48 protein-coding genes are annotated in these 54,487 nt (G+C 71.8%); 24 read left to right on the forward strand and 24 right to left on the reverse strand.

All coding sequences use genetic code 11. The annotated features are described in order from the left end of the window. Positions 1-32 precede the first annotated feature (32 nt). Together ACFUPX_RS33410 and ACFUPX_RS33415 are read right to left on the reverse strand one after the other, a co-directional pair. The gene (locus tag ACFUPX_RS33410) at positions 33-707 is read right to left on the reverse strand and encodes a response regulator (RefSeq protein WP_383331339.1); all 675 of its coding nucleotides are present in this window, start codon (positions 705-707) and stop codon (positions 33-35) included. A 512-nt stretch (positions 708-1,219) separates the two neighbouring features. Next, positions 1,220-2,413, reverse strand: a complete 1,194-nt coding sequence (locus ACFUPX_RS33415) for a sensor histidine kinase (protein ID WP_383331341.1) — start codon at positions 2,411-2,413, stop codon at positions 1,220-1,222. A gap of 291 nt (positions 2,414-2,704) precedes the next feature. On the opposite strand from ACFUPX_RS33415, the gene ACFUPX_RS33420 reads away from it, so the two are divergent. After that, the gene (locus tag ACFUPX_RS33420; RefSeq protein WP_383331344.1) at positions 2,705-2,830 is read left to right on the forward strand and encodes a hypothetical protein; all 126 of its coding nucleotides are present in this window, start codon (positions 2,705-2,707) and stop codon (positions 2,828-2,830) included. Between the two features lie 12 nt (positions 2,831-2,842). Here the strand turns inward: ACFUPX_RS33420 and ACFUPX_RS33425 are convergent, their stop codons facing one another. The 9 genes from ACFUPX_RS33425 to ACFUPX_RS33465 all read right to left on the reverse strand — a co-directional run bounded on the left by ACFUPX_RS33425 (position 2,843) and on the right by ACFUPX_RS33465 (position 13,046). Then, positions 2,843-3,229, reverse strand: a complete 387-nt coding sequence (locus ACFUPX_RS33425) for a hypothetical protein (protein WP_383331347.1) — start codon at positions 3,227-3,229, stop codon at positions 2,843-2,845. A gap of 111 nt (positions 3,230-3,340) precedes the next feature. Next, positions 3,341-4,129: an endo alpha-1,4 polygalactosaminidase gene (locus tag ACFUPX_RS33430; RefSeq protein WP_383331350.1), complete on the reverse strand. Its 789-nt coding sequence runs from the start codon at positions 4,127-4,129 to the stop codon at positions 3,341-3,343. Continuing rightward, positions 4,126-4,791: a spherulation-specific family 4 protein gene (locus ACFUPX_RS33435; RefSeq protein ID WP_383331353.1), complete on the reverse strand. Its 666-nt coding sequence runs from the start codon at positions 4,789-4,791 to the stop codon at positions 4,126-4,128. Before ACFUPX_RS33435 ends, ACFUPX_RS33430 begins: the two co-directional genes overlap by 4 nt. Beyond that, positions 4,788-5,759 carry an NAD-dependent epimerase/dehydratase family protein gene (locus tag ACFUPX_RS33440; protein WP_383331356.1) on the reverse strand — a complete coding sequence of 324 codons (972 nt, stop codon included), beginning with the start codon at positions 5,757-5,759 and terminating at the stop codon, positions 4,788-4,790. The genes ACFUPX_RS33435 and ACFUPX_RS33440 overlap by 4 nt, the downstream gene beginning before the upstream one ends. Before the next feature lie 7 nt (positions 5,760-5,766). Continuing rightward, positions 5,767-6,480, reverse strand: a complete 714-nt coding sequence (locus tag ACFUPX_RS33445) for an NDP-sugar synthase (RefSeq protein ID WP_383331359.1) — start codon at positions 6,478-6,480, stop codon at positions 5,767-5,769. Positions 6,481-6,558: 78 nt separating this feature from the next. After that, positions 6,559-7,560, reverse strand: a complete 1,002-nt coding sequence (locus ACFUPX_RS33450) for a GDP-mannose 4,6-dehydratase (protein ID WP_383331362.1) — start codon at positions 7,558-7,560, stop codon at positions 6,559-6,561. Between the two features lie 90 nt (positions 7,561-7,650). Further along, positions 7,651-9,093 (reverse strand): hypothetical protein, encoded by a 1,443-nt coding sequence (locus ACFUPX_RS33455; protein WP_383331365.1) that lies wholly within the window; start codon positions 9,091-9,093, stop codon positions 7,651-7,653. Next, on the reverse strand, positions 9,090-10,628 hold the full coding sequence (gene pelF / locus ACFUPX_RS33460) for a GT4 family glycosyltransferase PelF (protein WP_383331368.1): 1,539 nt from the start codon (positions 10,626-10,628) through the stop codon (positions 9,090-9,092). Before pelF ends, ACFUPX_RS33455 begins: the two co-directional genes overlap by 4 nt. A 240-nt stretch (positions 10,629-10,868) precedes the next feature. Next, a complete protein-coding gene (locus ACFUPX_RS33465; RefSeq protein ID WP_383331371.1) occupies positions 10,869-13,046 on the reverse strand; it encodes a hypothetical protein in 2,178 nt (725 codons plus the stop codon). A gap of 822 nt (positions 13,047-13,868) precedes the next feature. Here ACFUPX_RS33465 and ACFUPX_RS33470 point away from each other — a divergent pair. The 14 genes from ACFUPX_RS33470 (at position 13,869) to ACFUPX_RS33535 (ending at position 30,236) form a co-directional block, all read left to right on the forward strand. After that, complete coding sequence (locus ACFUPX_RS33470) at positions 13,869-15,857, forward strand: hypothetical protein (protein WP_383331374.1); 1,989 nt, start codon at positions 13,869-13,871, stop codon at positions 15,855-15,857. 89 nt (positions 15,858-15,946) lie between these two features. Then, a complete protein-coding gene (locus ACFUPX_RS33475) occupies positions 15,947-16,621 on the forward strand; it encodes an alpha/beta fold hydrolase (RefSeq protein ID WP_383331377.1) in 675 nt (224 codons plus the stop codon). A gap of 75 nt (positions 16,622-16,696) precedes the next feature. Next, positions 16,697-17,983, forward strand: a complete 1,287-nt coding sequence (locus tag ACFUPX_RS33480; protein WP_383331380.1) for an NAD(P)/FAD-dependent oxidoreductase — start codon at positions 16,697-16,699, stop codon at positions 17,981-17,983. Next, the gene (locus ACFUPX_RS33485) at positions 17,980-18,723 is read left to right on the forward strand and encodes a DUF1365 domain-containing protein (RefSeq protein ID WP_383331383.1); all 744 of its coding nucleotides are present in this window, start codon (positions 17,980-17,982) and stop codon (positions 18,721-18,723) included. The genes ACFUPX_RS33480 and ACFUPX_RS33485 overlap by 4 nt, the downstream gene beginning before the upstream one ends. Positions 18,724-18,758: 35 nt before the next feature. Next, positions 18,759-20,006 (forward strand): class I SAM-dependent methyltransferase, encoded by a 1,248-nt coding sequence (locus ACFUPX_RS33490; protein WP_383331469.1) that lies wholly within the window; start codon positions 18,759-18,761, stop codon positions 20,004-20,006. A 38-nt stretch (positions 20,007-20,044) separates the two neighbouring features. Beyond that, positions 20,045-21,292 (forward strand): class I SAM-dependent methyltransferase, encoded by a 1,248-nt coding sequence (locus tag ACFUPX_RS33495; RefSeq protein ID WP_383331472.1) that lies wholly within the window; start codon positions 20,045-20,047, stop codon positions 21,290-21,292. After that, the gene (locus ACFUPX_RS33500) at positions 21,289-22,104 is read left to right on the forward strand and encodes a DUF1295 domain-containing protein (protein WP_383331386.1); all 816 of its coding nucleotides are present in this window, start codon (positions 21,289-21,291) and stop codon (positions 22,102-22,104) included. The genes ACFUPX_RS33495 and ACFUPX_RS33500 overlap by 4 nt, the downstream gene beginning before the upstream one ends. A 215-nt stretch (positions 22,105-22,319) precedes the next feature. Further along, the gene (locus ACFUPX_RS33505; RefSeq protein WP_383331389.1) at positions 22,320-23,072 is read left to right on the forward strand and encodes an ANTAR domain-containing protein; all 753 of its coding nucleotides are present in this window, start codon (positions 22,320-22,322) and stop codon (positions 23,070-23,072) included. Positions 23,073-23,269: 197 nt separating this feature from the next. After that, positions 23,270-24,040, forward strand: a complete 771-nt coding sequence (locus ACFUPX_RS33510) for a GntR family transcriptional regulator (RefSeq protein ID WP_383331392.1) — start codon at positions 23,270-23,272, stop codon at positions 24,038-24,040. A 60-nt stretch (positions 24,041-24,100) separates the two neighbouring features. After that, complete coding sequence (locus ACFUPX_RS33515; protein ID WP_190086068.1) at positions 24,101-24,328, forward strand: ferredoxin family protein; 228 nt, start codon at positions 24,101-24,103, stop codon at positions 24,326-24,328. A gap of 44 nt (positions 24,329-24,372) precedes the next feature. Beyond that, positions 24,373-25,722 (forward strand): ABC transporter substrate-binding protein, encoded by a 1,350-nt coding sequence (locus ACFUPX_RS33520; RefSeq protein WP_383331396.1) that lies wholly within the window; start codon positions 24,373-24,375, stop codon positions 25,720-25,722. Continuing rightward, a complete protein-coding gene (locus ACFUPX_RS33525) occupies positions 25,719-26,696 on the forward strand; it encodes an ABC transporter permease (protein WP_383331399.1) in 978 nt (325 codons plus the stop codon). The genes ACFUPX_RS33520 and ACFUPX_RS33525 overlap by 4 nt, the downstream gene beginning before the upstream one ends. A gap of 3 nt (positions 26,697-26,699) precedes the next feature. After that, a complete protein-coding gene (locus tag ACFUPX_RS33530; RefSeq protein ID WP_383331402.1) occupies positions 26,700-27,524 on the forward strand; it encodes an ABC transporter ATP-binding protein in 825 nt (274 codons plus the stop codon). Positions 27,525-27,536: 12 nt separating this feature from the next. Continuing rightward, positions 27,537-30,236 carry a fumarate reductase/succinate dehydrogenase flavoprotein subunit gene (locus ACFUPX_RS33535; RefSeq protein ID WP_383331405.1) on the forward strand — a complete coding sequence of 900 codons (2,700 nt, stop codon included), beginning with the start codon at positions 27,537-27,539 and terminating at the stop codon, positions 30,234-30,236. Positions 30,237-30,293: 57 nt separating this feature from the next. On the opposite strand, the gene ACFUPX_RS33540 is transcribed toward ACFUPX_RS33535, so the two are convergent. Then, positions 30,294-32,378, reverse strand: a complete 2,085-nt coding sequence (locus ACFUPX_RS33540) for a glycoside hydrolase (RefSeq protein WP_383331407.1) — start codon at positions 32,376-32,378, stop codon at positions 30,294-30,296. Between the two features lie 72 nt (positions 32,379-32,450). After that, a complete protein-coding gene (locus ACFUPX_RS33545; protein ID WP_383331410.1) occupies positions 32,451-33,104 on the reverse strand; it encodes a hypothetical protein in 654 nt (217 codons plus the stop codon). A 223-nt stretch (positions 33,105-33,327) separates the two neighbouring features. Here ACFUPX_RS33545 and ACFUPX_RS33550 point away from each other — a divergent pair, with 223 nt between their 5' ends. Continuing rightward, positions 33,328-34,059 (forward strand): MerR family transcriptional regulator, encoded by a 732-nt coding sequence (locus tag ACFUPX_RS33550; RefSeq protein ID WP_383331413.1) that lies wholly within the window; start codon positions 33,328-33,330, stop codon positions 34,057-34,059. 21 nt (positions 34,060-34,080) lie between these two features. Here ACFUPX_RS33550 and ACFUPX_RS33555 read toward each other — a convergent pair whose 3' ends face one another. Beyond that, positions 34,081-35,145, reverse strand: a complete 1,065-nt coding sequence (locus ACFUPX_RS33555) for an aldo/keto reductase (protein ID WP_383331416.1) — start codon at positions 35,143-35,145, stop codon at positions 34,081-34,083. Between the two features lie 117 nt (positions 35,146-35,262). Here ACFUPX_RS33555 and ACFUPX_RS33560 point away from each other — a divergent pair, with 117 nt between their 5' ends. From ACFUPX_RS33560 to ACFUPX_RS33570, 3 genes are all read left to right on the forward strand, one after another. Next, the gene (locus ACFUPX_RS33560) at positions 35,263-36,129 is read left to right on the forward strand and encodes a helix-turn-helix domain-containing protein (protein WP_383331419.1); all 867 of its coding nucleotides are present in this window, start codon (positions 35,263-35,265) and stop codon (positions 36,127-36,129) included. A gap of 215 nt (positions 36,130-36,344) precedes the next feature. Then, positions 36,345-37,721, forward strand: coding sequence for a rhodanese-like domain-containing protein (locus ACFUPX_RS33565; RefSeq protein ID WP_383331422.1), 1,377 nt, complete (start codon positions 36,345-36,347; stop codon positions 37,719-37,721). A 132-nt stretch (positions 37,722-37,853) separates the two neighbouring features. Next, a complete protein-coding gene (locus ACFUPX_RS33570) occupies positions 37,854-38,603 on the forward strand; it encodes a sulfite exporter TauE/SafE family protein (RefSeq protein ID WP_383331425.1) in 750 nt (249 codons plus the stop codon). Here the strand turns inward: ACFUPX_RS33570 and ACFUPX_RS33575 are convergent. Beyond that, the gene (locus tag ACFUPX_RS33575; protein WP_383331475.1) at positions 38,578-39,354 is read right to left on the reverse strand and encodes an AraC family transcriptional regulator; all 777 of its coding nucleotides are present in this window, start codon (positions 39,352-39,354) and stop codon (positions 38,578-38,580) included. The genes ACFUPX_RS33570 and ACFUPX_RS33575 overlap by 26 nt on opposite strands. Before the next feature lie 147 nt (positions 39,355-39,501). Here ACFUPX_RS33575 and ACFUPX_RS33580 point away from each other — a divergent pair, with 147 nt between their 5' ends. Then, the gene (locus ACFUPX_RS33580) at positions 39,502-40,764 is read left to right on the forward strand and encodes a CynX/NimT family MFS transporter (RefSeq protein WP_383331428.1); all 1,263 of its coding nucleotides are present in this window, start codon (positions 39,502-39,504) and stop codon (positions 40,762-40,764) included. A 61-nt stretch (positions 40,765-40,825) separates the two neighbouring features. On the opposite strand, the gene ACFUPX_RS33585 is transcribed toward ACFUPX_RS33580, so the two are convergent. From ACFUPX_RS33585 to ACFUPX_RS33595, 3 genes are all read right to left on the reverse strand, one after another. Next, positions 40,826-41,671 (reverse strand): ABC transporter ATP-binding protein, encoded by an 846-nt coding sequence (locus ACFUPX_RS33585; RefSeq protein WP_383331431.1) that lies wholly within the window; start codon positions 41,669-41,671, stop codon positions 40,826-40,828. Further along, positions 41,658-42,725 carry an ABC transporter substrate-binding protein gene (locus ACFUPX_RS33590; protein ID WP_383331434.1) on the reverse strand — a complete coding sequence of 356 codons (1,068 nt, stop codon included), beginning with the start codon at positions 42,723-42,725 and terminating at the stop codon, positions 41,658-41,660. The genes ACFUPX_RS33585 and ACFUPX_RS33590 overlap by 14 nt, the downstream gene beginning before the upstream one ends. Positions 42,726-42,796: 71 nt before the next feature. Next, on the reverse strand, positions 42,797-43,672 hold the full coding sequence (locus ACFUPX_RS33595) for an ABC transporter permease (RefSeq protein ID WP_383331437.1): 876 nt from the start codon (positions 43,670-43,672) through the stop codon (positions 42,797-42,799). Between the two features lie 377 nt (positions 43,673-44,049). On the opposite strand from ACFUPX_RS33595, the gene ACFUPX_RS33600 reads away from it, so the two are divergent. The 3 genes from ACFUPX_RS33600 (at position 44,050) to ACFUPX_RS33610 (ending at position 46,534) form a co-directional block, all read left to right on the forward strand. Further along, on the forward strand, positions 44,050-44,967 hold the full coding sequence (locus ACFUPX_RS33600) for an LLM class F420-dependent oxidoreductase (RefSeq protein WP_383331440.1): 918 nt from the start codon (positions 44,050-44,052) through the stop codon (positions 44,965-44,967). A gap of 169 nt (positions 44,968-45,136) precedes the next feature. Further along, positions 45,137-45,421: a hypothetical protein gene (locus ACFUPX_RS33605; protein ID WP_383331443.1), complete on the forward strand. Its 285-nt coding sequence runs from the start codon at positions 45,137-45,139 to the stop codon at positions 45,419-45,421. Positions 45,422-45,433: 12 nt separating this feature from the next. After that, entirely contained in the window at positions 45,434-46,534 is a 1,101-nt protein-coding gene (locus ACFUPX_RS33610; RefSeq protein ID WP_383331446.1) for a sulfite oxidase, read from the forward strand. 26 nt (positions 46,535-46,560) lie between these two features. Here the strand turns inward: ACFUPX_RS33610 and ACFUPX_RS33615 are convergent, their stop codons facing one another. The 4 genes from ACFUPX_RS33615 to ACFUPX_RS33630 form a co-directional block, all read right to left on the reverse strand. Then, the gene (locus ACFUPX_RS33615; protein WP_383331448.1) at positions 46,561-48,018 is read right to left on the reverse strand and encodes a cation:proton antiporter; all 1,458 of its coding nucleotides are present in this window, start codon (positions 48,016-48,018) and stop codon (positions 46,561-46,563) included. A 77-nt stretch (positions 48,019-48,095) separates the two neighbouring features. Further along, positions 48,096-48,788 (reverse strand): HAD family hydrolase, encoded by a 693-nt coding sequence (locus ACFUPX_RS33620; protein WP_383331451.1) that lies wholly within the window; start codon positions 48,786-48,788, stop codon positions 48,096-48,098. Between the two features lie 5 nt (positions 48,789-48,793). Then, entirely contained in the window at positions 48,794-49,600 is an 807-nt protein-coding gene (locus ACFUPX_RS33625; RefSeq protein WP_383331454.1) for a hypothetical protein, read from the reverse strand. Between the two features lie 192 nt (positions 49,601-49,792). Beyond that, positions 49,793-51,088, reverse strand: coding sequence for an FAD-binding oxidoreductase (locus ACFUPX_RS33630; RefSeq protein WP_383331457.1), 1,296 nt, complete (start codon positions 51,086-51,088; stop codon positions 49,793-49,795). A 346-nt stretch (positions 51,089-51,434) separates the two neighbouring features. On the opposite strand from ACFUPX_RS33630, the gene ACFUPX_RS33635 reads away from it, so the two are divergent. Then, positions 51,435-52,646 carry a nucleotide disphospho-sugar-binding domain-containing protein gene (locus ACFUPX_RS33635; protein ID WP_383331460.1) on the forward strand — a complete coding sequence of 404 codons (1,212 nt, stop codon included), beginning with the start codon at positions 51,435-51,437 and terminating at the stop codon, positions 52,644-52,646. A 23-nt stretch (positions 52,647-52,669) separates the two neighbouring features. Here ACFUPX_RS33635 and ACFUPX_RS33640 read toward each other — a convergent pair whose 3' ends face one another. Continuing rightward, on the reverse strand, positions 52,670-53,878 hold the full coding sequence (locus tag ACFUPX_RS33640; protein WP_383331463.1) for a DegT/DnrJ/EryC1/StrS family aminotransferase: 1,209 nt from the start codon (positions 53,876-53,878) through the stop codon (positions 52,670-52,672). Further along, positions 53,875-54,396: a flavin reductase family protein gene (locus tag ACFUPX_RS33645; protein WP_383331466.1), complete on the reverse strand. Its 522-nt coding sequence runs from the start codon at positions 54,394-54,396 to the stop codon at positions 53,875-53,877. The genes ACFUPX_RS33640 and ACFUPX_RS33645 overlap by 4 nt, the downstream gene beginning before the upstream one ends. Positions 54,397-54,487: the final 91 nt, after the last annotated feature.

The raw sequence follows: 54,487 nt of genomic DNA on the forward strand, positions 1-54,487 counted from the left end.
TCCCCGGGGAGTAGCGGCCGACTCCCCTCGGGTCAGCTCTCGCCCGCGCGCACCAGGCCCGTCTCGTACGCGAGCACCACCAACTGCGCCCTGTCGCGCGCCCCGAGCTTCGTCATCGCCCGGCTGACGTGCGTCTTCGCGGTGAGCGGCGACATGAGCAGGCGCGCGCCGATCTCGTCGTTCGCCAGGCCGCGGCCCACGAGCGCGAGCACCTCGCGCTCCCGGTCCGTCAACGGGTCCAGGAGCCGCATCGCCTCGGCCTCGGGCGCCTTGAGCCGGGCGAACTCCTCGATCACCCGGCGGGTGACGCCGGGTGCGAGGAGGCTCTGCCCGGCGGCGACGGTGCGGATCGCGGAACGCAGGTCGTCCGGTTCGATGTCCTTGAGCAGGAAGCCCGCGGCTCCTGAGCGCAGCGCCTCGAAGACGTACTCGTCGGCCTCGAAGGTCGTCAGGACCAGGACGCGTACGGCGTCGAGCGTGCGGTCGGCGACGATGCGGCGGGTGGCTTCGAGGCCGTCGGCACGGGGCATGCGGATGTCCATCAGGACGACGTCGGGGCGGGTGGTGCGGGTCAGCTCCACGGCGGCGAGGCCGTCGGCCGCCTCGCCGACCACCGCCAGGTCGTCGGTGAGGTCGAGCAGGGCGCGGAAGCCCGCGCGGACGACGGTCTGATCGTCGGCGAGGAGCACCCGAATCCGCTCACTCATGCGGCTCTCTCCTTGATCCGGCCACGCACACCACTCCCTCTCCGCCCCGCCAACACAAGCCACTCCTCAACCGAACCACCCGCCCGCCCGCTCACCCAAGCCAGGCGCCCCGAGCCGGCCATGCAGACCGCTTCCTCCCCCACCCCTCCAAGCCAGGCACCCCCGAGCCGACCACCCGGACCACTCCCCTCCCTGCCCCCTCCAAGCCGGATGCCCCACGAAGCAGCCACCCCGCCGCTCCCTTCCCCTACCCGTCCGCCCACCTAAGCCCGGCATCCCCGACAGGGCCATCCCACGCGCTCCCGCCCTCCCCCGGCCACCCTTTCCAGGCCAGGCATCCCACGAACCGGCCACCCCAGGCGCTTCCTTCCTCTTCCCGCCGGCCACCCGAGGTGCTCCCTTCCCGTTCCCGACCGCCCACCCGAGCCAGGCACCCCCGAACCCGCCATCCCAGGCACTCCCCTCCCCTTGGCCGACCGCCCACCCCAAGCCAGACCCCCCGAACCGCCCGCTCAAGCCACTCCCTCCCCCACGGGAATCACCGCACGCACCCGCCACCCACCCCCTGGCTGCGGGCCCGCGTCGAGGCAGCCGTTCATCGCGCTGGCCCGCTCGCGCATGCCGGTCAGGCCGTACCCGTCCTCCGCGGCCGTGGCGGCAGCCTGGCCGTCGTCGGTGATCTCCACCGTCAGCCGGTCGCCCGATACGGCCACCGATACCGCCACGTGCCGGGCGCCCGCATGCTTGAGTACGTTCGTCAGCGCCTCCTGGACGATGCGGTACGCCGCCAACTCCACCACCTGCGGCAGCTCCCGGCCGCCGGTGGCGGTGTGCAGGGATACCCGCAGGCCGGTGCCGCGCACCCCCTCCGCCAGTTCGCCGAGCTGCGCGAGGCGGGGCGCCGGGGCCACGGGAATCTCGCGCCGCCCCTCGCGCAGCACGCCCACCGTCGCCCGCAGCTCGCGCACCGCCTCCTTGCCCGACGTCCGCACCTGCCGCATCGCGGTGCGCGCCACCTCCGGCCTGCTGTCGAGCGCGTCCAGGGCGAGGCCCGCCTGCACGGTCATCGCCGACACCGTGTGGGCCACCACGTCGTGCAGTTCCCGGGCGATGCGGGCCCTCTCCTGGTCGACCTTGCGCCGCGCCTCCCGCTCCCTGTCCGCCTCGGTTCGCTCGGCCCGGTCGGCGTACTCCTTCATCAACTCCCGTCTTCCCCGCACCACTTCGCCCAGCAGCAAGGGCACCAGGGGCCAGAGCATCTCCAGGAGAGGAGCGCCCTGGGGCTGTGCCACGTCCTTGCCCGCGATGACCGACACCACCCCCGAGACAAGGGCGGCGACCACGGCGGCCCGCAGCGTACGGCGCCGGTCGCCCTGCGCGGCCAGGGCGTACAGCGCGACCATCACCGGCAGGTTGAGCAGCTCCCCGATGTGCCCGTAGAGCGCCCAGCCCGCGCAGGCCGCCCCGGTGACGACGGTGACGCCGACCGGCCACCGGCCGCGCACCAGGAGGGCGGCGACGGACATGGCGTACAACAGCCAGGTCAACCGGTCGGCCTGCCGGTGGCCGGAGTCGTTGACCGCCGCGTCCATGCCGGTGAGGAGCGCGACGACCGCGGCCACGGCCAGATCCGTGAGCTGCGGGGAAGGCGGCGGCAAGGCCAACTTGAGGCGCCGCTGCCAGGGGCGGGGGGCGGGGGTCGTCACGGACCTCACGATAGGAGCGGTGCGCGGAGCGTGCGTACGACTGCGGGAGTATCCCCGAGGCGCCTCCGCCCCCCGCGCGCGGCAAGAGCAGCATGACCACGGCCTGCACACGGTCACGCAGGACGAGTTCGGACAGGCGCCGGCAGAGGTTGACGCGCACCGGTGCGTCGAGGTCCACGCGGCCTGCCTCCGCCTGCCGCATCACGGCGAGGGCGGTGACCGGCTTGGACACACCGAACCCCACAGGAAGGGGGTGTCGGGCGTGACCGACCGGCCCCCGCCGTCCTCACCTTGGGTCTGGCGCTACAACTCGGCTCCGACGCCGACACCGACGCCACCGACTCGCGGGCCGCCCTCGGCCTCCTCACCGCCCGCGTCCGGGCCGTCTTCCCCGGCCGCTGCCGCCAGTACGGCTGAGTCCCGGCGGGGTCAGTCGGTGAGTGTGACGCAGGGGAGGCCCACGCTGTCGCCGCCGCGGAAGCCCTCCGCGCAGAGGCGGGTGCCCGCGGGGAAGTGCCGCTGGGGGTAGGCCTGGTCGCGGTAGGTGCGGAACGCGTCGACGTCCTCCACCTTGGTGGTGGCGCTCCAGCCATTGGTGGTCCATACGCGCGCGCTGATCCGGTGCGGCTGGTTGGTGTTGATGACCGACACCTCGACCCTGCCGAGGTAGGTGCCGCTGTCGTAGGTCTCGATGCAGACCGCGTTGTTGCACCATTTGCCGTCGGCCGCCGCCGCCGGTCCGGTGACGATGACACAGCCCAGCGCAGCGGCCACGGCGCCGATCCCCGCGGCGATCTTCCTGGTGATGTCGTGCATGATGAGTGCCCCTCAAGCCTTCGTCATGGCCCGGTCTGACATGCCGGGCCCCGGCGGACCAACGCGAGGGCAAGATCGTCCGTTACGCGGCTTCCCCCGATCGCCGATGCGTCAGCAGGGCCTGCGCCACTCGTCCAGGTTCAGCTTCTTGCTCATCGACGACAGGCCGAGACGGCGCGCCTGGGCGCAGAACTTCTCGTTGGGCACGGCGTATTCGACGTGCAGCACCGCCTTGCCCGCCTTGATGAAGGGGGTCAGCGACGCGCACTCGTCGTACTGGGCGCACTCCTCGTTGACCGCGAAGTCGAAGTCCCGCACGAGCCGAGGGATCTGCGGGAGGTCGTTCTTCAGGGCGACGGACATGCCGCGCTCGTGCGCGAGGCGGGCGACCATGCGGTTGAAGGCCAGTTGGTGGCGTGCGGTCAGGGGGAATCCGGTGCGGTTGAGATAGCTGTCGAGGAGGTCCGGCTCGACCGCGTCGAACCCCTTGTCCCGGCACATCTCGAACCGCTCCGCGAGCAGCGGGCGCAGCACGTCCAGGCGCCGGATGTCGAGCCAGCGCTCCCCCTTCCAGCCGTTGGCGCGTCCCAGGACCGAGGCGGGGTAGTCGTCGCTGTCCGGGCGGAAGGACTCCCAGGCACCGGCGTTGATGTAGCAGATGACGCGGCGCCCGTCGCGGTGCAGGCGGGCCACGTCGGACGCGCGGTTCTCGAACCCGTCGATGTCGTAGACGGGTACGTCCACGCGCGGGTCGACGCGGCCGTCGAGCTGCCACTGCCAGGTGGTGCCGGGCCGGGGCCGCCAGCGCTCCGGGGCGCTGCCCTCCCGCTGTGCCGACGAGCATCCGGCGAGCAGCAGGACGGTGGCGACGAGCAGCGGACCCAGCCGCGCGTGCTTCACGACGCGCCTCCGGACGTGAGCAGGGGCGGCGGCTGCGTCCAGGGGTTGGGCCCCGCGCCGGACACCGCGCAGTGCACTCCCGCGCCCCGCTGCACGGCGGTGCGCCCCGCGAGGAGCGCCAGCGCCGGAGGCACCCCGTAGACGAGGTGGCAGAAGTGCTCGGGGGAATGCCTGGCCGTCCAGCGCGGGGCGTCGAACGAGCGCATGTACGTCGTCCAGTGCCCCTCGAACGTGACGAGCAGGTCGGCGGCGCGGGCGTACCCGGGCGCGGGATGCACGCCCGGGTTGAGGACCACCGTCGCGGCGCCCCTCTCCCGCGCCGCGCGGACCAGACGTCGGCACGCCCGCAGCTCGCGGCGGCCGGACGCGACGCGGTCGAAGAAGCAGCCGTCCACGCCGTACCACTCGCGGTGCCGGTCCAGGTCGTCGGTGACGGCGTCGACCGGCCGCTCCCCGTACGCCGTGTCGACGTACCCGAGCACCCGCACTCCCGCCTCGCGCAGGGTCCGCGACGCGTCGGTGAAGGCCGGGTCGGGGGCCGTCCCCGGGCCGTCGGCGGCGTTCAGGACGATGCCGTACAGCTGGGGCGCGGCCGCCACGAGCGCCTGCCAGGCCGCCGGGTCGGCGGCCGGGTGGACGTACAACAGCACCAGCAGGGTCATCGCGGATCCCCGCCCGCGGACGCGAGGCGCGACGAGCCGTCGTCCGCGCCCGCCGGGCCTCCTGGTCCCTTCCGTGGCGCGCCGTCGGCGGCCCACAGCGCGGTCACGGAGTCCCGCAGGGAGTGCGTCGGCGTCCAGCCCAGCTCCCGTTCCGCTGCGCCGATGTCGGCGCACTGCCAGGGCACGGCCACCGACCGGCCCACTTTGCCCAGCGACTCCTCCACATGCCCGGTGAAGCCCGCGGCGCCGACCAGGCCCTGCACCAGGTCGCGCACCGGCACGGCACTGCCGCTGCCGATGTTGAGCAGCCGCGGCAGCCGCCCCGGCAGGCCGAGCGCGAGCACGACGGCGTGCGCCACATCGCGTACGTCGACGAAGTCCCGGTAGGCGGACAGGTCGCCGACCTGGACGCTGCCGTGCGGGGTCACGCTCATCGCGCGACCGAGCTCGGCGGTGAGCCGGCCGGGCAGGCCGGTCCGGGGGGCCCTGGGGCCCACCGGGTTGGTGACCCGCAGCACGAGCGCGTCGAGTCCGGCGCCGAGCACGGTGAGGGTGCCTGCCAGCTTCGTGGCGCCGTACGGGGCGACCGGCCGCGCCGGGGCTTCCTCCGCCGTCCGTTCGCCGATGCCGGTCGGCCCGTACTCGGCCGCCGAGCCCAGGTGCACCAGGCGCGCGCCGGGCGCCGCCGCGTGCAGGGCCTCGCACAGGGCCGCGGGGCCACGGGAGTTGGCCTCGGCGAGGGTCAGCGCGGTGCCGCCGACCGCGCCCACGCAGTTGACCACGGCGTCGGGCTCGGCCCGGGTCAGCTGTTCGGCCAGCGCGGCGGGTGTCATGGCGGCGAGGTCGACCCTGAGGTCGTCCGCGGGGGCCCGGCCGCCGCGGAGCAGCCGCACGCCCGGCAGGGCGTGCAGCCGCTCGGCGATGTGCCCGCCCAGGTATCCGGTGGAGCCGAGGACGAGAATGCGCACGGTCCCCTCACGCTCCCTTGAGAAGAAGGCCGCGGTGCGTGGTGAACTCCGCGTTGGCGCGGTCGTAGTCGTCCGGGCGTCCGATGTCGAGCCAGTAGCCGTCGAACGCGTAGGCGTGCGGCGGGGTTTCGGTCTTCAGGAGGTCGAGGACCAGCTCGTCGAAGCCGAGCGGCAGGCCCGGCGTGTAGGAGGCGAGCGTGTCGCGCGAGAGTCCGTACACCCCCATGGAGACGCGGTAGTCCACGCTCGGCTTCTCCGTGAAGGCGACGACTCGCTCGGCTTCGGTGGTGAGCACGCCGAAGTCGATGCGCACCTCACGTGCGTACGTCGCGATGGTCAGCGGCGCACCGGAGGTGCTGTGGCTCTTCAGGACGTCCGCGTAGTCGAGGTCGGTGAGGATGTCGCCGTTCATCACGAGGAAGTGCTCGGGCAGCCGGTCCATCATCGTCAGGAGCGGACCCATGGTGCCGAGCGGGCTGTCCTCCGTGGAGTAGCCGACGCGCAGGCCCCAGCGGGCGCCGTTGCCGACATAGGCGCGGATGATGTGGCCGAGGTGGCCGATCGCGATGGTGCAGCTGGTGAAGCCGGCGCTCGCGAGCTGGCGGAGCACGATCTCCAGGATCGCGTGCTGGTCGCCGATGGGGACCAGCGGCTTGGGCAGCGCGGTGGTGTACGGCCGGAGCCTGACGCCCTTGCCTCCGGCAAGAATGACTGCGTGCATGGTTCTCTCCCCTGTGAGTGACCCGAAGTGGTCAAGTGGCCCATTGCGCAGAGTGATTGATGGTTCGTCAGGAACGGATCAGATGTTGTAGATATCCGTCTTGTAGCGCGCCAGGTTGGCCGGGTCGCGGAAGAAGTCGACGGTGCGGGCCAGGCCCTGCTCCAGGTCGTGGTCCGGCGCCCAGCCGGTCGCCGCCCGCAGTCGGCCGGCGTCGGCGACCAGGCGCATCACCTCGGAGGCGGCGGGGCGGATGCGCTGTGCGTCCTCGCGCACGTCGAGGTCGGCTTCCATCACCTTGCCGATGAGCCGCACCAGGTCGCCGACGGAGATCTCGCCGCCGGTGCCCGCGTTGAAGGTGCGGCCCACGACGGCCTCCGCGGGAGCCTTGCCGACGGCGATGAAGGCCTGTGCGGTGTCCGCGACGAAGGTGAAGTCACGGGTAGGACGCAGGTCGCCCAGGGTGATCTCCCGTGAGCCTGAGGCAACTTGGCCGATGACGGTCGGGATGACGGCCCGCATCGACTGGCGGGGGCCGAACGTGTTGAAGGGCCGCAGGGTGACCACGGGCGTCTCGAAGCTCGCGTGGTAGCTGTCGGCGAGCCGGTCGCCGCCCGCCTTCGAAGCGGCGTACGGGGACTGGGTGTTGATGGGATGTTCCTCGGTGATCGGCACGGTCTGCGCGGTGCCGTACGTCTCGCTGGTGGAGGTGTGCACCAGGCGCGGGATCTCCAGGTGGCGCACGGCCTCCAGGACGTTGAGCGTGCCGGTGACGTTCGTGTCCACGTAGCTGTGCGGGGCCTGGTAGGAGTACGGGATCGCGATGAGGGCGGCCAGGTGGTAGACGGTCTCGGCGCCGGTGACCAGGCCGCGGACCGAGCCCGGGTCGCGGACGTCGCCCAGGACTATCTCGACCTCGGCGAGCACCTCGGGCGCCAGGGTCTCCAGCCAGCCGAAGGAGGAGAAGGAGTTGTACTGCGCCATCGCGCGGACCCGGTGGCCCGACGCGACGAGCGCCTCGGTGAGGTGCGAGCCGATGAAGCCTTCGGCTCCGGTGACGGCGACGAGTGGTGCGGGTGCCATGAGTGCTCCTGAAGTGGGGACGGTGACGGAGGTGGTGCCGCGGGCGGGGGCCGGGCCCGGTGGAGGTGGTGAAGGACCGCGCGGGTCGGCTCAGGCGTGCGCCGTCGGCCGGCCCAGGTGGTGGACGGCGACGGCGAGGAGCGCCGAGGCCGCGGCGGTACAGCCGATGAGTTGCGCGGTGGGCGCCGAGACGGCTCCGGTGAGCGGAAGCGCCGTGGCGGTGGCGGCGGCCAGCAGACAGGGCGCGGCGGACGGCCAGGCCGCGCCGAACGCCTGGAGGAGCAGGGCGATCCACAGCACGGCGCCGAGCAGCATGAGCCGGGCCGCGCTCGCGCCGACGAGTAGGGCGCCCAGGGCGAGCGGCAGCAGATAGGCCGCGCCGCACACGGCGAGCGCCCGAGCGGCGCGCAGCCTGAAGCCCCGTGGGGTGGTCGACGCGTGCAGGGCGGCGACGGCGAGACCGCGGTAGCGGTAGAGGAGCCACTCGGCGGGTCCCATGCTGAGCGTCAACACGATGACGGCGTAAGGCTCTTGCTGCCCCGCGACCGCGGTCAGCATCCCGGCCGCGAGACCGAACAGGCCGTACGGAAGCGAGCGCACCAGGCGTGGCGTTGGCCCCGGCACCGGAGCCGCCCGCAGGGCCGAGCGCAGTGCGTACGCCGCGGCGGCCCCCGCGAGCAGGACGGTGAGCAGCGGAAGTCCGGTGCGTAGGAGGGCTGGTGGCTGCCACCACGGCTGGGCCGCCGCGGCCGACACGACCGGCAGGAGCGCCGCCGCGAGGAGCTTCTCGTGGCCGAGCACGAGCAGCAGCCCGGCCGCGGCGAGATAGCAGGACTGCCCGACGGCGAACAGCGCGGCGGCACCGGGGCCCGCGACCAGCAGTCCGGTGACCGACGCGGCCACGGCGCCCAGCGGCGCGCCGGCCAGCAGGGTGCGCCCGGCCTCGTGCCGCCCGGCCGCGAGCCTGCTGTACGCCCGGTGGCTCAGCGCCTGGGACCACGCCCAGGACACCAGAGCGGCGGCGATCAGCCCGTGCAGCCCGGAGGCCGAACCCCACGCGCCCTGCGCCAGTACATAGGCCGTACCGGGGAGCGCGAAGAGCAGCCCGCGCAGGGCGCATCGGAGGTGGTCGGGCCGCCAGGGGTCGGGCGGCACAGGCGGCTTCGGATGGCTGCGCGGCACCCGCCGGAAGACGGCGTCGGCCAGCGAGAACAGATCGGGGTGCCCATAGGTCTCCTGGATCCGGTCGCCGGTCAGGCCCTGCGACTCCAGGAGGGCGGCGACTTCGTAGGGGTGCACGGCGGCGCCCGCGTCGTCGGCGAGCTCGGCGGCGAGGCGGTCGACGGGATCGTCGGCGCGGGCGGGGCGCAGGGCGACGCCGGGGCGTGTGCGGGGCGGACGCGCCAGGCGCAGGGCGAGAGTGTCGTCCGCGGCGCTGTGATGCTCGGCAGCGCTGTGGTGCTCGGCAGCGCTGTGGTGCTCCGGCCTGCGGAGGTCGCCGCCGCGCGGTCTGAGAGGGAGCGGTCCGCTCATCCCGCCACCCCGCCCGAGACGTAGCGGCTCGGCAACTCATCCTGAGGTGTTACCTGTTGAGCGACCGTGGCCAACTCCTCGTAGATCGCGCGGAAGGCGTCCACCGTCTGCCGCAGCGTGAACTGTTCGATCACGCGAAGGCGGGCCGCCTCGCCCATCGCGGCACGCCGCCCGGGATCGCGGAGCAGTTCGACGACCGCGCGCGCCATGGCCTCCGGTGCGCGCGGCGGCACCACGAGGCCGGTGGGGCCCACGGCCTCCCGCACGCCGCCGACATCGGTGGAGACCGTGGCACGTCCGCAGGACATCGCCTCGATCAGGGTGAAGGGGAAGCCCTCGCTGATGCTGGACAGCATCACCACGTTGCCCGCCGAGTAGGCGTCCTTGATGTGCTCGACGCGGCCCTCGAAGACCACCGCGTCGCCGTGCCCGAGCTCGGCGGCCAGCGCCTCGCAGCGCTCGCGGTAGGCCTCGCCGCCACGCGGGGTGCCGCCGAAGAGGCGCAGCCTGGCGTCCGGTATCTCCTGCCTGACCAGGGCGAAGCAACGGATCAGGGTTTCCAGGTCCTTGATCGGGTCGACCCGGCCCGCCCAGCTGAGGGTGGGGGTTCGCGGCTCGGGTCCCGCGGGCGGGAAGGCCTCGGGGTCCACGCCGTTGTAGACGGTGCGGATGAGATCCGGATCCGCGCCGCCGCGCTCCTCCCAGAGGCGGTTGTAGCGGTTGCCCGGGGTGATCAGGGCGGCCTGGCGGTACGTCTCCTCGGCGAGCAGCCGGAAGAATCCGAGCAGCAGGGCCTTCACGGGCCAGTTGTACGGGCCCGTGCGATAGCCCAGGTAGCGCTCACGCAGGTACACGCCATGCTCGGTCAACAGCAGCGGAACGCCGTGGAGTTGGCGGCCCACCAGGCCGGGCAGGGCCGCGATGCCGCCGCTGACCGCGTGCGCGACGCCGTGCTCGGGCGGCCTGGCGGCGAGCGGCCGCAGCGCGTGTTCGAGCAGGCTGGTGGCGGTGACCGCGTCGTGCAGCGTCGGCCGCGCCTCGGCGCTCGCCCGCCCGGGGACGTTCCAGACGGAGGTCAGGACGTGCACCGCGCGGTCGGTGCGCAGCGCGGGGACCAGGGCGCCGTCACGGGCGTGCCGGGCGAGCTCGTGGAGCGCCGGGGCGAAGCCGTCCTCGGCGGCCGGGTCGAGCAGTGCGGTGAGGAACTGCTCGTAGGAGGACAGGAGTTGGCGTCGGCGTCGGCCGCGCGGGGCGTGCCCCGCGGGGGTCGGCCCCCACATGGGCAGGCAGACGGGCTCGTCGACGTGCGGCGGGAGCTCCCAGGCGAGGCTCTCGCTGCCGGTACCGGTGACGGCGAGGACACCGAAGTCGACGTCGGGCATACCGCGGACGAGTTGGTCGCACCAGACGCTGACGCCACCGTGGCTGTGCGGATAGGTGCCTTCGGTCAGCAGGGTGACGCGGGTCCTTGCGGGGCGGGGCGACGGCAGGGAGAAGGGTGCCGCTATCGGCACCGGCGAGGGCGAGTCGGGCATGGTGGGGCTCCGCGGGTGAGATACGAACGCGAGGGAGCCGACGGCGGCGCCCGCCCCGGTGGGCCGGGGTGCGGCGAGTTCCGTGAACGGCGGGGTGCGGGACGTACGGGCGCGGGGGGACGGTGGGGAGGAATGCGGCGGCGGGTCAGCAGGGCCGCGGCGGCGGGAGCACGCCGCGTGAGGTGTGGGCCCGGTGGCCGGCCGGGAGGGGCCGGCCCGCCACCGGGTGCGACCGGAGGGTCAGCGCTTGGCGGGCAGCGCTCGTGGCGTGTGGCCGTCGGTGCCGGGCTTCACGTATGTGGCGGCGCCTGCGGGGACGGGCAGGTTCTTGGCCGCCTTCGGGACGTCCGGCCGCTCGGCCGCCACCTTGCCGGCCGTGAGGGCGGAGGGCAGGTTGAGCGTGACCCGGCTCTGGAGCAGCGCCGGGGACACCCAGCCGGAGGTTCTCCCCGCGTACGCGGACCCGAACGGGCGTGTCCCCAAGAGGAGTTGCTGAGCCGTTCCGCTCGGCATGGTGGCTCGGGCGGTCACGCCGGACGGGGCCTGGACCGTCACCTTGTTGCCGATCCGGTAGGCGGTGACCTTGCCCGCCTTGACGGCCGTGTCCCAGGCCGCGCGGGAGCGCAGCTCGCCGCCGATGTCGGCCATCCGCAGGTTGACCACGGGGGCGTTGTCCGCGAACAGCGCGCCGTACGCGTCGAGGACGGAGCCGAGCACGGGGTACGCGATGCGGTCCTCGGCGAGGTTCGACTGGTGGATGAAGTGCGGTCGCGGGTCGTTCGCCAGGACGTGCCCCATCGCTATCGTCGACTCCACCGGCACGATGTGGTCCTGGTAGCCGGTGGTGGGGTCGAGGGGACTCTCCAGGCAGGTGGCGACGGAGGAGTTCTCGCAGACACCGCTGCCGCCGTCCGCCTTGCGGGTGTAGATCCAGTTGTACTCGTCGACCTGCTCGCTCGCCCGGCCCGCGTTGTAGAAGACGTTCATCGGGAAGCGCGGCACGGTCAGCGCGGAGCCCACCGGCCGCTGCCCCCGGTCACGGGAGTTGTCCGAGCCGAGCCAGGTGACGCCGTTGTCCCGCAGGGCCGTGCTCAGGTTCGGGTTGTCGGCGGGCTGCTGCGGGAGCACCTTGAGCCCCGAGTGCTCGCCGGTGACCAACTCGGCGTTTTCCAGGGGCAGTCCGGCGCGCTGGCCCCAGTTTCGGTTGTCGGAGATCTGCTGGGAGATGTCGGCACGGGAGGTGTAGCGGGTGCTGCCGTCCGGGTTCTTGGCGCACGTCCACGGCACGCTGCTGACGTCCTGGACGCAGCCGAGGAAGGGGTGGTTGTACGTGTGGTTGATCCAGCGGTGCTGGCCTCGGTCGGCGATGAGCCGGTCCGCGAGGGGGTCGGCGCCGCCGTTCTCCTCGCGGAAGAGCTCGCTGCCGCCGCCGTTGTAGGCCATGTCGAGCGGGAACTTACGGCCCTTGGACCACTGGGCCGCGTAGGCCGCGTCGTCCGGCGTCATCCGGATCGGGTCGGGCGTGCCCTGCCCCGGCGGGCAGTCCACGTCGCCCGGCGTGCAGTTGAGCTCGCTGTCCCAGCGGTCGTCGGCGCCGAAGACGTCGTCGATGTGCACGGCGAAGTAGTTGCGTGAGGAGCCGAGCTGGACGCCCTGGGTCATCCAGTCGACGATGCCGCGGGCGAGGAGCCGGAACTGCTGCTGGTGCTGGTTGTAGACGAAGGTCACCACCAGCTCGCGCCGTCCGTCGTGGCGGTACTCGCCCACGAGTGAGCCACGGCCGGCCGCACCGGGTGCGCCGGGTGCGCCGGGGATCGGCGCGTCCACATAGCTCGTGAAGTCGGCGCCCGGCGCGGGCTTCGCCAGGAAGCCGTAACTCTCGTTGGTGGAGGGCGCGTTGTCCTCGAAGGGGACTTGTCCCGCGAGGTACCCGAAGGGTCCGCTCTTGCCCGACGCGGTCACCTCGGCCCGCACCCCGTCGAGTGATCCGCTGAACTCCGGTGTCTGCAGGCCCGCTTCGGGCCTGGCGTAGGTGTAGGCGTCCACCTGAGGGATGGCGTAGGTCTGCTCGTAGGAGGCCAGGGCGGCCATTTCGGCGGAACCGGCGCCGAACGGATTGTCGTTGGGCAGCACGACGGCCTGGAACTTGGCGCGCGCCCTGCCGTCCACGGTGTCCGCGAGGAACGCGGCGTTGATCACCGGGCGTCCGCTCTGGCGCAGGTCGACGGTCGTGTACGGCGTTCCCTGGCCGTCGAGTTCGGCGGTGAGCGCGGCGGTGGCCGGGCCCCCGTCGGTCACCACCAGGACGCGTAGGTCGATGCGTGGCAGCTCGGCCGCCGAGGCCGGAGCAGCGGGCATCGAGAGCGCGAGAAGCAGAGCGCCGGCCCCGAGAGCCGCCGCTCGCGCGGTGTGATTCATGCGGTGTGTGGTTCCCCTCCACGGTCGGGCCGAAGGGGTGTCTCCACCCCCCGGCCCACCCCCCAACCGACACGCTCACACGTCGCCGTGTGTGTCCGTGTCGCTCTGACGCGTCACATAGTGCGTGTCACCTGGGGGGTCTGTGCGGATTCTGTGAAACCTGGCGGAAAAATGCTGGCGAAGCCTTAGCGGTGCGAAATGAGGGACATGGGACGAGGGATGTGCCCTGCGCACTGGGCACTCCGGGGCGTCGTGGCCGCTCAGAGGGGTCGTCGACTCCCGGGTCACCGGTGAGTGCTCGATACACGCGCCACTCTTCGGCTCGTGTATCGAACACCGGAATCACGGCCGCGCCGAACCGCCGCGAATCAGCCAAGCGCAGGAGACGCGCGCTGCGGCACCTCCCCCTGGAAAGCGCGTTCTGACCTGCATGGCAAGCGCGTTCCATGAACATCGGGGGGCGCATTTCAGGGCGCGATGGGGGGGGCGTGCAGGGGGGCGCTCTTGCTTTTCCGCCCCCCTCTGTCGGCGCGGGCCGCCGTATCGGCTCAAGCATCCGGGCAAAGATCGGGGCGAGAGACCAATCCATCGCGCGCCCAGCGACGAATCACCTGTGTCCGAACGGGGTTGTGAGGGATCCCGGACGCACAGAGGTGGCGACGGGTAGGTGTGATCCCGGCGGAACGTCGAGGCGTGAGCCTCCTCCGCCCGGACGCCGCCGTCGCCACCTCGGCGAAGCCATGGCTGTGACCATCGCACGATTCACTCGTTTGAACGTGGTCAGGACGCAACGTCGTCAGCCTTTGGAAGGCTTCTTGATCGATGAGCACATCGCAGCGACGGTCGGCCACGAAACCCGGGCAGGTGGCCCTTGACCAGGCCGAAGCCGTCATCGTCGACCAGTACACCCGGCTCGTACGCCTCGCCTATCTCACCCTCCCCCACACGCTCGGCAGGCATCGGCGGGTCCTCGTCGCCCACGCGCTGGTACAGCGCGCACTGCCCGGATTCCGCGTCGGGCGGATCGCGTCCCGCGCGCCCGAACCCCGCGTCCCCGAACAGCGCAGGGGCATATCCGACCCCGCGGTGGCGATCGTGCGGGCGCGCGTCCTGCGCTCGGCGCTGGCCCACGACCGCCGCCCGCGCGGCTGGCCGGGCTTCCTCCCGCCTCCCCGCACCCTGCGCCCCACGCTCCCGGTGGTCTGGGGGCTGCGGCTGTTCCCCCGCGCGGGCAGCGGCGAGGAGGTCGCGCTGGGACAGATCCTCTCCGAGGTCCCCGCCCCCGCCCGAGCGGCTTTCGTGCTGCTCCAGTTGGAGGGGCTGCCGCGCTCCGAGGTCGTCGAGCTGCTCGGCGCCGCCGGTGTGCCTCGTCCCAAGCAAGTGCTGCGCGCCGCCTGCAACGTGCAGGAGAGCGCGGGCAAGGCGACCGAAACGCTCCTGCGGTCACGGGAGTTCGACGCCTGCTCCGTACAGACCCGCCCGACCGATCTGCTGCGCCGCAGGCGTCGTCACCAGCTCGCGTGGCTCACCGCGGGGATCGTCGCCCTCTGCTGTGCGGTGCTGCTGACCGGCGTCGGGGACACCACGGCGGGCAACACCTCCCGCACCGCGGGAACCCGCCCCACGATCAGCCCCGCCGAGTTGCTCCGCACCTCCCGCGACACCTGGGCCGACACCTCGCGGGTGGACTTCACGGCGTGGCCCGCCCGCGGTGCGCGCACCGACGACGACGCGCTGCTCACCCGCGCGCTCAGCGCCTGGACCGATCCGCGGCCCGGCACCCGGGTCGGCGTGGCCAAGGCCACCACTTCCGAACCACCGCCCAGGAACACCCAGTTGCTGTACGCGGGCGTCGTCGGCCAGGAGGCGGTCGTGCTGTTCCACGACGGCCGGCGCGTGGTCCGCTACGGCGAACCGCTCGACCCGTCGGGCGACCCGTCCCTGGACATCTCCCGTTCCGACGAGGCGGACGTGACCACGGCGGCCGCGCTCGTCGTCAGCCGCAAGGCGGGCAAGGCCCGCTATCTGACCGCCCCCTGGATCGCCGAGGCGCAGACGCGCGACCTGCTGGCCCCCAACTCCCCCGGCCGCCCGCTCGACGTGTCGGACGAGGGCGTCACCGACGCGGTCAGCGAGCCGCCCGGCAAGGGGGCGTGCGACAGTCTGCCGGTGCTGCAGCTGCGCTCCTCCAGCAAGATCGTGGAGAAGCACGCCTTCCTCGTGGCCGACCTGGGCGCCCTGACTCCCGTGCACCTGAGCTACACCCCCCTGCCCGGCACCGGAGCCCCGCCCCGCCAGCCCCGCGAGGCCACCAGCAGTACGGCACTGCAGAGCTGGGCCCACACCGCGTGCCAGCTCCCCGGGCTGCGGCAGAGCGGCGTGCGGGCCGTCAACCAGTGGGACTACGCCGAGCAGGACCTGCCCGAGCAAGGCGGCAGCGCGGTCTGGTCCTGCACCCGTGCCTCCACCTGGCGCGGCCCCGGCGACGTACTCGTGCAGTTCCGTACGTCCGCGGCGTCCGCCACCGCACCGGCGAAGGTGGTCGGACAGGCACGCTCGACCGCTGCCTGCAGCCGCTTCGGCCAGCACGTCGTGGCCAGCGCCCCCTGGACGGCGGGCTCCGGGCGCCACTACCTCCTCGCGGCGGGCAGCCGCGAGGTGGAAGGGATCGATGTGACCGGCGACGTCAAGACGACCGAGCGAGGGCGCACACTTGCCGTCAAGGCTCCCCGGAGCCCCGACGTGAAGGTGCGGGCACGCCTGAGGGACGGTGAGCGTCTGGACGAGGTGGGCTCGCGCCCCGTGCGCTAGACCCATCCGACCACCGGGGCGGCTCCGAATAGGTCACGTCGGCCACGTCCACCACGTCGGCCGGTCACCGACATGCCGAGGAGTCCCCCGTGCCCTTCCACGATGACCACCGCCCGGCGCTCGTGCTGAGCGGCCAGGTCGAGAAGCCGGCGGCCGCCGTGCTCCTGCTGCACGGCGGCCGGGAGCACGGGACCGCCGCGCCCCCGCCGTGGAATCTGCCGGGCGCGCGGCTGCGGCTCTTCGAGGGGGCGATCCGGCGGTCCACGCGGGAAGGCTCGGTGCTGCTCGGGCGGGTGCGCTACCGCTGCCGCGGCTGGAACGGAGAGCGCCAGGACGCGGCGCAGGACGCCCGCCGGGCCCTGCGCGAGCTGGAACTGCTCGCCGGTGACGTGCCGACCGTCCTGGTCGGGCACTCGATGGGGGCCCGCGCCGCGCTGCGGGCCGCCGGGGACCCGCTGGTGCGCGCGGTCGTCGGCCTCGCGCCCTGGTGCCCCGCCGGGGAGCCGGTGGCGCACCTGCGCGGCCGGCGCGTGGTGCTCCTGCACGGCGACCAGGACCGTACGACCGATCCGAGATCCTCCCTGGACTTCGCGGCGCGGGCCAATGCCGCGGGCGCCGAGGCGGCCACCGTCCTGATGTACGGCAGCTCCCACGCCATGCTCCGACGGGCCGGCGCGTGGCACGACCTGACCGGCAGGACGGTGGCCGGGCTGCTGGGCCTTGGCGGGCTCCCTCCGCTGATCGCCGACCAGTTCTCCCCGTGACCAAGCCGCGGCACGTCCCGCTCCGAATCATCTTCAGAGCACGTCCGGCAGGCCCGGACGAGGAGATGGGACGGCATGAGAGAACAGCGACGGCGTACCGCGGTGGTGGGATCCGGGGTGGCGGGGCTCACCGCCGCCCACATCCTGCGATCCGCACATGATGTGACCCTCTACGAGGCGGACGACCGGCTCGGGGGTCATGCGCACACCCACGACGTCACGGGACGCGACGGCCGGACACGCAGCGTGGACTCCGGCTTCATCGTGCACAACGACCGCACCTATCCGAACCTGCTCCGCCTGTTCCGGGAACTGGGCGTCACCTCGCGGCCCACGGAGATGAGCATGTCCGTGCGGTGCGAGGGCTGCGGCCTCGAATACGCGGGCGCGCGGGGCCCGCGCGGCCTGTTCGCCCAGCCGCGCAACGCGCTGCGCGGCCCCTACCTGCGGATGCTCGCCGAGATACCGCGCTTCCACCGCAGGGCGTCGGAGTCCCTCACACGGACCGCCGATGGCGTGGCGGAGGCGGACGCGGACAGCACGTTCGGTGCGTTCCTCACCCGGCACCGCTTCTCCCACTACTTCGTCCGGCATTTCGCGGTGCCGCTCGTCTCGGCGGTGTGGTCCTGCCCGCCCGGTACGGCCCTGCGCTATCCGGCCCGCTATCTGTTCCGGTTCCTGGACCACCACGGGATGCTCACGGTGAGCGGATCTCCGGCCTGGCGCACCGTGGCGGGCGGATCACGGGAGTACGTGGAGCGGATCGGCAAGCAGCTCCAGGCCGTGCGCACCCGCGCGCCGGTGCGGTCCCTGCGGAGGGGCGACGGCCACGTCACCCTCACCACCGAGGACGGCTCGACCGATGCGTACGACTCCGTGGTCGTCGCGGTCCATCCCGACCAGGCGCTGCGGCTGCTGGCGGACGCGTCCACGGCGGAACGCGAGATCCTGGGAGCCTTCCGGTACTCCCGCAATCCCGCCCTCCTGCACACCGACACCACGGTCCTTCCGCACAGCCGCGCCGCGCGCGCCTCGTGGAACTATCTGCTGCCTTCGTGCGGCGCCACGACCGACCACGTCCGGGTCAGCTACGACATGAGCCGTCTGCAGCGACTCGACGCCCCCGAGACGTACGTGGTGACCCTGGGCGGCAAGAGCATCGTCAGCCCCGACCGGGTGCTGGCCGAGATGGCGTACGAACACCCCGTCTACACCCCGGAGTCGCTCGCCGCGCAAGGACGGCTCGCCTCCCTGAACGGACCCGTCACCGCTTTCGCCGGCGCCTACCACGGCTGGGGATTCCACGAGGACGGCTGCCGCTCGGGGGTCGAGGCGGCCCTGGCGATGGGGGTGCGCTGGTGAACGCCTCCCCCGGATCCGCGCCGGCGCTGTATCCGAGCGTCATCACCCACGTCCGCACCAGTCCACGCCAGTACAAGCTCACCCACCGCACCTACCTGTGGCTGATCGACCTGGACGAGCCGCCCCGGCTCCCCTTCGCGCTGCGCCCGCTGGCCCGCTTCGACGGACGCGACCACTTCGACGCGGCGGCCACGGACATCAGGACGGGCCTTGAGGCCTTCCTCGCCGGCCGCGGCATCACGCTGGACGGCGGCCGCGTGCTGATGCTCGCCCATGCGCGGGTCCTCGGATACGTCTTCAACCCGCTGTCCCTGTACTGGTGTCACGGCCCCGGCGGTGAACTGCGCTGTGTGGTGGCCGAGGTGCACAACACCTACGGCGAGCGGCACTGCTACCTCCTGGGCCCCGACGCCGCGGACCACGCGGACGTGCCCAAGGAGTTCTACGTCTCGCCGTTCTTCCCCGTCGAGGGCGAGTACCGGATGCGGCTTCCCGCGCCGGACGAGCGCCTCGCCATCACCTTGCACTTCGACCTGGGCGGCCACCGGAAGTTCACGGCGACCGTGCGCGGCGAGCGCCGCCTCGCCACCACCGGAGTGCTCCTGCGGGCGGCCGTGCGCCACCCCTGGTCCACGGTGGCCGTCGCGGCGTCCATCCGGCGCCACGGCATCGCGCTGTGGCTACGAGGCCTGCCCGTACAGAACCGACCCCGTCACCGTCCCCAGGAGGGCATGAAGTGAGTACGTCCGTATCCGGCGCATCCGGTGTGTCCGGCATGTCCCGTCCGCGGGGCGCCGTGATCGACGCCGACCGGTGGCCCGACGTCGTGGCCGTCCCGCCCTGCTCCGCCGCCCGGCGGACGGCGGGCCGGTTCGTCGTGCGGCACGCGCTGGACCGCCTGCCGCTCCAGGTGACGATGGGCGCCGGTGAACGCCTGGGCACGGGCGGCCCGTTGCTGGAGATACACGACCCCGACAGCTTCCTGCGGCGTGTCGCGGCGCACGGGCTCGTCGGCTTCGGCGAGTCGTACATGGCGCACGAGTGGGACGCGCGGGACCTGGTCGGGGTGCTCACCGTGCTCGCCGAGAACACGGCCACGCTGGTGCCGCCGTCGCTGCAACGGCTGCGTTCTCTCTGGGCCCCCAGGCAGCCGGCCGAGCAGCGCAACACCCCCAGTGGCGCGCAGGCCAACATCCAGCACCACTACGACCTGTCGAACGATCTGTTCGCGCTGTTCCTCGACGGGTCGCTGAGTTACTCCGCCGCCCTGTTCGACCATCTGCCCGCGGCCTGGCCCGATCTGGAGGCGGGCCAGCACCGCAAGATCGACCGCATGCTCGACCTGTGCGGCGTGGGGCACGGTACGCGGCTGCTGGAGATCGGTACGGGCTGGGGCGCCCTGGCCATCCGTGCGGCGGCCCGGGGCGCGGACGTCCACTCGGTCACCCTCTCCGCCGAGCAGCGCGACCTCGCCCGGGAACGGGTGCGGGCCGCGGGCCACCAGGACCGGGTGCGGGTCGAGCTGTGCGACTACCGCCAGGTGCGCGGGAGATACGACGCCATCGCGAGCGTGGAGATGATCGAGGCGGTCGGGGCGGAGTACTGGCCCACGTTCTTCCGCACGCTGGACTCCCTGCTTGCGCCGGGCGGCTCGGTGGCGCTCCAGGCGATCACCATGCCGCACGACCGGATGCTCGCCAGCCGGAACACCTTCACCTGGGTGCAGAAGTACATCTTCCCCGGCGGCCAATTGCCGTCCGCCGACGCCATCGAGGAGACCGCACGCGCCCACACCGGCCTCCGGGTCACCGCGTGCGAGGGATTCGGCGCGCACTACGCGCAGACGCTGGAGCTGTGGCGCGAGCGCTTCGCCCAACAGGACGACTCCGTGGGCGACTTGGGTTTCGACGCCACGTTCCGTCGCATGTGGGACTTCTACCTGGCCTACTCCGAGGCGGGCTTCCGGTCCGGCTACCTCGACGTGCACCAGATCCAGCTGACCGGACAGGGAGCAGGACAGTGACCTCGATCGCGGAACGTCTGGGCGGACTTCTCACCGACATGCTGGGCGGGCCCGTGCCGCTGCGGCTGCGCGCCTGGGACGGCAGCGAGTGCGGGCCGCCGGGCACCCCCGTGGTGATCGTCCGCTCCCGCCGGGCGCTGCGCCGCCTGCTGTGGCAGCCGGGTGAACTCGGCCTGGCCGAGGCGTACATCACCGGGGAGGTCGACATCGAGGGCGACCTCGCCGACGGACTGCGGACCATGTGGGCCGGGGCCAGGGAGCAGCGGCTCGCGCCGGTCAGGCCCGGCGTGGGGCAGTTGGCGTCCGCCATGGCGACGGCGGCAAGGCTCGGCGCCGTGGGCCCGCCCCCGAAGGCGCCCGCGGGGCGTGCGCGGCTGCGGGGCGTACGGCACAGCACCGCCCGGGACCGTGCCGCCATCAGCCACCACTACGACGTCTCGCACCGCTTCTACGAGAAGCTGCTCGACCCCTCGATGGCGTACTCCTGCGGCTACTGGGAGAGCGACGATCCGCGGTACGGCCTGGCGCGGGCCCAGCGCGCCAAGCTGGAACTGATCTGCCGGAAGCTGGGGCTGGCCCCCGGCTCGCGGCTGCTCGACGTCGGCTGCGGCTGGGGGGCGTTCGCCCTCTACGCGGCGCAGGAGTACAAGGCGCAGGTCACGGCCGTGACGCTCTCCCGCGAGCAGCGGGACTTCGTCCGGGCGCGGGTGCGCGAGCTGGGCCTGGGCGATCAGGTCGACGTACAGCTTCGGCACTACCGCGCCATCGAGAGCGGGCAGTACGAGGCCATCAGTGTGATCGAGATGGGCGAGCACGTCGGGGACGCGGAGTACCCGGGGTTCGCGGCCCAACTGCACGGTCTGCTGCGGCCGCAGGGCCGGATACTCGTCCAGCAGATGTCCCGCGGGTCCACGGCCCCGGGCGGCGGCGCCTTCATCGAGTCGTACATCGCGCCGGACATGCACATGCGTCCCCTGGGCGAGACGGTCGGCCTGTGGGAGGGGGCGGGCTTCGAGGTGCGTTCGGCCGAGGCGCTGCGCGAGCACTACGTGCGCACGGTCGACGCCTGGCGTGCCACGTTGGAGGAGCACTGGGAGGAGTTCGTCTCGCTGGTCGGGGTGGAGGCGGCCAGGACCTGGCGGCTGTATCTGGTGGGCGGCTCGCTCGCGTTCGAGGAGGGGCGCATGGGCGTCGACCAGATTCTCGCCGTCCGCACCAGTGATCTGGGCTGGTCGGGGATGCCCGCCACGACGCCCGGCCCGTACCGCGGGGACGGCGCGTCGTGAACGGCTTCGCCTGGGGCGCGTTCGGCGTCAATCTGGCCTTCGCGGCGCTCACCGCCCTCGCCGTACTCCTGGTCACCTTCGCGTGCGCGCTGCGCCGCGGGATGCACCGCGTCGTGGACATCGCCTGGGGGATCGCCTTCGCCGCCGTCGCCCTGGTGACGTACGCCGTCTCGTCCGGGCACGGCGACGAGGGCCGACGGCTTCTCGTGACGGCTCTGACGGTGGTGTGGGGGCTGCGGCTCGCGGGGCACATCGCCTGGCGCGCGCGAGGACACGGCGAGGATCCGCGCTACGAGCGGCTGCTGTCGAAGGCTCCGGGCAGCAAGGACGCGTACGCCCTGCGCATGGTCTATCTGCTGCAAGGGGGTCTGGTCTGGCTGGTGTCCCTGCCCGTGCAGGCCGCCGCGTACATCACCGGGCCGGTGGGTGCGCTCGCCGCCGTCGGAGTGCTCCTGTGGCTGGTCGGCCTGGTCTTCGAGGGCGTCGGGGACTACCAACTCGCCCGGTTCAAGGCGGACCCGGCCAACAAGGGACGCCTCATGGACCGCGGTCTGTGGTCCTGGACGCGCCATCCGAACTATTTCGGCGACTTCTGCGTCTGGTGGGGCCTGTTCCTCATCACGTGCGAGGCGCCCGTGGCGGCCGCCGCCACGATCGTCGGCCCGCTGGTGATGACGTATCTGCTGACGCGGGGCAGCGGCAAGGCCCTTCTCGAACGGCATATGGCGGAACGGCCCGGTTACGCCGCCTACCGCAGGCGCACCAGTGGATTCTTTCCGAGGCCGCCACGGGCGCCGGAAAGTCCGCGATGAGGAGAGCGGGTGGAGAGGAGAGGAAGTCGACCGGGATTTGATTCCCGTTTCAACAGGGCGGAAGAGGGTCGTCCCGCGTCTGATATGCGGCGGCGGATCGCGGTAGCGTGGAGTGGATTCCGTGAATTCCTCAGCCGGAGCATGAACTCGACTCTGCGGCCGGCCTTCTCATCGCCTTGGTGTGGACGGTGTGCCACACGGAAGGGAGAGGTGGCATGACCGCCATGTCCGAGAAGCAGCAGGAGCAGCGGCCGGCGTCCGCGTTCGTGGCTCTCGCCGCCCCACTGGTGCGGGATGTGAGCGTGCCCGATCTCCTGCACACGCTGACCCAACACTGCGTGAGCCTGCTCGACGTGTCGGCGGCCGGGGTCCTGCTGGACATTCCGCACGGCCAGGGCGGCGTGGACGTCGTGGCATCCGACGAGTACACCCGCGCGCTGGAGCTGTTCGGCCTCGAATGGGACGAGGGCCCGTGCCGGGATTGCTGCCGCTCCCCCGCGCACATCACCGAGGCCCGGCTGGACGCCGATGACGCCTGTCCGCGGTGGCCCCGGTACACCCCGCGCGCCCTGCTGCTCGGCTTCACCTCGGTGGCGACGGTCCCGCTGTGCCGCCAGGGCACGGTGGTCGGCGCCCTGAGCCTCCTCCACGACCGGCCGGAGCCACTGGACGCCGGCCAGCTGCGGCTGGCCCAGGCGCTGGCGGACACCGCCACCATGTGCGTGATCCAGCAGCGGGTGATGCAGGGGCAGAAGTCGCAGATCGCGCGGCTCCAGGGAACGCTGGAATCGCGGATCGTCATCGAGCAGGCCAAGGGGTTCCTCTCCAAATCCCGCGGGTGCAGTGCCGACCAGGCGTTCATCCGCATGCGGACGTACGCACGCAACCGACAGCTCAACCTCGCCGACGTGGCCCGCCAGGTGCTGACCGGCGACGTCGCGCACACCCTCCTCGATCCCGAACGCTGAACCGCCCGGTCCTGAACGCTGCACCGCCCTGTCCTGCGGCACATGAGTCTCAGCGGCGGCGCAAAAAGCGCCGCCCCCTGGCAGATCTTCCCGTCAGCTTTGCGAACACGCAGGTCAGAGGCGGTAGGCGCGGTGCGTTGAGTGGCGCAACACTTCGGCAACACCACGGGCCGGGACACGTCGGTATGGTCCCTCGCATGCCAGCCGAACGTATCCGCGAGCACACCGTGCCGGTCGCCGCCGCACGACGGCGCCGGCTGCGCGCGGACCAGGCGCGGCAGCTCGCCGACCTGTTGCGCCACCAGGTACGCACCGGGGGCTTTCCCAGCGGTGTGCTGCCGCTGGAGGGCGCCATCGGCAGCGATTACCACGTCTCTCGGAACACCGTCCGGCAGGCGCTCGATCTGCTCCGTACGGAAGGGCTGGTCGAACGGCAGCCCGGGGTCGGCACCGTCGTGGTCTCCGAGAAGTATCCGCACGGCCTGAACCGGCTCCAGGGCCTGGCCGAGACCCTGCTCGAACACGGCGACGTCACCAACGAAGTCCGTACGGTCGGTCCCGTCCCCGCGCCCGCGCCCGTAGCCCGGCGGCTCGGCCTCGTGGAGCACACCGACGTGCTCTACATCGAGCGGCTGCGGCGGCTGAACGGCCTGCCGCTCTCCCTCGACCTCACTTACATCCCGATGGACGTCGGCGCCGGTCTCATCGGCTGCGACCTGGAGAACACCGATGTGTTCCGGCTCCTTGAAACCCTGACCGGGCAGCCGCTCGGCACGGCCGAGATCACCCTGGAGGCCGTCAACGCCGACGCGCACTCCGCCGCCGTACTGGAGGCGCCGCGCGGCGCCGCCGTACTCATGCTCGAACGCCTCACCGCGCTGTCCGACGGGCGCCCCGTGGACCTGGAGTTCATCCGCTTCCGCGGCGACCGCATCACCATGAGCGGGCTGCTCCACCGCGCGCTCTGACCCCGACGGCCGGTCCCACGGTCTTCTTTTCCCTCACCCACCTCTTTCCGGGAGACAGCCATGCCTCTGGCACCCCAGCGCGCCGACGTGCCCGTGACCATCGACGAGTCGAAGTGCATCGACGGCTGCACTCTCTGTGTCGACATGTGCCCGCTCGACTCGCTCGCGATCAACCCGGAGAGCGGCAAGGCCTTCATGCACGTCGACGAGTGCTGGTACTGCGGCCCGTGCGCGGCCCGCTGCCCCACGGACGCGGTCACGGTCAACATGCCCTACCTGCTCCGGTGAAACCGCCGAAGAACACCGGCGAAGGTCGAGAGGTCTCCACTCCCATGAAACGCACGGCACTCACCACGGCACTGGCCGCCCTGCTGGTCCTCCCCCTGGCGGGCTGTGGCGGGGCGAGCGCGGACGACCCCGGTACCGTCACCGTCACCATCGGCTACCAGTCCAAGACCATCAACACCGTCACCGCGGGCACGCTGCTGCGGTCCCTCGGCTACTTCGAGCGGGAGCTCGCCGCGCGCGGCAAGCGTGAGGGCGTCACGTACAAGGTGAAGTGGCAGGACTACGCCACCGGTGCGCCGATCACCGCGCAGATGACCGCGGGGAAGACCGACATCGGTTCGATGGGCGACTTCCCTCTGTTGATCAACGCCGCCCGCGGCACCCAGCTGAACCGGCCGACGAAGCTCGTCTCCGTCACCGGCTACAACCTCCGCGGCGGCCTCAACACCATTGTCACCGGCACCGGTTCGAAGCTCTCCTCGCTGGGGGACCTGCGCGGCAAGAAGGTCTCGACGAGCGTCGGTTCGGCCGCCGACGGCACGCTGGTACGGGCGCTTCGACGGGCGGACATCGACCCCGAGGACGACATACGCAAGCTCAACCAGCAGCCCGCGGTCGGCGCGTCGGCGCTCCAGGCGGGCGGCGCGGACGCGCTCTCGCAGTTCGTGGCGTGGCCCGGCCTGCTGGCCTTCCAGGGCAGGGCCCGCGCGCTGTACGACGGCGCGGAACTGAACCTGCCGACCTTCCACGGGGTCACTGCACGGGAGGACTTCGCGAAGAAGCGGCCGGGCGTCCTCGAGGACTTTCTGCGCGCCCAGGCCAAAGCGACGGACTACCTCAACGAGCATCCGGTCGCTGCCGCCGAGTCGGTGGCCGAGGCCACCGGCCTTCCGCCCGAGGTCGTCTACCTCTACAACGGGGCGCACGGCATCGCCACCTTCGACACCACGGTCAAACCCGCCCTGGTGGCCGCGTTGAAGAAGGACGTGCCCGTGCTGAAGTCGGCGAAGCTGGTGGGCGACGTCGACGTGGAGGGTTTCGTCGACGAGCGGTACGTGAAGAAGGCGTACGGCGATGGATACGCGGCGGCGCGGAGGGCAGTGCCCAAGGCGCCGCGCAGCGAACTCTGGCTGAAGGGCGAGCAGCGGACCCGGTCCTTCGCCACCCCGGCCCAGATGCTGCGCCAGGCAGCCGCCCAGCAGGGCAAGGTGCGTGCCGCGTACGTCCCCGACGCCGGCACCGGGACGCCCTGGTTCGCCGACAAGGCCGTGTGGGTGGCCGACGGCACGAAGCTGCTGCCCTTCGTCACACCCTCCGCCGCCGACGCCTACGCCTCCGGGCACCCGGGCGCGCGCACCATCTCGTACAACCAGGCCCTGAAGAAGGCATCATGACGAACCGTCACGTCCGTCACCTTCTGCGCGTCCTGTCCCTCGTCGCGGCGCTCGGCCTGTGGCAGCTCCTGACCGCGCTCGACGTCAATCTGTGGCTGCGCTTCGAGCAGTTCCCCACGGTCGTCGACGTGGCGCGGGAGTTCGGGCAGCGCGTCGGCAGCGACGCCTACTGGCAGGACCTCACCGACAGCCTCAGCCGCATCGTCACCGGCTTCGCGCTCGCGGCGGTCGCGGGGGTGGCCGTCGGCACGGCCATCGCCCGCTCGCGCCTGGCCGCCGATCTGCTGGGGCCCGTGCTCGAAGTGCTGCGGCCCATACCGGCGATCGCCCTGGTGCCGGTGGCGATCCTGCTCTTCCCCAGCAATGAGCAGGGCATCGTCTTCATCACCTTCACCGCGGCGTTCTTCCCCGTCATGGTCTCCACCCGGCACGCGGTGCGCGCGCTGACCCCGGTCTGGGAGGAGGCGGTCCTCACGATGGGCGGCGGCCGGTGGCGGGTGCTGGGTTCGGTGGTTCTGCCGGGGGCCCTGCCCGGCATACTCGGCGGGCTCTCCGTGGGCATCGGCGTCTCGTGGATCTGCGTGATCTCGGCGGAGATGATCTCCGGAGAGTACGGCGTGGGCTACCGCACCTGGCAGGACTACACGGTGGTCGACTACCCCGGCGTCCTCGTCGGCATGGTGACGATCGGCGCACTCGGGTGGATGACGTCCACGGCGGTGGAGGTCCTCGGCCGCCGTGTGACGCGGTGGCTGCCCCGGACGGAGTTCCGCGTCGAGGCAGCACCGGCGCCGCGCCTCGGGCCCCGCGGCTCCACAGCTGCCGGGGCGGCCGAAGTGACTGGCGATGCTCACGAGACCGAGGCGGCTGACACGGCTGGCGCGACTGGCGCGACTGGCGCGACCGAGGCGACCGACACGGGCAGGCGCCGGGTGTCCGTGCGTACGCCGGACCGCGTTCACAAGGAGGCGTGACCCATGACGACATCCCCCGAGACCGCCCCCGAGACCGCCCTCGATCACGCCCCTGTCCTGGCCCCGCCTCGTGGCACGCGGCTCACCTTGCGTGACGCGTCGATCGGGCGGCAGGGAGCAGCCGTACTCGACGGGCTCACCCTGGACATCGCGCCCGGCGAGATCCTCACCGTCGTCGGCCCCTCCGGCTGCGGGAAGTCCACCCTCCTGCGCACGCTCGCCGGGCTGCTGCCTCCCCTCGGCGGGGAGGTCACCCAGGACGGTGAGCCCATCACCGCGCCGCACGCCGAGCGGGCCCTGATCTTCCAGGACGACGCACTGCTGCCCTGGCGCACCCTCCGCGCGAACGTCGAACTCCCCCTGGCCATCAAGGGGTTGAGACGAGCCGAGCGTCGCGCTCAGGCCGATGACTGGCTGGAGCGCGTCGGCCTGGGCGGGCACGGTGCCACGCTGCCGCACCGCGTCTCGGGCGGGCAGCGGCAGCGTGTCCAACTCGCCCGCGCCCTCGCGGGCCAGCCCCGAGCCGTCCTGATGGACGAGCCGTTCGGTGCGCTGGACGCGCAGACCCGGGCCGGAATGCAGCAACTGCTCGCCGATGTGCTGCGTGGCACGGGCGCGACCGTCGTCTTCGTCACCCACGACGTGGACGAGGCGCTCTTCCTCGGCGACCGCGTCGCCCTCCTCGGCACAGGTCCAGCGCCCGGCGCACTACGCGCACCTCGCACACCCGCCGTACTGGAGGTGCCGCATCCACGCGACCGCGCCTCCCACGGCGATCCCGCCACCGTCGAGCTGCGCCGCACCGTTCTGACGTCCCTCGGTACTTGAGAGGCCCCTTCCATGCAGATCCCCGCAATCACCGACGCCCAGGAGCTCTCCTGCGACGTCCTCGTCATCGGCGGCGGCACGGCCGGCACGATGGCGGCGCTCACCGCGGCCGAGCAGGGCAGGAACGTCCTCCTCCTGGAGAAGGCCCACGTCCGCCACTCCGGTGCCCTCGCCATGGGCATGGACGGCGTCAACAACGCCGTCATCCCCGGCCGTGCCGAACCCGACGACTACGTGGCCGAGATCACCCGCGCCAACGACGGCATCGTCGATCAGTCCACCGTCCGCCAGACGGCGACCCGCGGCTTCGCGATGGTGCAGCGCCTGGAGTCCTACGGCGTGAAGTTCGAGAAGGACGAACACGGCGAGTACGCGGTGCGCCAGGTGCACCGCTCCGGTTCGTACGTGCTGCCCATGCCCGAGGGCAAGGACGTCAAGAAGGTCCTCTACCGGCAGTTGCGGCGCCGCGAGATGCGCGAGCGCATCCGCATCGAGAACCGCGTGATGCCGGTGCGCGTACTCACGGCGGACGGAAGGGCCGTCGGCGCGGCCGGATTCAACACGCGGACGGGCGAGTTCGTGACCGTACGCGCCGGCGCCGTGATCCTCGCGACCGGCCCGTGCGGTCGCCTGGGCCTGCCCGCGAGCGGCTACCTCTACGGCACCTACGAGAACCCCACCAACGCGGGTGACGGCTACGCCATGGCCTACCACGCCGGCGCCGCGCTCACCGGCATCGAGTGCTTCCAGATCAACCCGCTGATGAAGGACTACAACGGCCCTGCCTGCGCCTATGTCGCCAATCCCTTCGGCGGCTACCAGGTCAACCGGCACGGCGAGCGCTTCGTCGACTCCGACTACTGGTCGGGGCAGATGATGTCGGAGTTCGCTGCCGAACTCGCCTCCGACCGCGGCCCGGTGTACCTCAAGCTCAGCCATCTCCCGGAAGAGTCCATCAGCGCGCTGGAAACCATCCTGCACTCCACCGAGCGCCCCACGCGGGGCACCTTCCACGCGAACCGCGGGCACGACTACCGCACCCACGACGTCGAGATGCACATCTCCGAGATCGGCCTGTGCGGGGGCCACTCGGCGTCGGGCGTCCGCGTGGACGACCACGCCCGCACCACCGTGCCCGGTCTGTACGCCGCCGGGGACCTGGCATCCGTACCGCACAACTACATGATCGGGGCGTTCGTCTTCGGTGATCTGGCGGGCGCGGACGCCTCGCAATTCACTGCATACGAGGGCGAGTTGCCTTCCGAGCAGGTGCGGGACGCCCACGAGCTGATCTACCGCCCGCTGCGCAACCCGGAAGGGCCGCCGCAACCGCAGGTCGAGTACAAGCTGCGCCGTTTCGTGAACGACTACGTGGCCCCGCCCAAGACGGGCGCCCGGCTCTCCCTGGCCGTGGACCACTTCGAGCGGATGCGCGGCGAGATCGACGCGATGGGCGCGCAGACCCCGCACGAGCTGATGCGCTGCGCCGAGGTGCACTTCATCCGGGACTGCGCGGAGATGGCGGCCCGCTCTTCGCTGGCCCGCACGGAGTCCCGCTGGGGTCTCTACCACGAGCGTACGGATCACCCGAAGCGCGACGACGACGGCTGGCTGCACCATCTGGATCTGCACAAGTCCCCTGCCGGAGCAATGGAGTTCACGGCGCGTCCGGTGGAGCCGTACCTGGTCCCTGTCGAGGAGTTCACGCCGGGCGGCGGCGCGTCACGTCACCTGGGCGAGGTGCACCCGGAGCAGGTGGCCACGGCGGGACAGCGAAGCCAGCCTCCCCTGGGCTCAAGCACCAGCACTCCACCCACCACACCAACACCCCACGAGGCGCCCGCAACCGCCCACTCGCCACGCATACTGGAATTGCTCGCCCTCAGCGAGACCGCCCCCGAACTCCCCCACCTGCGCCCCTTCTTGAGCGACCCGGACCCCGCCGTCCGCCGCGCGGCCGTGGCCGCGCTCACCGAGACCGTTCCCACCGGGACGGGCCAGGCGCTCGCCGAGACGCTCGCGGACACCGATCCGGGTGTGCGCGGCGCCGCGGCGGCGTCCCTGCGCGAACTGGTCGAAGTCCTGCCCCGGGACCCGGACTTGGCCCAGGGCCTGCTCACTGCACTCGGCCACGAGGACGCCGTGGTCAGGGCGACCGCGCTCGACGTCCTGCGCGCCCTGCGCCTCGGCGAGGCCACCGCCTACGCCCGCGCGCTGGCCGATCCGGACATCGAGGTCCGCATCGCTTCGGTACGCGCCCTGGTCTCGGTCGGCGCACTGGACGCCGTGGCCCGCGCCCGCGTCGACCCGGCCCGCGAGGTGCGGGTCACGGTGGCGTGCGGCCTGGACACACCGCAGGCGCTGGCCCCCCTGCTCGACGACGCGGACATCCTGGTCCGCGCGGCCGCCTTCACCGCACTGGCGTCCGTGGGCTGCCCCACCCCGTACGACATCACGGCGGTGGCCGCGCTGGCCGCCCCGGCCTGGCAGGTCCGCACGGGCGCGGCAGCGGCCCTGGGCGCGGCCGACCCCCGTCACGCGATACCGGCCCTGTCCAAGGCACTCGACGACCCCAACGCGGACGTCCGCAAGGCCGCGGTCCTGGCCCTCCTTTGCCACACGGCGAACGAGAACGCCCGCGCTGCGCTGGCCACAGCGGTCCTGGACCCGGACGCGGACGTCCGCGCGTACGCCGCTCGGGCGGCCGGATGAGTTGCTCCCCGTGTCTCGTCCTGCTCGGCCGGACGATCCTCCACTGAGCGAGCGCCGTCAGCCCTTGGCCGGGCAGAGGCGGCGTGGCTTGGGGTCCGTCTTGAGCTTGGCGTCCACACAGCCGGCCGGCAGGCCCTGGTGGGCCTTCTTGCCGAAGTTGGCCGTCACGGTCAGGGTGCCGTCGCCGAAGACCGATCGCTGGACCGTGTGGTCCTTGGTCTGCCAGCCGAAGTCGGTCATCCGTTCCGTGCCCGCCGCCTTGTGCAGCGGGGCGAAGTACCGCTGCAGGTGGGCCATCTCCTTGCCCGCGGTCTCCAGATTCTGCTCGCCCAGGACGAAATTGAGCGGCGTGTTGTAGAGCACGGACATCAGGGCGCGGTCCCGCTTCTGCGCCGGGAACTTGCCGTAGGGCATCTCCCAGCGCTCGGTGCTGATGAGGGAGTCGTGCAGCGCGGTCTGGTACAGCGGCACGCGGTAGGCGGGGTCGTACATCGACTTCGCCAGCGGGTCCGGGAGCGTGGTGGGCTTGAAGAAGAACCCGGGAGCGTCGTCGGGATAGTAGGCGCCCCAGTCCTTCTCCTTCTGGTACGGCCACAGATTGTCGTTCACCGGCGTCTGCGAGCCGTGGGAGAAGGCGAGCGCCGGTGCCGACCAGGAGACGGCGGACTCCGACCCGAGCACGAAGCCGTCCTTGTCCGCGAGCGTGCGCATGCGTGCCATGCGGTTGGCCCGGTCCTGCTTCTTCGTCATCGGGTGGTTCTCGGAGAAGTCCGCGAAGAGCTCGCCCGCCGCGTCGACGTCGAGGAAGACGCTGTTGACGCCGTTCTTGGTCATGTTCTTGACGTGCCGGGCGAGATAGGACCGGGTGGGCTCGGACTTGGCGAACGCCTCCGAGCTGAGATAGCAGCCGCGGCCCCCGAACCCCGTCTTGATCTTGCCCTTCCAGTCGCGCACGCAGAAGTCGGGGTAGACCTTGCCCGGCCACTTCGCCACAGGGGTGTCGGCGGATTGGGGGTCCTGGCCGTTGGCGTAGGTGTCGTACGGGCCGACGAGGTAGCCCTGCTTCTTGGCTGTCGCCACGGCCTTCTTGCTCATGGGGCTGTCGTCGGCGTCATAGCCGAGCCACAGCCGGGTGTTGCCCTGCTCGCGCAGCCTTTCGACGGCCTTCGTCCCGCGGGCCCCGCCCCACAGATACGCGTGCTCGGCCCCGAGCAGCTTCCTGATCTCCGGGTTCTCCGCGATCTTCTGCTTGAGGGTGTGCGACTGGCCGTGCTGGCGCAGCCATCGGTGGTAGTCGCTGCCGGGTGCCACGGGGGAACCCGAGGTGAGCGCGAAGGTGACGGTGTAGCCGAGGGTCTTCTCCCGGCGGGAGAACGCGTGCTTGGCCGTCGCGCTCAACCGGCCGCCCGACGAGGCGAACGCGAGCGAACTGCCGATGCTATCCGGCACGAGGTAGCTGACGCCCTGCCCGCCGCCCGTGCTGTATCCCCACACCGGCAGGGTCAGGGAGCCGGTGTCCATTTCCGCCTCGGTGCCGGCCAGGCCCGCCGCCTTCGAATTCCAGAAGCGGTCCTTGGTCGGCACGGAGAGCCCTTCGCCCCGGGGCACCTGAAGCGAGGCGTTCGCGCCGTCGGCGCCCTTCCCCTTGCCGGTGACGGGCCAGGCGAGGGTGCCGTCCTTCTCGGCCTCGACCGTCATCCGCAGCCGCCCCGCCTCACTGACCGCGGTGACCTCCAAGCCCTTGGCGGCGTACGACCACCGGGCGCGGGAGCCGTCCACCCGCACCCGGCTCGGCTTGCCCAAGTCGTCGGCCGCCGCGCCGGAAACGGGGACGGCCCCACCGTCGCCGGTGCGCCCGCTCACCCGCAGCGTGGAGGTGTCGACGGTGGTTCTGCCACCGGCCACGTCGAAGGACACGGAACCGCCGCGCACCTTGGGGGCCGCGGCCTGCGGCGACTTGGCGTCGGCGTCCACGACGACGGCGTAGCCCGCCGACGCGGTGGTCCCGGTGACGACGAGCGCGACGGCTATCCCGAGACCGCGATTGCGTCTCCTGCGCACGACTCCCGCGGCGTCCCGGTGCCGTCCTTGGTCCGGGGATCCGTGGCTCTCCCCCTGCGGGGTGTTCTTGGGCTGGTCCATGATCGCGAGTATCCGAGGGGCGCTTAAGAGCTTTCTAAGAACCGGGTCCCGCGTCGGCAGGGGGTGTCTCCGTCATCCCGCTCCGCCGTCGAGCAGCCAGTTGTAGCGCAGCCGCAACGCCCTCTCGGTGCTGGCTGCGACCGTGGCGAGGCCGAGCGCGATGTTGCCCCACTTCGGGAGGCCGATGGGCGAGGTGAAACTCCCGGTGTGCCGGGCGATCTCCTCGGGCTTGGTGAGCTGTTCGGCGACCTGCGGGACGAGGACGGCCAGGGCGGCGACGAGGACGCACAGCGAGAGGAGGCCGATCGCGCGGCTCAGCGCGGGGCGCTCGCGTTCGAGGCGCCCGCGGCGGCCCTCCGCCGAGTGGGGGTCCGGGACGAGCTGGTACTCGGGGCCCCGGTCGGTGACGTAGTGGCAGCGCTTGACCCCGAAGGGGCTCATCCGCACCTCGACGGTGCCGCCCGGGACCGGCAGGGCGGCGGGGAGCCTGGACAGGGCGTGCTGCCTGCCGTCGCGGTACAGGTGGGCCTTGAGGTTCTCGGACGAGTGGCTCTGCCAGTGTCTGACGTCGACGGCGTAGACCGTGTGGCTGCCGTCGTCGCTCGTCAGGCGAAGATAGAACAGCGCACGGAAGGGCAGCTGCCACCAGCGGAAACGCTGCAGAGCTCGCCCGTCTCCCGGCTTCACCCGCTGCACGGCCCGACGCCGCCGCCACTCTTTGATCATGATGTCGCTCCCGTTGGTCGCGGCGGGACCGGGCCGCGCGTACCCGTGCCGTGTGTCATGGCTGTGGTCGCCGCCCATCGCACTCCGTGCCCCAGGGGCAGGGTCAAGCCCGTCTCGCCGGGGTGCGCGACCGGCGCGGTCGAGGGTTGACCGTGCCCCTGGGGCATGGTCTTGAATGGATCGTCTCGGGAACGACCGGAGCACCCCAGGAAAGGGCCCGCCGGTGGCATGGAGCACGAGTCAGCTGGCCGAACTCGCCGGTACGACGCTGAAAACCGTCCGGCATTATCACGAGATCGGCTTGCTGGAGGAGCCGGAACGAGCGGCCAACGGCTACAAGCGGTACGGCGTCAAGCACCTGGTCCGCCTGCTGGGCATCCGCAGGATGGTCGACATCGGTCTGCCGCTGTCGGACATCCCCTCGGTCGAGGCCGGCGACGAGGGGGCGGAGCAGATCCTGCGCGCCCTGGACGCAGAACTCGCGGCGACCATCGAACGCCAGCAGCGGATGCGCCGGGAACTGGCGGCGATCCTGGACGACCGGGCCTCGGTCGGCCTGCCCGCGGGCTTCGGCACGCTCGCCGACGACCTGCCGGCGGCGGAGCGGTCCCTCCTGCTGGCGTACTCCAGCTTCCTCACCCCCTCGGCGATGTCCGCGCTCCAGGAGCAGCTCGCGGCGCCTCGCGACGACGTCGCCGCACAGTTCGAAGCCCTTCCCGCGGACGCGCCCGAGGACGTGCGCCGCCGGCTCGCGCGACGCCTCGCGCCCGTGGTCCGCGAACAGCAGCGGAACCACCCCCTCCTGCGTGACCTGGAGGCCTCCTCCCGCCGGGGAGGGGCGATCACCCGGTCGGTCGTCGTGCACGCGTTGGTCGAGTTCTACAACGAGGCCCACCTCGACGTCCTGCAGCGGGTGCACGCCTTGCTCTCGGAGGACGACGCCGACGGAACGTGACGACCCCCGAGGGCGACAGGTTCAGCGACGGGCTTCGATCCTCATGTCGCCGCGGGTCATCTTGAGGGTCGTGTCGCGGGCGAGCGCGTCGTGCGGGAAGCCGAGGCCGATCGCGCTGGCCTCGTCCAGGCGGGCCAGCTGGGAGGCGGTGAAGTCGACCTCCAGGGCGCCCAGGTTGTCCTCCAACTGGGCTGCGGTGCGGGCGCCGATGATCGGCGCCGTCACTCCCGGGTTCCGCAGGGTCCAGGCGAGGCCGACCTGGGCGGGTGTGCGGCCCAGCTCCGTGGCGACCTCCTTCACGACGTCCACGATGGCGAGGTTGCGGTCGGTGAGCGCGCCACTGGCGATGGTGAGGCTCTTGCGGGTGCCGTCGTCGAGCGCGACGTCCTTCGCGGCCCTGTCGGCGCGGCCGTACTTGCCGGTGAGCACCCCGCCGGCCAGCGGCGACCACGGGAGCACGCCCAGCCCCATCTCGCGCGCCATGGGGATCAGGTCACGTTCCCCGGTGCGCTCGATCAGGTTGTACTCGATCTGCAGCGCGACAAGCGGTGACCAGCCGCGCAGGTCGGCGATGGCCTGCATGCGCGACACCTGCCAGGCGGGGGCGTTGGAGATCGCCACGTACAGGATCTTGCCCTGCCGGACCAGGTCGTCCAGGCCGCGCAGGATCTCCTCGACCGGCGTCGTGAAATCCCACAGGTGCAGGTAGAGCAGGTCGAGGTAGTCCGTGTTCAGCTGCCGCAGGCTGGCCTCCACCGAAGCGAACAGGCTCTTGCGGTGCGGCCCTCCGGAATTGGGGTCGCCGGGCCGGCGCAGCGTCGTGTACTTCGTCGCGAGGACCAGGCTTTCGCGGTGGTCGCGGGTGAATTCACCCAGCAGCCGCTCGGAGCTGCCGTTGGTGTAGGTGCTGGCGGTGTCGATGAAGTTGCCGCCTCGCTCGACGTAGAGGTCGTACAGCTTGCGCGACTCGTCCCGCTCGGCGCCCCAGCCCCACTCGGTGCCGAAGGTCGCCGCGCCCAGGGCCAGCGGTGAGACCCGCAGTCCGGAGCGGCCCAGCAGCCGGTAGGTGTCGAGGGTGAGAGACATCGTGTCCTCCTGTGCTTGTGATCCGTTGCCGAAGACAAGCCTGCGATCGCCGCGCACCAGGGGTAAGGGAAGGAAGTTCCTGGGAACGCCAGTCCTACCCTGGTTGTTGGATCAGGCATGACGACCCGCACCGTGGACACGATGACCCGCACCGCCGACACGACGGTCGACACGACGCGGGAGCTCGCCGCGTTCCTGCGCGCCCGGCGCGAACGGCTGGACCCGCACGATTTCGGGCTGCCGGCGCGCAGGCAGGCCCGGCGCACCCCGGGCCTGCGCCGCGAAGAGGTCGCCGAACTCGCCGGGGTCAGCACCGACTACGTCGTACGGCTGGAACAGGCCCGCGGGCTGCGGCCGTCGGCGGACGTGCTGGAGGCGCTGGCGCGGGCGCTGCGGCTGGCCCCCGATGAGCGGGCCTACCTCTTCGACCTGGCCCAGCAGCGCCCCCGTAACGACGACAAGCCCGCCACCACCCCCGCGGCGCCGTTGGCCCGCCTCGTCGCCGACCTCTCGCCGCTGCCGGCCATGCTGATGAACCACCGCTACGACATCCTGGCCTGGAACGGCGAAATGGCCCGGCTGCTGGTGGACTTCGAGACCCTTCCGCCGGCCCGGCGCAACGCGATGTGGCTGTGCCTGATGCATCCGCAGCTGCGTGAGGTCTATGCCGACCGCGAACGCGTCGTGCGGGAGGGGATCGCCCATCTGCGCGCCGCGTGGGCCGCGCATCCGGAGGACCGGGTACTGAGCGACCTCATCGCCGAATGCACCGCTCGTGACGAGGAGTTCGCGCGGTTGTGGGCCGAGCGGGACGTCAAGGTCAACGGCCGCGGGCACAAGGTGCTGCGGCATCCCGAAGCCGGGGTGATCGGCGTGCATTTCGAGGTGCTCGTGCCCCTTCAGAGTCCGGACCAGCGTCTGGTGATCTACCGCGCCGCGGACGACGAGAGCCAGGCGGCGCTGGACCGGTTGTGCGCCCGCTGACGCGGAACCGGCCAGGCGGCGCACGACCCCTCACCGACTTGCGGTAACGGCAAATATCTTTGCCACTCTTGCGGGCTTCCCACACAGTGTGCGTACCGGCTGCACGGGGCACTCGGACGTCTTCCGGGGAGCGCACCGTCCCCGGTCGAGAACGACGACGAGTACCGCGTGGCCCGTCACGTGCTCGACCGCTTCTTCAAGAAGGGACCGCAGTCATGTTCTTCGTCGACACCCTGGCGTTCGAGGGCCTGGGAAACCGCAGTTACCTGTCCGGCGGCGCACGCGCCGCGGTCGTCGTCGACCCGCCGCGCGACATCGACCAGGTGATCGCGGCCGCGGCGCGGCGCGAGGTGCGCATCGCGTACGTGGCGGAGACCCACGTCCACAACGACTACGTCACCGGGGGCCTGGAGCTCGCTCGCGTCACCGGCGCCGTCTACCTGGTGCCGTCGGCGGCTCAGGTGTCGTTCGCCCGCACCCCGGTCGCCGACGGCGACACGGTCGTGGTGGACGAGGAACTGGTGCTGCGTGCCGTCGCCACTCCCGGCCACACGCCCCACCACACCTCGTACGTCCTGGAGGAGAACGGCCGCGGCGTGACGGCGTTCACCGGTGGCTCCCTGCTGATCGGCACGGTGGGGCGCCCGGACCTGGTGGAGCCGCGGCTGACCGAGCGACTGGCACGGGCCCAGCACGCCTCCGCGCACCGGCTCGCCGACGAACTCGACGACGCGGTGCCGGTGCTCCCCACCCACGGCTTCGGCAGTTTCTGCGCCTCGTCCCAGGCCGAGGGGGACGCGACCACGATCGGCGACGAGCGCAGGACCAACGACGCGTTCACCCTCGACGTGGACGCCTTCGTCGCCCGGACGCTGGCGGGCCTGGCGGAAGTGCCCGCCTACTACACGCACATGGGCCCGATCAACGCCGCCGGACCCGCGCCCGTCGACCTCACCCCGCCCGCGCACGCCGACGCCGGGCAGATCGCCGAGCGGCTGGCGGCCGGCGAGTGGGTGGTGGACCTGCGCAACCGGGTCGCCTTCGCCGAGGGGCACGTGGCCGGGTCGTTCAACTTCGAGGGCGAGGGCAAGATCGCCACGTATCTCGCCTGGCTGATCCCCTGGGGCAAGCCCGTCACGCTGCTGGCCGAGACGGCCGGACAGATCGCCGACGCCCAGCGCGAACTGACCCGGGTGGGCATCGACCGTCCGGCCGCCGCCGCGACCGGTGGCCCGGCGAGCTGGCTGCGCGAGGGGGAACGTCCCGCGTCGTTCCCGCGCGCCACGTTCGCCGACCTCGCCGAGGCGCGTCGGCGCGGCGAGGGGGCGCTGGTGCTCGACGTGCGCCGCGATTCCGAACGCGCCGCCGGGCACATCGCGGGCTCGGTGCACGTCCCGGTCCACGAACTGCGCCTGCGGGTCGGTGAGATACCGGACGGCACGGTGTGGGTCCACTGCGCCGGAGGGATGCGGGCCGCGATCGCCGCCTCGCTCCTGGACGCCGCCGGACGGCAGGTCGTCGCGGTCGACGACGGCATCGACGCCGCGGGCGAGGCGGGCCTGCCCCTCACCACCCCTGCCGCCCGTTCCTGAACCACCACCGCGTACGCGAGCACGAAGGCCGCCCATGATGTCCCACCCCAACAGTGGTCACCCTCTCCCCGCCACTCCGCACCGCGCCGCACCGCCGGTGGACGCGATACCCGGGCAGGGCGGCCGAGCAGCGTGAGCACCCTCGTCCTGGCCCTGCTCGCGGGCGCCGTGGTGGGCCTGGCGCTCGGCGCTCTCGGTGGCGGGGGCAGTGTCCTCGCCGTGCCCGCGTTGATCTACCTGCTCGGCTTCACCCCGGCGGCGGCCACCACCGCGAGCCTGGTCATCGTCACCGCCACGTCGCTGACCGCGCTGTACGGCCACGCCCGTTCCGGAAACGTGCGGTGGAGAGCCGGAGCCGTGTTCGCCGCGGCCGGTCTGCTGCCCGCCGCGCTCGCCGGAGCCGCCGCGGGCGCTCTGCCGCAGGCCGCCCTCACCCTCGCTTTCGGCGCCGTCGCCGGCCTCGCCGCGCTCAGGATGCTGCGTCCCGCACCCCCGGCCCGTGCGGGAAGCGGCGCCGTGCGGCCCGTGCAGGTGGCGGGCACGGGGGCCGGTCTGGGCGCGCTGACCGGCCTGCTGGGAGTGGGGGGAGGCTTCCTCGCGGTCCCGGCACTGGTCACCGTGCTGGCGTTTGAGATGCAGGCCGCCATCGGTACCAGCCTGCTGGTCATCTCCACCAACTCGCTGGCTTCCCTGGCCACCCGAGGGGCCACCGTCGCAGGCCTCGACTGGTCGGCGATCGGCCCGTTCGCGGGGGCCGCGATCCTGGGCGCGTGGGACGGCAAACGCCTGGCCCTCAAGATGTCCGGCCCCCGGCTGCAGCGCTCTTTCGCGTACGTACTGCTGGCCGTGGCGGCGTTCATGCTTCTCGATGCCGTCCTTTGACCCATGTGTCGCCCCGAAGCGAGCGCTGGTACTGGCCGGGTGTCTGTCCGACGAGGGACGTGAACGCGTCGATGAAGGCGCTCGGATTGGCCCATCCGCAGGCGGTCGCCGTGTTGATCACCGAGACCTCGCCGGCGAGCAGCAGAAGCGCGTGATGGACGCGGAGTTGGGTGCGCCACTGGGGGAAACTCATTCCGGTCTCCTGCTGGAAGAGCCTGCTGAGCGTCCGCTCGCTGGCGCCGACGTGATGTCCGAGTCGGCCGAGCGTGAGAGGGCTCGACAGTCCTTCCTCCACGAGGGCGACAACGGCGCGGAGCCGGTCGTCGTGGGGCTCGGGGAGATGGAGCGGTTGTTCGGGCGCGGTGGTGATGTCGTCGATGATCACCCGGCGCAGACGTGAGCGCGCCCCCGCCGAACGGCGCTCGGATCCGGTCAGGGTCAAGGTGGCCTCTCGCGCGAGCGGCGTCATGACGAGCACCGCGGGACGCGCGGGCAGCAGTACCGCCAGGCTCGGCGCCATGAAGACGATGCGCATGTCGGTCTGGCCGTGGGCGCGGTGCTGATGCTCGAAGCCCGCCGGAATCCAGACGACCCGGTTCGACGGGGCGATCCAGGAACCCGTCGAGGTCGCGAGCGAGAGCACGCCGGTGGCCGGGTACACCAGATGCCCGCGCGCGTGCTTGTGCTCGGGAGTGCGCTCGTCGTGCCCGAGCAGGAAGACGTGTTCACGAAGGGCCTGTTCGAGCCGCATCGGCTCGTGATGGGCCTCGTGGCGGGTTTTGGGCATCTTTCGTCAGGTTATCAGTTGGCCGCCTCGGCCCCCTCGGATCAACTGAGGTCGACGCCCCAAGACGTCAAGGACTCCCCGGCCTGACGGGGATCGAAAGGACGACCACGCGTGACCACTCTCCTCCAAGAGCCGACGCCGCGAACACGGCCGGGCGGCGGCGCCCGCGGCAGACTCGGCACCGCCGTACTGGCGGTCGGCCTCCTCACGGCCGCGTTCAACCTGCGCATCGGTGTCGCCTCCGTCGGCCCGGTGCTCTCGGACATCCAGGCGGACCTCGGCCTCTCCGAGATCGTCGTCAGCCTCCTGACGACCATCCCGGTCGTCGCGTTCGGCGCCTTCGCGTTCGTCACCCCGGCACTGAGCCGCAGGCTTGGCCTGCACCGGCTCCTCGGAGCGACGATGCTCGCGCTCGCGACCGGCATCGCCCTGCGTCTCCAGCCGGGCCTCGCAGGCCTCTTCGTCGGCACCGTCGTCATCGGTGCGTCGATCGCGATCGCCAACGTCATCATGCCGACCGCGATCAAGCGGGACTTCTCTCACCACGTCGGCCTGATGATGGGCCTGTACGCGACCGCGCTCTCCGTCGGCGCCGCCGTCGCCGCGGGCGCCACGGTGCCGCTGCTCTCCCTGGTCGGGGGCGGCTGGCGACCCACGCTGGGGCTGTGGGCGATCCCCGCGCTGCTCGCCTTCCTCGTCCTCCTCCCGCAGCTGCGGCACACCCCCGTCCGCGACCCTCGGACCCATGACGTCGCCGACGCCCCGTCCCCTGCCGGTGAGCCCACCGTCCGCGCGCTGACGCGTGATCCGGTCGCCATCGCGGTGACCGCGCTCATGGGTCTCCAGAGCATGAGCTTCTACGCGGCCCTGACCTGGGTCCCCACCCTGTTCCAGGACGCGGGCATGAACGCGCACTCGGCCGGCTGGATGCTGTCGTACTCAGCCCTTCTCGGCATCGCCGCCTCACTGGTGACGCCCGCCCTCGCGAGACGGACCCGCCCGACGTGGCTTCCGGTCGCGGTCGCCGTCGCACTGACCGGTTCCGCCTTCGCCGGTCTGGCAGCGGCTCCCCTGTCGGCGGCGTACGTGTGGATGACCGTGCTCGGCCTCGGCCAGGGCGCTTCCCTCAGTCTGTCCCTCACGTACATCGTCTGGCGCTCACCCGATGCCAGGCACACCGGCCACGTCTCGATGATGGCCCAAGGATTCGGCTACCTCATGGCCGGGCTCGGCCCCATCGGCCTCGGTGCACTGCACACCGCGACGCGCAGCTGGAGCATCCCGCTCATGGCGCTGATCGGGCTGCTCGTCCTGCAGTTGTGGGCCGGTGTGCTCGCGAGCCGTGAACGCCACGTGCTCGGCGTCCACGGCTGAGAGGCGGCCGGGAGACGACGATGTCGCCTCCGCTCCCTGCCCTCCCCTAGACGCCCCCCGGTCAGTCCGCCGCCGCGGACTTGACCGCGTGGGCGACCTGGGCGCGCAGGACGGTGAACTCAGCGGACTCGCGCAGCTCGTCGGCGTCGACGGCGCCCCTGGGCAGGGTGATCGGCAGATCCAGGGCAACGGTCCCGGGGCTCTTGGTCAGCACCACGATGCGGGAGCCGAGGAACACCGCCTCGTCCGCGGAGTGGGTGACGAACACCGTGGTCCTGCCGGTCTGGGCGGTCACCTGCCGTACGTCCTCCTGGAGGCGCTCACGGGTCAGCGCGTCCAGCGCGGCGAACGGTTCGTCGAGCAGGAACAGGGGGTTCTCGGCGGCGAGGGCGCGGGCGATGGCGACGCGCTGCTGCTGGCCACCGGATATCTCCCAGATGCGGCGCTTCCCCACGCCTTCGAGACCGACGCGGGCCAGCAACTCCGCCCGCTGGTCGGGCCATTGGGAACGATCGACGCCCGCGTACCGCAGCGCCAGGTCGATGTTGCCCTGCACCGTCCGCCACGGAAAGAGCCGTGGCGCCTGGAACACCACACCGGCCGTCTCACCCGGCCGCGGGGCCGCGCCGGAGACGCGCACCGAGCCGTGGGTGGGCTGCTCGAACCCGGCGATCAGCCGCAGCAGTGTGCTCTTGCCGCAGCCGGACGCACCGACGAGCACCAGGAACTCGCCCGCGGGGACGGTCAGGTCGACCGGCCCCACGGCGGTGACGCTCTCGCTGCCCCGGCCGTACTGGTGGGTGACGCGGTCGAGGCGTACCGATCCGGTCCGTTCGGCGCCCCACACCTCAACTCCCTTACTGACGCCCGTGTTGACGCCCTTGCTGACGGTCTCACTTGAGGACATCGGGCAGTCCCTTCAGATAGAAGGCCTTGCGGACGGAGTCCGCGGACGGTGCGGCGGCGATCTGCTTCTGGTCGGCCAGGAACCGGGCGGTGTCGGTGACGTAGGTCAGCAGCTTGCCCGGACTGCCGTCGGTGCCGAGCCAGTCGGCGGAGGTGACCTCGTCGGGAGTGAGGAACACCCCTTGTGAGAGCTGGGCCTTGGCGTCCGCCGTACTGATGTTGAGCTCGGCGGCGATGGCCTTGACCGAGCCGTCGGGGTCGGACTTGAGCAGGCGCAGGGCCTGGGCCTCGGCCTTGCGCCACGAGTCGATCGCCTTCGGGTCCCTGGCGATCAGCTCGTCGGACACCACGGCCAGGTCCAGGGTCGGCTTGCCCGCCGCGCCGATCTTCTTGCTGCTGGTGAGCTGGGTGCCGGTCTTGCGCAGCTCGTCCAGGGTCGGCAGCCAGACGTAGGCCGCGTCGATGTCCCCGCGCTGCCAGGCGGCGATGATCGCCTGCGGCTGCAGGTCGACGAGCTTGACGTCGGACGGCTTGAGACCGGCCCCCTCCAGCGCCGCCAGCAGGCTGTAGTGGGACGTCGAGGCGAAGGGTGTGGCGATCGTCTTCCCCTTGAGACCGGCGACGTCGGATATCCCGGCGTCCTTGCGGGCCACCAGGGCCTCGTTCTCGCCCGCGACGTCGAGAATGAAGGCGACCTTGTACGGGATCGGTGAACTCCCCGCGATCCCGCGGGCGAACGGGCTGGAGCCCAGCGCGGCGATGTCGAGCGACTTGCCCAGAAAGGCCTGGTTGACGCTGGCCCCGGAGTCGAACTTGATCCAGGTGATCTTGTAGTCCGGCAGCGCCTTCTCGAGCAGCTTCTTGTTCTTCACGAGCAGGTCGCCGCTGGGAAAGGCGAAGTAGCCGACCCGCAGCTTCTTGGACCCGCCGGACGAGGACGCCTCGCTCTGTGAGGAGCAGCCGGTGGCAGCGGCGGAGACCGCGGCCAGGGCGCCGGCGAGCAGCAGACGTCGGGAAGGGTGCCGGGAAGGGCGTTCAGGGGTGGAGCGAGACATGGCGGGGCCGTTTCTGTTCAGGAAGGATTCTGTTCGGGAGGGAAGGGCGTTCGGTCCAGGAGGAAAGGGGCCTAGACGTGCCCGCGCCAAGGCACGACGGCGCGCTCCAGGCGAAGCAGCAGACCGTCGATGACGAGTCCAGAGATACCGATGGCGATGATGCCGACGAGCACGACGGGGGTGTTGTTGTAGTTGGCGGCGTCCTTGACCATGCCGCCGATCCCGGGCAGCCCGTTGACCAACTCGGCGGCGACGAGGGACGAGTAGGCCACGCCCACGGCCAGCCGGATGCCGGTCAGCGTCTGCGGCAGGGCGGACGGCACGACGACGTCCTTGACGACGTCCCACCGCGAGCCGCCCAGGGCACGAGCCGCCTCGATCAGGCTCTGCGACACAGCGGTCACCGCGGTCGTCGTGGAGACCGCCACCGGCGGGAAGGCGGCCACGGCCAGCAGGGTGACCTTGGGTTCCTCGTTGATGCCGAGCCAGATGATGAGCAGCGAGAAGTACGCCAGCGGAGGCAGTGTCCGCAGGAAGGTGATCCAGGGCTCGAACAGCGACCGGACCCAGCCGACGGTGCCCATGAGGAGACCGAAGACCACTCCGAGGGCGATGCCGATGCCGGCCCCGAGAGCGATGCGCCGCAGGCTGATGCCCAGGTGCTCGATGAGCGTGGTGCCGTTGTAGCCGCGTACGCCGTCGTGCGTCGTGGACACTTCGATGAACGCGCTCCACACCTTCGCCGGGGGCGGGACCAGCGTCTCGCTCCATGTTCCGCTCACCGCGAGCAGTTGCCACAGGAGAAGGAACAGGAGAAGTGAGCCGAGCGGCAGGGCGACGTGCCGTACGCGGTGCACGCGCGCCGTGGCGCGGGGAGGCCGCCGCTTCGGCGGAACGTCGGGCAGCGGGGTCAGGTCGGCCTGCGCTGGAGGAGGGGTCGTGGACATGGGGGCGGGGCCTCCGTGGGTACCGGAAGATGAGCGGTTGCGGCCGGGCGGGGCCGGGCAACTCGGAGAGCGCACCGAAGTGCGAAGGGCGGACGCGCCGCCGGGAACATCACCGGGCGGCGGGGAGCGTCAGAAACGCTTGATCAGCGACACGAACAACAGGAACAACACGAAGCGGCGCGTCGGCACAGGTCGATGACCAGGCGTCGCACCAGCGGTTCGTGATTCATGGGGCCCATTTCTACAGCAGGCGCGGCGCTTCACCAAGAGGTGTTCCGCTCCCCGGACCGCGTACCGCCGACGCCGTTACAAAGCCGCCATGAGTTTGTCATGAAGGAGCCGGAATGGCGGCCGCGCGACCGGTGGTTGCCGTGGGTATGACCATCGGAGTAGCGCTTTCACTTCAGGACCGGGTCGACGGTACGGTGCACCTCTCGCGGGAGGCCCACGAGGCCGGACTGCGCTCGGTGTGGTTCGGCCAGACCTTCGCGTACGACTCCCCCACGCTCGCCGCGATCGTCGGCCGCGAGGTGCCGGGGCTGCACGTCGGCACCGCGGCGATCCCCATCTTCGGGCGTCACCCCCTCCTCGTCTCCAGCCAGGCCCAGACGGCTCAGGCGGCGACCGGCGGCCGCTACCACCTGGGCCTCGCGCTCGGCACGAAACAGCTGACCGAAGCGGCCTTCGGCATCCCGCACGAGCGACCCATCGGCAGGCTCCGCGAATTCCTCACCGCCATGCGTCAGCTCCTGGAGACGGGCAGCTCCGACTTCCACGGCGAGCTGCTCACCGCCACCACGCCCCTGTCGGCGCGGGTACCCGGCGCCGAGCCGCCGGTTCCGCTCCTGGTGGCCGCCATGGGCCCGCAGGCACTGCGTGTCTCGGGTGAACTAGCGGACGGCATCCTGCCATTGCTCGCCGGTCCGCGCGCGCTCGCCGAGCACATCGTCCCGGCCGTCACCGCCGCGGCCGAGGCGGCGGGCCGACCCGCGCCCCGGATCGTGGCCTTCGTGCCGGGCGTCGTCACCGCCGACGCCGAGACGGTACGGGAGACCGCGACCGGCGCCCTCTCGTTCTACGAGCAGTTCCCGTCCTACCAGCGTGTCATCGGGCTCTCCGGCGCCACCCGGGCCGTCGATCTGGCCGCCATCGGCGACGAGGAGACGGTCGCCGCCGAGGTGCGCCGGTATCGGGACGCCGGGGCGACCGAGGTGGTGTTCACGTCGACGGACCTCGGCGGCGAGGCGGACCGGCGCCGTACGTGGAAACTGCTCGGAGAGCTGGCGAACGCCTGAGGAGCGCGATCCTCGCGCGATCTGCCCTGGGGCTCGCGATTGCCCTACTGCTTGTGGGTGCCATCGGTAGGCGGGCGTGCTGTCCTGGTAGGAGGGAAACGGCCGCCGCCCGGCGGCTCCCGCGCACGCCCCGATGTCGCACCCCGTCTCCATACAAGGAGCAGCAGCCATGACGATCTTCATGCATGCTTCCCTCCCGGGCGTCACCACCGACCAGTACGACACCCTGAACGCCAAACTCCACGAAACGCCCAAGATGTTCGACGGCTGCGTCGCCCACGTCTGTGTCCCCAGCGGTGACGGCCTGGACATCTACGACGTGTGGGAGTCCGAGCAGCACATGCAGGCGTTCGCGGAGAAGATGATGCCCATCGCCGAAGCGGTCGGCCTGTCCGGTCCCGGAGGACAGCCCGAGACGTCGTCCGTGCACAACTACTGGTTCCCCGGGGCCTGAAGGCCGCGGGGCATGAAGGAGCCGTCCCTCGGTGAGGTCAGCACACCGGGACGCGTCGCCGCCGCGGACGAGGGCATAGGCGAGGAGGAGCTGGCGCTGGCGGCACGCAATCACGGGTTGCCTCTGGAGGCCCTGCGCTACGACGTCACACCGCCCGGCCTCCACTACGTGCTGGTCCACTACGACATCCCCGCGGTCGACACCGACGCGTGGCGGCTCTCGGTCGGCGGGCAGGTCCGTACGCCCTTGGAACTGGGGCTCGCCGACCTGCGGTCGCTGCCGTCCGTCACCCACCGGGTCACGATGGAGTGCGCGGGCAACGGCCGCGCCCGGCTGAGCCCGCGCCCGGTGACCCAGCCCTGGCTGGTGGAGGCGGTGGGGACCGCCGACTGGACGGGCGTACCGCTGCGGACGGTGCTCGCGGCGGCGGGCGTCGACGACGGCGCGGTGGAGGCGGTGTTCACGGGCGCGGACCACGGGGTCGAGCGCGGCGTCGAGCAGGACTACCGGCGCAGCCTGCCCTTGCCCGTGGACGCGGACGTCCTGCTCGCGTACGAGATGAACGGCGGCCCGCTGCCGCCCCAGCACGGCTGCCCGCTACGGCTCGTGGTCCCCGGCTGGTACGGCATGGCGCACGTCAAATGGCTCCATGCCGTCGAACTGACCGACACCCCGTTCACCGGCTTCCAGCAGGCCGTGGCGTACCGCTTCCGGCAGGCTCCCGACGACCCCGGCGAGCCCGTCACCAGGATCGCCCCGCGCGCCCTGCTGATCCCGCCGGGCTTCCCGGACTTCATGTCACGCGTACGGGTCGTGCGCGCCGGACCCGTGGACCTGGCGGGGCGCGCCTGGTCCGGGTACGGGCCGGTCACACGGGTCGAGGTCAGCGCCGACGACGGCCGCACCTGGACCGAAGCCGAGGTCGCCGCCCGCGGCCCGCACCGCTGGGGATGGCAGGCCTGGCACACCACCTGGACCGCGGCTCCCGGCCGTCACACCCTGACCGTCCGGGCCACCGACGCCGACGGCCACACCCAGCCCCTCGAACAGCCCTGGAACAGAGGAGGCTTCGGCAACAACCTCGTACAGCGCGTTCCGGTGCTGTGCCGCTGATCGTCCGATCGTCCCGCGGCACGGGGTTACTTGCGGCGGCGGGCCGCGACTGCCGTCTGTATCAGCCGCAGTCCTGGCCCGGTCATGGCCGTGGTGACGAGGGTGACCAGAACGAGCACGGCGAACAACTGGTCGTCGATCACGCCCGCTTGATGGCCGATGCCGAGCACGACCAGTTCGGTCAGGCCGCGCGTGTTCATCAGCACGCCGAGCACCAGCGAGTCCGTACGCGTGAGACCGGACAGGTATCCGGCCAGGCCCGCGCCGAGGATCTTGGAGAGTGTGGCGGCGGCGAGCATCCCGGCCAGCATCAGCGCGTTCCCCGTGTCGAGGGAGAGTTCGCCGAGGTCCAGGGAGAGGCCGAACCCCAGGAAGAAGAACGGCAGGAGAAGTTGCGCCAGCGTGTGGACGGCGGCCGACTGCGCCTCGCCCGACGTGCCGCGCGATGTGGTGGGCCAGGCGAGCCCGAAGACGAACGCCCCGATGAGCTGGTGGATGCCGAGCTGCGCCGTCACACCGGCGGAGACGGCCACACCGGCAGTGCACAGCGTGAGGACCGCGGCGGGCGAGCGGCCCAGGGGTCCGTCGAGCACCTTCTTGAGCCCGGCCCGGACCGGGCCGAGCAGAACCGCGGTCACCAGCAGGGACAGCAGCAGCGTCTGCCACTGCGCCCCCGGCCCGTCGCCCTGCGCAAGTGCGAGCGCGACGGTGAGCACCAGCCAGCAGACTCCGTCCCCGACGGCCGCCGCGTAGAGGCTGAGCCGGCCGGTGCCGCTGCCCAGGAGTCCGAGGTCGGCGAGGATGCGGGCGAGCACGGGGAAGGCCGTCACGCTGAGCGCGCAGCCCAGGAACAGGGCGAAGGCGGTCGGTTCGGACGAGACCCCCTCGTAGCGCGGGTACAGCCACAGCGCCAGGGCGGCGCCGGTCGCGAAGGGGACCAGGAAGGACGCGAGGGTCACGAGCAGCGCGCCCTGCGCCTCGCGGGCCGTCCCGCGCGCCTGTGACAGTTCCTGTCCGACGCCGAACATGAAGAGGACGAGGCCGAGTTGGGCCAGCGCGTCGAGCCCGGTCACCACCGGCTTCGGGAAGATCCAGGTGAACACGTCCGGGGCGAGGCGTCCGAGCAGGGTGGGCCCCAGGGCGAGGCCCGCGCAGATCTCGCCGATGACCCGGGGCTGGCCGAGGCGCTCCGCAAGGGCGCCCGCGCCGCGCGCGACGACGAGGACGGCCGCGGCGGCGAGCAACAGCACGGCGGTGGTGGAGGCGCCGGGACCGTGCGCGCTCCCGCCGCCCGCGCCGCCGTCCCGCCCCGCCTCGGCCAGGGCGAGGGCACCGGCGACGGTGGGGAGGACGACCAGCAGTCCGTATCCGACGCGTCGACGGCGACGGACCGTCCGCCCGGCGCCCGCGTCGTCCTCGATGGCGCCGGGGAGGGTCCGCGAGGACACCTCGCGCGACTCCTCGATCTCTTCTGTGAGTCTCACGTCGATAGCCGATCTTGTCGGGGTGGCCGGTGTGGGGTGGGCGGAGCCGCGGCGGGCCTGGTCCGCGTCGGGCTCCGTCAGCCGGCCCGGACGTGGAGGCCCACGGCACGCGCGGCGGTCTCCAGGTCGTCGAGACCGTCGAGTTCCAGGTCGGGCGGGGCGGCGCCGTGCGGCGTCCCGTAGCCGAACCGGACCCAGGCGACGGGCATGCCGGCGGCCTGGGCGGCGCGCAGGTCGTAGACGCTGTCGCCGACCATCAGCGCGGACGAGCCACCGGCGATCCGCAGTGCGCTGAGCAGCGGATCGGGGGCTGGTTTGCGGCGTTCGGGGCCGTCACCGGTCACCACCGCGTCGAAGCAGGTGCCGAGCCCGAGCGCCGCGAGGAGCGGTGTGGTCACGTGGCGGGACTTGTTGGTGCACAGCGCGACCCGGACACCGGCCGCCCGCAGCCTGCGCAGCAGGGTCTCGGCGCCCGGGTACAGGCGGGCCCTGGCGGCCGGTCGGCGCGCGTAGCCGGCGAGGTAGGCCTGGTACACGCGCGCCACGAGCGCGGGGTCGTGGCCGCGCCGGCTCTTGCGCATCGAGGCCTCGACGAGTGCGGTCCCGCCTTCGCCGACCCTCCGGCTCACTTCGGAGAGGGTCAGGGCGGGGAGCCGGTGCTCGCTCAGCGCACGGTTGACCACTTCCTCGATGTCGCCGAGCGTGTCCACCAGTGTGCCGTCGAGGTCGAACAGGACGGTGTCGATCTGCCGCGGCTCTTGTGACGTCACGTGTGTCATGGGGCGATGGCCGCGCTCTCGCGGGACCGCATGGTGGTCAGGACGTCGTCGCGGTCGTAGAGGACCCGCCGTCCGTCCTTGCGGCGCCTCCATTGATGCGTGTTGGCCAGCCAGTACACGGTGCCGGAGGCAATCTGCCAGCCCGCGGAGATGTCCTGCGCGGTGAGCCCCGCGCTGTGGGCGGTCCGCGGACGGTGCGGGGTCAGGGTGTGCCAGGTGTCAGGCCGCCAGGAGTGTCCCGCGTCCGCGGAGCAGACGATGGCGGCCCGCCCTGCGGGAGTACGGGGCGAGAGGTGGGCGACCAACTCCCCTTCGCAGCCCGGCCGTACGCAGGTGCCGACCGGGACGCTGCCGTCGCGGCGGTCCGACAGGGCCGACCAGGCGAGCTTCACCAGGTCGCCCGTCTCGGTGGCGATGTCCTGCGCCGCCTCGTGTCCGGTCAGCCAGTCGGCATGGCCCACGAGGAAGGCGGTGAGCGCGGTGGCGTCGCGGGCCGGTGCGGGGAGGCCCCGCTGTTCGCAGACGAGCGCGGCCCAACTCGCGAGCACCGTACGGATGTCGCTGCGGATGTCGATGACCTGGGTGTTGAGCGGGATGCCCGGTGTGCCGCGCTCCCGCACCTTCCCCGCGGTCCTGCGGGCAGGCGCGTGGGTGAGGGTGTTGGCCAGCTCGTCGTAGAGCAGTCCGAGCGCCACCAGGTTCCGGGCGATCCGCCGGGGCGACGTGGACGCGCCGCGTGCGGAGGTGGCAGCGCCACGGGCTGCGGTGGACGTACGGGCGGACGCTAAGGGCGTGGAGAGCATGAGCGGACATCCCCCTGGCAGTGGTTTTGGTGCTGTACGCACACCCTGCCGGGCCCCGCTACCAGGCCGTTCCCCATCCGTTCCCGCTCCGCTACCGCCTGTCCTGCGGCGGCACGACCAAGCTCCGGCCGCAGGGGGTGGGCCCGGGAGCCACCCTCTTCGACCGGAGCTTCGCCCCGCGGTCGCGCCGTGTCAGTTCTTGCCGCGCGGCCCGACGCTGAAGCCGGGGCTGACGCCCACCTGCGCCGGGACGAACGGTTCGAGTGCCCATGCGGGGCCGGACTGGTCATGGGCGGCGGACGGGTCCGAGACCGACACTTCCGGGTCCACCGGGGAGATCGCCGCGACGAGGTAGCGGGCGTCGCGCCCCCGTACGGTGTCCGGGACCTCCGGCGGCCGGGAGAGCGCGCCGCCGAGGTGACGGATGTTCATGATGACCATGGTGTGGCCGTTCGGCTGGGCCAGGGTTTCGAGCGCCGTCGGGTCGAGCGTGTCGATCAGGACGTTCTCGCCGATGTACGGGCCAGGGGTGTCCGGCTCGGCGTGCACCCGGGCCGAATCGGCGAACGGCATCGGGGCCAGGGTGTCCTCGATCGTCGGCGCCGCCATGCGCAGCGGCGCCGCGAGCCGGTCGGCGTCCTCGGTCGTGCCGCGCAGCGCGATCGCGACGCGTGCGATGCGCCGGCCGCGCAGGAAGGGGGGCAGGAACTCCTCGTCGGGGAAAGCCATCACCCGTAGCGTGGAGGTGAGTTCATCGGGCGCCCCGGCCGTCCACTCGCGGAACGCGTGGAGCACCGCGGTGTCGCCCTCGGCGTCCGACGCGCCGATGTCGAAGGTGAGGCCGCCGCCCTGCAGATTGCCTTCGGGCAGCAGGCCGATGGTCATCGCGGTGACGACCTCGCCCGGCACGGGTCCGGTGCCGCGCAACCGGGCGAACCGTGCGGCGTCGCTCCGGTCGACCTGCCGCTCCTCGCCGTCCTCGGTGACGACCGTGAACGAGCGGACGAAGTCGCTGGCCCAGCCGTCCGACCGGCCGAGCAGGCTGATCCCGCCCCCGAAGGTGTAGCCGACGGCGCCGACGCTGCCCATGCTGCCGCTGGGCGGCACCAGACCGTGCGGTGCGGCGGCCGCCGCGACCTCGCCCCAAGTGGTGCCGCCTTCGACGCGGGCGGTGCGGTCGACGGGATCGACCACGACGCCGTTCAGCCGCCGGACCGTCAGGACGATGCCTCTGTCGGCGGCGAAGCACATGCCGTGTCCGGTGCTGTGCACCGTGACCGGAACCCCGTTCTCCCCCGCGAAGCGCTGAACGGCCTTGACGTCGGCGACGTCCCGAGCTCCGACCACGAGGTCCGGACGGTGCCGCAGACCGAGCTGGAAACTCGCCAACTCATCGGCGAATCCAGCGTCGTTCGGCTGCAGCACCGGTCCCGCCACGGAACGGGCGAGCGCTCCGGCCAGGCGGGATGCTTCGTTCGAGATAGTCATGCTTGTCCTTGTCCTCGACTGCGCTCGGTGGGTCGGGGTCTACCGGTTGCCTGCCACAGCCCCGCAGTTGGCTGGCTATGCGTTGGCTGCCAACCTATTGGTAGCACATGGTCGTGGGACACGGGCAGGGTGCCCGCTCTTTCCGGCCAGTGCGGCCGACGGCCATCGCTGAACGAACAGTCCTCGGCGTTCGCCCGCTGGGTTAACGTTCCGCACGTAGTGAGATCGGCCGAGAAAAACTGGGGGCAAAACCGTGGTGAGTGTTCTCGTGGCGACGGCGCCGGCCGAAGGCCACGTCAATGTGATGATGCATGTGGTGAAAGAACTCGTGCGCCGTGGAAATGCGGTGACTTGGTACACCGGAAAGGCATTCGAGGCACGCGTCGAAAAGACCGGAGCCCAGTTCTCTCCGATCGTCTCCGGATTCGACTACGGCGGAATGACGCACGACGAGGCATTTCCCCACCACGCCGGCCTCACCGGAACCAAAGGAATGGTCGCGGTCTTCCGTGACGTCTTCTTCGGTACCGCATCCGACCAACTCCGGGACCTGACGGCGCTGGCCGAGGAACTGCGCCCCGACGTGGTGCTCACCGACGAGACCACGTACGCGGGCGGATTCCTCAGCGAGAAGACGGGGATCCCGCTCGTCTGGATGGCCACCTCGGTCTACACCCTCGGCAGCCGGGACACCGCGCCGTTCGGCATGGGCCTGCGGCCGAGCTCCACCGTCCTCGGACGCCTGCGCAACCGGATGCTGAAGTGGACCGGGGACCACATCGTGATGCGCGAACTGCGCCGGGAGGCGGACCGGACGCGCGCCCAGGTCGGCCTTCCGCGGATCGATGCCGGCGCCTTCGAGAACATCATCCGCATGCCGTCGCTGTACCTCCTCGGCACGGTGCCGTCCTTCGAGTACCCCCGCAGCGACCTGCTCCCGCAGACCCGGTTCGTCGGCCCCATCACCGGCGAGCCGACCGACGAGTTCCAGCCTCCGCACTGGTGGGACGACTTGAAGAAGTACGACACCGTGGTGCACCTGACGCAGGGCACCGTGGCCAATGAACCCGAGCGGCTGCTGCTGCCCGCGATCCGCGCGCTCTCCGACCTCGACGCCCTGATCGTCACCACCACCGGGGTCCCGCCCGAGCAACTCGACCTGGGCCCGCTGCCCAAGAACGTGCGCGTGGAGCGGTTCGTGCCCTACCACCATCTCCTGCCGCACGCCGACCTCCTGGTCACCAACGGTGGGTACGGCGGTGTCACCGCCGCCCTGAGCAACGGCGTACCGCTCGTCGTGGCCTCCGCCACCGAGGACAAGAACGAGGTCGGGGCCCACGTCGGCTGGTCGGGCGCCGGCGTGCACCTCAAGGAGGGCGACGATCTGGAGAACCAGCTGCGGGGAGCGGTACGCCGCGTGCTCTGCGAGCCGGGGTTCCGCGAGCGGGCCCGGCAGTTCGGCGAGGAGTACCGCGCACAGAACGGACCTCGCCGTGCCGCCGAGCTCATCGAGGGTCTTGGGGCCGAGAGCGGCGCCGCCGGACAGCCGCCGCGGTGACATCCCGATGAGGCCGCGGTCCGCTACGCGTGGCGGACCGCGGCCGCGATGACGTCGCAGATCCGGTCCACGTCCTGCGGCGACACCGAGAGCCCGATGGGCAGGGAGAGCACACGCTCCGTCAGCTCCTCGGTCACCGGCAGGTCCAGCGGTGTGTGCACGGCATCGGAGCGGTAGGGCGGCATGCGGTGGCAGCCCGGTGCGAAGTACTTCTTGGTGCGGATGTTCTCCGCGCCGAGCACGTCGAACAGGCGGTCCCGGTCGAGACCCGCCGCGCCTGGGTCCACCCGTACGACGATGTACTGGTGGTTGTGGGTCTGCCCCGCGGGCGCCTCGAACAGCGTGACGCCGGGCACCTGCGCCAGGCCCTCCCGGTAGCGCAGGTGGAGCGACCTGTAGGTGGCCAGAGTGGCGTCCAGACGCTCGATGGACGCGATGCCCATCGCCGCCGAGGACTCGCTCATCTTCGCGTTCGTGCCCGGACCGATCACCCGCATCGCCTCGTCGAAGCCGAAGTTGTGCATCGACCGCACGCGCGCGTGGACCTCGTCGGAGTCGGTGGCGACGAGCCCGCCCTCGAAGGTGTTCAGGATCTTCGTCGCATGGAAGCTGAACACTTCCGCCGACCCCATGGGCCCCGGCGCGAGCGGCCGGCATCCGAACGCCTGGGCCGAGTCGTAGACGAGCGGCACACCCGCGTCCCGGGCCACTTCGTCGAGTGCGGCAGAGTCGCAGAGGTTGCCCCAGATGTGGACGCCGAGGATGCCGCCCGTGCGGGGGGTCACCGCCTTGGCGACCGAGAGGGGGTCCAGAGTGCCCGTCGCCGGATCGACGTCGCAGAACACCGGCGTGAGGCCGATCCAGCTCATCGCATGGGCCGTCGCCACGAAGGTGAACGACGGCATGATGACTTCCCCGGTGAGACCGCACGCCTTCGCCGCGACCTGCAGCGCCGCGGTGGCGTTGCTCGTCGCGGTGTTGTGCCGCCGCAGGGTCCGCTCCGCCGCCCGGCCCTCGAACTCCTGGACGAGCGGGCCGAGATTGCTCAGCCACCGGCGGTCGATGGCCTGGCTCACCAGCTCGAGGTAGCGCTCCTTGGCCGGTACGTTCGGTGTTCCCACCCTGATGTCATCGGCGAAGGCGGGCTCACCTCCGAAGCAGGCCAGATCGGCCCGGACTCTCTTGACTCCCTCGGCCTGCACGGCCACCTCCCGGTCGGCGCGGCCGGTCATGGCGCCGGCCAGACTGCATAGCTGCGCAGGCCGTAGATCAACGGCTGCGGGGCCTGCGCGAAGACCACCGTCTGCTCCACCTGGCCGTAGACCACGGTGTGATCGCCGACCGCCTCGGTCTTCAGGACCCGGCAGTCGGCCACCGCGTGCGCGTCGTGCGGCAGATGCGGCCCGCCGCCACCGGGCGCGTCCTGCCACTTCACGTGGTCGAACCGGTCCGAGGCACCCGAGGCGAACAGCTCGGCGACCGGACGCCCGGCGCCGCCCAGGAGGTTGACCGAGAAGCGGCCCCCTTCCAGTACGGCGGCGAGGGTCGGGCTCCCGTTCCGGACGCAGACCAGGAGCGTCGGCGGCCGGAGCGTGACGCTGCACAGGGACGAGCACGTCATCCCCCAGGGGCGCCCCGCCGCGTCGAAGGCCGTGATCACCGTGACGCCGGTCGGGAATCCGGCCATCAGCGCGCGCAGTTCCTCGGGGGCGGCCGGTGGGGCTGCCGGTTGGGCGTTGTGTGCGATCATCCCGGCATCACCGGGCTCCCTTCCGTCGAGTGGTCGATGGGCGAGTGGTCGATGGGCGCCGCCCCCGGCCTGCGGCCCCGCTGCACCGGAC

It is taken from the genome of Streptomyces sp. NPDC057302, from assembly GCF_042667685.1.
Classification (GTDB): Bacteria; Actinomycetota; Actinomycetes; order Streptomycetales; family Streptomycetaceae; genus Streptomyces.

What these genes read in the sequence shown, in the direction of transcription:
- ACFUPX_RS33540 (WP_383331407.1), bottom strand. Translation starts at nt 32,378, where the DNA reads ATGGACCAGCCCAAGAACACCCCGCAGGGGGAGAGCCACGGATCCCCG.
- ACFUPX_RS33640 (WP_383331463.1), bottom strand. Translation starts at nt 53,878, where the DNA reads ATGACCGGCCGCGCCGACCGGGAGGTGGCCGTGCAGGCCGAGGGAGTC.
- ACFUPX_RS33565 (WP_383331422.1), top strand. Translation starts at nt 36,345, where the DNA reads ATGTTCTTCGTCGACACCCTGGCGTTCGAGGGCCTGGGAAACCGCAGT.
- ACFUPX_RS33630 (WP_383331457.1), bottom strand. Translation starts at nt 51,088, where the DNA reads ATGACTATCTCGAACGAAGCATCCCGCCTGGCCGGAGCGCTCGCCCGT.
- pelF (WP_383331368.1), bottom strand. Translation starts at nt 10,628, where the DNA reads ATGCCCGACTCGCCCTCGCCGGTGCCGATAGCGGCACCCTTCTCCCTG.
- ACFUPX_RS33495 (WP_383331472.1), top strand. Translation starts at nt 20,045, where the DNA reads ATGCTGGGCGGGCCCGTGCCGCTGCGGCTGCGCGCCTGGGACGGCAGC.
- ACFUPX_RS33490 (WP_383331469.1), top strand. Translation starts at nt 18,759, where the DNA reads ATGTCCCGTCCGCGGGGCGCCGTGATCGACGCCGACCGGTGGCCCGAC.
- ACFUPX_RS33545 (WP_383331410.1), bottom strand. Translation starts at nt 33,104, where the DNA reads ATGATCAAAGAGTGGCGGCGGCGTCGGGCCGTGCAGCGGGTGAAGCCG.
- ACFUPX_RS33520 (WP_383331396.1), top strand. Translation starts at nt 24,373, where the DNA reads ATGAAACGCACGGCACTCACCACGGCACTGGCCGCCCTGCTGGTCCTC.
- ACFUPX_RS33535 (WP_383331405.1), top strand. Translation starts at nt 27,537, where the DNA reads ATGCAGATCCCCGCAATCACCGACGCCCAGGAGCTCTCCTGCGACGTC.
- ACFUPX_RS33470 (WP_383331374.1), top strand. Translation starts at nt 13,869, where the DNA reads ATGAGCACATCGCAGCGACGGTCGGCCACGAAACCCGGGCAGGTGGCC.
- ACFUPX_RS33435 (WP_383331353.1), bottom strand. Translation starts at nt 4,791, where the DNA reads ATGACCCTGCTGGTGCTGTTGTACGTCCACCCGGCCGCCGACCCGGCG.
- ACFUPX_RS33445 (WP_383331359.1), bottom strand. Translation starts at nt 6,480, where the DNA reads ATGCACGCAGTCATTCTTGCCGGAGGCAAGGGCGTCAGGCTCCGGCCG.
- ACFUPX_RS33465 (WP_383331371.1), bottom strand. Translation starts at nt 13,046, where the DNA reads ATGAATCACACCGCGCGAGCGGCGGCTCTCGGGGCCGGCGCTCTGCTT.
- ACFUPX_RS33585 (WP_383331431.1), bottom strand. Translation starts at nt 41,671, where the DNA reads ATGTCCTCAAGTGAGACCGTCAGCAAGGGCGTCAACACGGGCGTCAGT.
- ACFUPX_RS33505 (WP_383331389.1), top strand. Translation starts at nt 22,320, where the DNA reads ATGACCGCCATGTCCGAGAAGCAGCAGGAGCAGCGGCCGGCGTCCGCG.
- ACFUPX_RS33600 (WP_383331440.1), top strand. Translation starts at nt 44,050, where the DNA reads ATGACCATCGGAGTAGCGCTTTCACTTCAGGACCGGGTCGACGGTACG.
- ACFUPX_RS33410 (WP_383331339.1), bottom strand. Translation starts at nt 707, where the DNA reads ATGAGTGAGCGGATTCGGGTGCTCCTCGCCGACGATCAGACCGTCGTC.
- ACFUPX_RS33575 (WP_383331475.1), bottom strand. Translation starts at nt 39,354, where the DNA reads ATGCGGCTCGAACAGGCCCTTCGTGAACACGTCTTCCTGCTCGGGCAC.
- ACFUPX_RS33645 (WP_383331466.1), bottom strand. Translation starts at nt 54,396, where the DNA reads ATGATCGCACACAACGCCCAACCGGCAGCCCCACCGGCCGCCCCCGAG.
- ACFUPX_RS33455 (WP_383331365.1), bottom strand. Translation starts at nt 9,093, where the DNA reads ATGAGCGGACCGCTCCCTCTCAGACCGCGCGGCGGCGACCTCCGCAGG.
- ACFUPX_RS33530 (WP_383331402.1), top strand. Translation starts at nt 26,700, where the DNA reads ATGACGACATCCCCCGAGACCGCCCCCGAGACCGCCCTCGATCACGCC.
- ACFUPX_RS33560 (WP_383331419.1), top strand. Translation starts at nt 35,263, where the DNA reads ATGACGACCCGCACCGTGGACACGATGACCCGCACCGCCGACACGACG.
- ACFUPX_RS33590 (WP_383331434.1), bottom strand. Translation starts at nt 42,725, where the DNA reads ATGTCTCGCTCCACCCCTGAACGCCCTTCCCGGCACCCTTCCCGACGT.
- ACFUPX_RS33595 (WP_383331437.1), bottom strand. Translation starts at nt 43,672, where the DNA reads ATGTCCACGACCCCTCCTCCAGCGCAGGCCGACCTGACCCCGCTGCCC.
- ACFUPX_RS33610 (WP_383331446.1), top strand. Translation starts at nt 45,434, where the DNA reads ATGAAGGAGCCGTCCCTCGGTGAGGTCAGCACACCGGGACGCGTCGCC.
- ACFUPX_RS33625 (WP_383331454.1), bottom strand. Translation starts at nt 49,600, where the DNA reads ATGCTCTCCACGCCCTTAGCGTCCGCCCGTACGTCCACCGCAGCCCGT.
- ACFUPX_RS33525 (WP_383331399.1), top strand. Translation starts at nt 25,719, where the DNA reads ATGACGAACCGTCACGTCCGTCACCTTCTGCGCGTCCTGTCCCTCGTC.
- ACFUPX_RS33515 (WP_190086068.1), top strand. Translation starts at nt 24,101, where the DNA reads ATGCCTCTGGCACCCCAGCGCGCCGACGTGCCCGTGACCATCGACGAG.
- ACFUPX_RS33605 (WP_383331443.1), top strand. Translation starts at nt 45,137, where the DNA reads ATGACGATCTTCATGCATGCTTCCCTCCCGGGCGTCACCACCGACCAG.
- ACFUPX_RS33480 (WP_383331380.1), top strand. Translation starts at nt 16,697, where the DNA reads ATGAGAGAACAGCGACGGCGTACCGCGGTGGTGGGATCCGGGGTGGCG.
- ACFUPX_RS33450 (WP_383331362.1), bottom strand. Translation starts at nt 7,560, where the DNA reads ATGGCACCCGCACCACTCGTCGCCGTCACCGGAGCCGAAGGCTTCATC.
- ACFUPX_RS33510 (WP_383331392.1), top strand. Translation starts at nt 23,270, where the DNA reads ATGCCAGCCGAACGTATCCGCGAGCACACCGTGCCGGTCGCCGCCGCA.
- ACFUPX_RS33555 (WP_383331416.1), bottom strand. Translation starts at nt 35,145, where the DNA reads ATGTCTCTCACCCTCGACACCTACCGGCTGCTGGGCCGCTCCGGACTG.
- ACFUPX_RS33425 (WP_383331347.1), bottom strand. Translation starts at nt 3,229, where the DNA reads ATGCACGACATCACCAGGAAGATCGCCGCGGGGATCGGCGCCGTGGCC.